The organism is Streptomyces sp. NPDC002490 (assembly GCF_040296045.1).
GTDB lineage: Bacteria > Actinomycetota > Actinomycetes > Streptomycetales > Streptomycetaceae > Streptomyces.
The window spans coordinates 1-57,671 of sequence record NZ_JBEOWM010000039.1; the positions used below are offsets into that span (position 1 = coordinate 1).

General features: G+C 72.5%; 48 protein-coding genes (1 of these 48 running past the window's edge). 19 read left to right on the forward strand and 29 right to left on the reverse strand.

Annotated elements, in window-relative coordinates:
• Positions 1-1,802: 1,802 nt before the first annotated feature.
• Entirely contained in the window at positions 1,803-2,975 is a 1,173-nt protein-coding gene (locus ABT092_RS22905) for an RsbRD N-terminal domain-containing protein (protein WP_351246749.1), read from the forward strand.
• 79 nt (positions 2,976-3,054) lie between these two features.
• Here ABT092_RS22905 and ABT092_RS22910 read toward each other — a convergent pair whose 3' ends face one another.
• Complete coding sequence (locus tag ABT092_RS22910; protein WP_351246751.1) at positions 3,055-4,236, reverse strand: PucR family transcriptional regulator; 1,182 nt, start codon at positions 4,234-4,236, stop codon at positions 3,055-3,057.
• 92 nt (positions 4,237-4,328) lie between these two features.
• Here ABT092_RS22910 and ABT092_RS22915 point away from each other — a divergent pair, with 92 nt between their 5' ends.
• From ABT092_RS22915 to ABT092_RS22930, 4 genes are all read left to right on the forward strand, one after another.
• Positions 4,329-5,846: an amidase gene (locus tag ABT092_RS22915; RefSeq protein WP_351246754.1), complete on the forward strand. Its 1,518-nt coding sequence runs from the start codon at positions 4,329-4,331 to the stop codon at positions 5,844-5,846.
• Positions 5,847-6,329: 483 nt separating this feature from the next.
• Positions 6,330-7,868, forward strand: a complete 1,539-nt coding sequence (locus ABT092_RS22920; protein WP_351246756.1) for a flavin monoamine oxidase family protein — start codon at positions 6,330-6,332, stop codon at positions 7,866-7,868.
• Positions 7,869-8,280: 412 nt separating this feature from the next.
• Positions 8,281-9,627 (forward strand): FAD-dependent oxidoreductase, encoded by a 1,347-nt coding sequence (locus ABT092_RS22925; protein ID WP_351246758.1) that lies wholly within the window; start codon positions 8,281-8,283, stop codon positions 9,625-9,627.
• A gap of 570 nt (positions 9,628-10,197) precedes the next feature.
• A complete protein-coding gene (locus ABT092_RS22930) occupies positions 10,198-10,866 on the forward strand; it encodes a hypothetical protein (RefSeq protein WP_351246760.1) in 669 nt (222 codons plus the stop codon).
• Here the strand turns inward: ABT092_RS22930 and ABT092_RS22935 are convergent.
• Positions 10,836-11,711 carry a prevent-host-death family protein gene (locus ABT092_RS22935; RefSeq protein ID WP_351246762.1) on the reverse strand — a complete coding sequence of 292 codons (876 nt, stop codon included), beginning with the start codon at positions 11,709-11,711 and terminating at the stop codon, positions 10,836-10,838. The two genes, ABT092_RS22930 and ABT092_RS22935, sit on opposite strands and share 31 nt — an antisense overlap.
• Positions 11,712-12,180: 469 nt before the next feature.
• On the opposite strand from ABT092_RS22935, the gene ABT092_RS22940 reads away from it, so the two are divergent.
• The 7 genes from ABT092_RS22940 (at position 12,181) to ABT092_RS22970 (ending at position 18,628) form a co-directional block, all read left to right on the forward strand.
• The gene (locus ABT092_RS22940) at positions 12,181-12,726 is read left to right on the forward strand and encodes an AAA family ATPase (RefSeq protein WP_351246764.1); all 546 of its coding nucleotides are present in this window, start codon (positions 12,181-12,183) and stop codon (positions 12,724-12,726) included.
• 369 nt (positions 12,727-13,095) lie between these two features.
• Positions 13,096-13,917, forward strand: a complete 822-nt coding sequence (locus ABT092_RS22945) for a HipA family kinase (protein ID WP_351246766.1) — start codon at positions 13,096-13,098, stop codon at positions 13,915-13,917.
• On the forward strand, positions 13,914-14,297 hold the full coding sequence (locus ABT092_RS22950) for a DUF3037 domain-containing protein (protein ID WP_351246768.1): 384 nt from the start codon (positions 13,914-13,916) through the stop codon (positions 14,295-14,297). Before ABT092_RS22945 ends, ABT092_RS22950 begins: the two co-directional genes overlap by 4 nt.
• Before the next feature lie 246 nt (positions 14,298-14,543).
• On the forward strand, positions 14,544-16,121 hold the full coding sequence (locus ABT092_RS22955) for an ABC transporter substrate-binding protein (protein ID WP_351246770.1): 1,578 nt from the start codon (positions 14,544-14,546) through the stop codon (positions 16,119-16,121).
• A 106-nt stretch (positions 16,122-16,227) separates the two neighbouring features.
• The gene (locus ABT092_RS22960; protein WP_351246772.1) at positions 16,228-16,908 is read left to right on the forward strand and encodes a uracil-DNA glycosylase; all 681 of its coding nucleotides are present in this window, start codon (positions 16,228-16,230) and stop codon (positions 16,906-16,908) included.
• 186 nt (positions 16,909-17,094) lie between these two features.
• Complete coding sequence (locus tag ABT092_RS22965; protein ID WP_351246774.1) at positions 17,095-17,616, forward strand: hypothetical protein; 522 nt, start codon at positions 17,095-17,097, stop codon at positions 17,614-17,616.
• A gap of 94 nt (positions 17,617-17,710) precedes the next feature.
• Positions 17,711-18,628, forward strand: coding sequence for a Gfo/Idh/MocA family protein (locus tag ABT092_RS22970; protein ID WP_351246776.1), 918 nt, complete (start codon positions 17,711-17,713; stop codon positions 18,626-18,628).
• On the opposite strand, the gene lnt is transcribed toward ABT092_RS22970, so the two are convergent.
• The 5 genes from lnt to ABT092_RS22995 form a co-directional block, all read right to left on the reverse strand.
• Positions 18,540-20,138 carry an apolipoprotein N-acyltransferase gene (gene lnt / locus ABT092_RS22975; protein ID WP_351246778.1) on the reverse strand — a complete coding sequence of 533 codons (1,599 nt, stop codon included), beginning with the start codon at positions 20,136-20,138 and terminating at the stop codon, positions 18,540-18,542. The two genes, ABT092_RS22970 and lnt, sit on opposite strands and share 89 nt — an antisense overlap.
• Before the next feature lie 145 nt (positions 20,139-20,283).
• A complete protein-coding gene (locus tag ABT092_RS22980) occupies positions 20,284-20,769 on the reverse strand; it encodes a nuclear transport factor 2 family protein (RefSeq protein WP_351246780.1) in 486 nt (161 codons plus the stop codon).
• Positions 20,770-20,973: 204 nt separating this feature from the next.
• Positions 20,974-21,150 (reverse strand): hypothetical protein, encoded by a 177-nt coding sequence (locus ABT092_RS22985; protein WP_351246782.1) that lies wholly within the window; start codon positions 21,148-21,150, stop codon positions 20,974-20,976.
• A 385-nt stretch (positions 21,151-21,535) separates the two neighbouring features.
• The gene (locus ABT092_RS22990; protein WP_351246784.1) at positions 21,536-22,408 is read right to left on the reverse strand and encodes an undecaprenyl-diphosphate phosphatase; all 873 of its coding nucleotides are present in this window, start codon (positions 22,406-22,408) and stop codon (positions 21,536-21,538) included.
• 357 nt (positions 22,409-22,765) lie between these two features.
• Positions 22,766-23,878 (reverse strand): glycerate kinase, encoded by a 1,113-nt coding sequence (locus ABT092_RS22995; protein WP_351246853.1) that lies wholly within the window; start codon positions 23,876-23,878, stop codon positions 22,766-22,768.
• A gap of 206 nt (positions 23,879-24,084) precedes the next feature.
• Here ABT092_RS22995 and ABT092_RS23000 point away from each other — a divergent pair, with 206 nt between their 5' ends.
• Positions 24,085-25,788: a BCCT family transporter gene (locus ABT092_RS23000; protein WP_351246786.1), complete on the forward strand. Its 1,704-nt coding sequence runs from the start codon at positions 24,085-24,087 to the stop codon at positions 25,786-25,788.
• A 12-nt stretch (positions 25,789-25,800) separates the two neighbouring features.
• Here the strand turns inward: ABT092_RS23000 and ABT092_RS23005 are convergent, their stop codons facing one another.
• The 14 genes from ABT092_RS23005 to ABT092_RS23070 all read right to left on the reverse strand — a co-directional run bounded on the left by ABT092_RS23005 (position 25,801) and on the right by ABT092_RS23070 (position 41,415).
• Positions 25,801-26,292, reverse strand: coding sequence for a methylated-DNA--[protein]-cysteine S-methyltransferase (locus ABT092_RS23005; protein WP_351246788.1), 492 nt, complete (start codon positions 26,290-26,292; stop codon positions 25,801-25,803).
• A gap of 32 nt (positions 26,293-26,324) precedes the next feature.
• Positions 26,325-27,809 carry an AlkA N-terminal domain-containing protein gene (locus ABT092_RS23010; protein ID WP_502968487.1) on the reverse strand — a complete coding sequence of 495 codons (1,485 nt, stop codon included), beginning with the start codon at positions 27,807-27,809 and terminating at the stop codon, positions 26,325-26,327.
• A gap of 252 nt (positions 27,810-28,061) precedes the next feature.
• A complete protein-coding gene (locus ABT092_RS23015) occupies positions 28,062-29,345 on the reverse strand; it encodes an MFS transporter (RefSeq protein ID WP_351246792.1) in 1,284 nt (427 codons plus the stop codon).
• Positions 29,346-29,401: 56 nt separating this feature from the next.
• Positions 29,402-29,914, reverse strand: coding sequence for a glycine-rich domain-containing protein (locus ABT092_RS23020; protein ID WP_351246794.1), 513 nt, complete (start codon positions 29,912-29,914; stop codon positions 29,402-29,404).
• Positions 29,911-31,170, reverse strand: coding sequence for an acyl-CoA synthetase family protein (locus tag ABT092_RS23025; RefSeq protein WP_351246796.1), 1,260 nt, complete (start codon positions 31,168-31,170; stop codon positions 29,911-29,913). The genes ABT092_RS23020 and ABT092_RS23025 overlap by 4 nt, the downstream gene beginning before the upstream one ends.
• 142 nt (positions 31,171-31,312) lie before the next feature.
• Positions 31,313-31,468: a hypothetical protein gene (locus ABT092_RS23030; protein ID WP_351246798.1), complete on the reverse strand. Its 156-nt coding sequence runs from the start codon at positions 31,466-31,468 to the stop codon at positions 31,313-31,315.
• Between the two features lie 206 nt (positions 31,469-31,674).
• Complete coding sequence (locus ABT092_RS23035; RefSeq protein WP_351246800.1) at positions 31,675-33,096, reverse strand: phytoene desaturase family protein; 1,422 nt, start codon at positions 33,094-33,096, stop codon at positions 31,675-31,677.
• A 58-nt stretch (positions 33,097-33,154) separates the two neighbouring features.
• A complete protein-coding gene (locus ABT092_RS23040) occupies positions 33,155-33,985 on the reverse strand; it encodes an inositol monophosphatase family protein (protein ID WP_351246802.1) in 831 nt (276 codons plus the stop codon).
• A 118-nt stretch (positions 33,986-34,103) separates the two neighbouring features.
• On the reverse strand, positions 34,104-35,135 hold the full coding sequence (locus ABT092_RS23045) for a TIGR03842 family LLM class F420-dependent oxidoreductase (RefSeq protein ID WP_351246804.1): 1,032 nt from the start codon (positions 35,133-35,135) through the stop codon (positions 34,104-34,106).
• Between the two features lie 29 nt (positions 35,136-35,164).
• Entirely contained in the window at positions 35,165-36,568 is a 1,404-nt protein-coding gene (gene hydA, locus ABT092_RS23050; RefSeq protein WP_351246806.1) for a dihydropyrimidinase, read from the reverse strand.
• Between the two features lie 48 nt (positions 36,569-36,616).
• A complete protein-coding gene (locus tag ABT092_RS23055; RefSeq protein ID WP_351246808.1) occupies positions 36,617-37,900 on the reverse strand; it encodes an aspartate aminotransferase family protein in 1,284 nt (427 codons plus the stop codon).
• Positions 37,897-38,739 (reverse strand): nitrilase-related carbon-nitrogen hydrolase, encoded by an 843-nt coding sequence (locus tag ABT092_RS23060; RefSeq protein WP_351246810.1) that lies wholly within the window; start codon positions 38,737-38,739, stop codon positions 37,897-37,899. Before ABT092_RS23060 ends, ABT092_RS23055 begins: the two co-directional genes overlap by 4 nt.
• Before the next feature lie 224 nt (positions 38,740-38,963).
• The gene (locus ABT092_RS23065) at positions 38,964-40,583 is read right to left on the reverse strand and encodes a hypothetical protein (protein ID WP_351246812.1); all 1,620 of its coding nucleotides are present in this window, start codon (positions 40,581-40,583) and stop codon (positions 38,964-38,966) included.
• A gap of 580 nt (positions 40,584-41,163) precedes the next feature.
• Positions 41,164-41,415 (reverse strand): helix-turn-helix domain-containing protein, encoded by a 252-nt coding sequence (locus ABT092_RS23070; protein WP_351246814.1) that lies wholly within the window; start codon positions 41,413-41,415, stop codon positions 41,164-41,166.
• Positions 41,416-41,447: 32 nt separating this feature from the next.
• On the opposite strand from ABT092_RS23070, the gene map reads away from it, so the two are divergent.
• Positions 41,448-42,215, forward strand: a complete 768-nt coding sequence (gene map / locus ABT092_RS23075; RefSeq protein ID WP_351246816.1) for a type I methionyl aminopeptidase — start codon at positions 41,448-41,450, stop codon at positions 42,213-42,215.
• A 3-nt stretch (positions 42,216-42,218) separates the two neighbouring features.
• On the opposite strand, the gene ggt is transcribed toward map, so the two are convergent.
• On the reverse strand, positions 42,219-44,036 hold the full coding sequence (gene ggt / locus ABT092_RS23080) for a gamma-glutamyltransferase (protein WP_351246818.1): 1,818 nt from the start codon (positions 44,034-44,036) through the stop codon (positions 42,219-42,221).
• Between the two features lie 145 nt (positions 44,037-44,181).
• Here ggt and ABT092_RS23085 point away from each other — a divergent pair, with 145 nt between their 5' ends.
• From ABT092_RS23085 to ABT092_RS23100, 4 genes are all read left to right on the forward strand, one after another.
• Positions 44,182-44,937 carry a hypothetical protein gene (locus ABT092_RS23085; protein ID WP_351246820.1) on the forward strand — a complete coding sequence of 252 codons (756 nt, stop codon included), beginning with the start codon at positions 44,182-44,184 and terminating at the stop codon, positions 44,935-44,937.
• 272 nt (positions 44,938-45,209) lie between these two features.
• Entirely contained in the window at positions 45,210-45,905 is a 696-nt protein-coding gene (locus ABT092_RS23090) for a DUF4352 domain-containing protein (RefSeq protein ID WP_351246822.1), read from the forward strand.
• Between the two features lie 241 nt (positions 45,906-46,146).
• Complete coding sequence (locus ABT092_RS23095) at positions 46,147-47,388, forward strand: L,D-transpeptidase (protein WP_351246824.1); 1,242 nt, start codon at positions 46,147-46,149, stop codon at positions 47,386-47,388.
• A 143-nt stretch (positions 47,389-47,531) separates the two neighbouring features.
• Positions 47,532-50,063, forward strand: coding sequence for an ATP-dependent Clp protease ATP-binding subunit (locus tag ABT092_RS23100; RefSeq protein WP_351246826.1), 2,532 nt, complete (start codon positions 47,532-47,534; stop codon positions 50,061-50,063).
• 269 nt (positions 50,064-50,332) lie between these two features.
• Here ABT092_RS23100 and ABT092_RS23105 read toward each other — a convergent pair whose 3' ends face one another.
• From ABT092_RS23105 to ABT092_RS23125, 5 genes are all read right to left on the reverse strand, one after another.
• A complete protein-coding gene (locus tag ABT092_RS23105; protein ID WP_351246828.1) occupies positions 50,333-51,262 on the reverse strand; it encodes an amino acid ABC transporter permease in 930 nt (309 codons plus the stop codon).
• A complete protein-coding gene (locus tag ABT092_RS23110) occupies positions 51,259-51,903 on the reverse strand; it encodes an amino acid ABC transporter permease (RefSeq protein WP_351246830.1) in 645 nt (214 codons plus the stop codon). Before ABT092_RS23110 ends, ABT092_RS23105 begins: the two co-directional genes overlap by 4 nt.
• Before the next feature lie 11 nt (positions 51,904-51,914).
• On the reverse strand, positions 51,915-52,853 hold the full coding sequence (locus tag ABT092_RS23115) for a glutamate ABC transporter substrate-binding protein (protein ID WP_351246832.1): 939 nt from the start codon (positions 52,851-52,853) through the stop codon (positions 51,915-51,917).
• Positions 52,854-52,865: 12 nt separating this feature from the next.
• Positions 52,866-53,609 (reverse strand): amino acid ABC transporter ATP-binding protein, encoded by a 744-nt coding sequence (locus ABT092_RS23120; RefSeq protein ID WP_351246834.1) that lies wholly within the window; start codon positions 53,607-53,609, stop codon positions 52,866-52,868.
• Positions 53,610-53,755: 146 nt separating this feature from the next.
• Entirely contained in the window at positions 53,756-54,196 is a 441-nt protein-coding gene (locus tag ABT092_RS23125; protein ID WP_351246837.1) for a DUF6278 family protein, read from the reverse strand.
• A 176-nt stretch (positions 54,197-54,372) separates the two neighbouring features.
• On the opposite strand from ABT092_RS23125, the gene ABT092_RS23130 reads away from it, so the two are divergent.
• Entirely contained in the window at positions 54,373-56,211 is a 1,839-nt protein-coding gene (locus tag ABT092_RS23130; RefSeq protein ID WP_351246839.1) for a GDSL-type esterase/lipase family protein, read from the forward strand.
• Between the two features lie 16 nt (positions 56,212-56,227).
• On the opposite strand, the gene ABT092_RS23135 is transcribed toward ABT092_RS23130, so the two are convergent.
• Positions 56,228-57,007: an exodeoxyribonuclease III gene (locus ABT092_RS23135; RefSeq protein ID WP_351246841.1), complete on the reverse strand. Its 780-nt coding sequence runs from the start codon at positions 57,005-57,007 to the stop codon at positions 56,228-56,230.
• Positions 57,008-57,064: 57 nt separating this feature from the next.
• Positions 57,065-57,671 carry the 3' portion of an MBL fold metallo-hydrolase gene (locus ABT092_RS23140; protein WP_351246843.1) on the reverse strand. The gene runs 44 nt beyond the window's last position, so 607 of the gene's 651 nt are visible here — the last part of the coding sequence; the start codon falls outside the window, past its right edge; the stop codon is at positions 57,065-57,067.

Sequence of the window (57,671 nt, forward strand, 5' to 3'; positions counted from 1 at the left end):
GGGCCAGCGTCCTGTGGGCTCTCCTGCGCGACAACCGTGTCTTCACCCCCGAGCTGCCGGTCGCGCAAGCGGCTTGACTTCATCATTGAGACTCCCTCTGCTGCGCGTTCACTGGGGGGTGCGTCGCACTGCGGAGCATCGGTCCGCTCCTGCGCCCGGGGGCGACGGCGTCGGACGCCGTCCGGCCCGCCCGCCACGGGCGGCTGCTCGTTCCCCGTCCCTCCGCCGCAGGAGGGCCAGGCGCACGCGGGAAGGGCGCGGCCGGCAGGGACGACGGCGAGGGCTCCGCCGCGCGGCGGAACAGGGGTGTCGGGTAAACGGTTCTGTGCAGTACTCCATCGTCAGATGCGCCGTTCCGTTCCGAGCGGCATTCTCCGGGCAGGTGGCTTCGGTGAATCGCCGTCATCAAGGGTCGGGCCCCTGGTTGAACCGTGTTCACCTGTAGGTGCGGGACGTCTCCGGGCCCGGTCAGCGTGTCACCGTCGGGGGCGCCCGGACAATGACAGCAGAGGGAAAGATGTTCTCCGTGATCTTCCCAGTCCCGGAAATGCGGCGCTTTTCGTCCGGTGTTTCCGGTGTCGGTACGAGGGCGGGAATCGTCGGCGGGACGGCGTCACCGGGAGCGGCCGTCGCCCCGGCGGTGGACGGCACCCCGCAACCGGCGGGCTCCCATCGTACGGTTCCCGGTCGGCCGGGGAGGTCCCGAGGCGTCACCGGAGCTTCCTTTCAGCCGAGTTGTGAACGGAGCTCCATCCCGCGCACACGGTCCCACCAGTGGTGAAGGAACCGGCCCACGGTCCGGATGTGTCTGGATACCTACGACGGAACACGCAGTGCCCTACCGGAAACCCCCACCTGAAACAAAGATGTTCCTGACCTGTGCATCCACCCGGAACCATGCCCTCGACCTGCATCGATCGGGTCGGCAGCCGATCGGGGGAGGCATGAGGACCGGCCAGCAACGACCGTCCGTTTGACTCCCCAGTGGATTGGGAGGGGCGAATCAGGAGGATCGCATCGTGAGCAACTGCCTTCGGGGTCACCGGGACCGTGCGCGCGTGCCTGGTCGGCGAACCTCGGTGGGCCGGTGCATCAACGATCGGTGCGGGGGAGCGCAGGGGCGCCGCCCGAGCGCAACCTCCACCACGGCGGACGGGCGGGGGCTCCGCGCGCCGTCGGTGCCCTTCCTCGACGTCCTCTCCCAGCGATGCCCCCCGGCTCCGTACTTCCGCGTCCTGCCCGCGACGACGAGGGTGTCCGCACCGCCCGACGGCCGGCGCGGCAGCTCCCGGGGAGCCGGGCACCGGCAGGGGTGAGCCCCCCGCCCCGGTCGGCGCACCGGGCGTCCCCCGTCGCACCAGTGCACTTCGGGCGCCGACCGGCGGAGCGGCAGCCCGGTCCGAGCGTTGCGCAACCGCGACGAGGCCCTGACCCCCATCACGATCCTTCGGGCACCTCGTCCTCGTGCACCCCCTTCCGCCGGGTTCCGGCGGAGCACCCGTCCCGTCCCCGGTGACGTGGAGGTCCTCCCTCCGACGAGCGGTCCTGTTGCACGCGGGCCGTACCGGCCACCCCCTTCACGGCCGGTCCCGGCCGGGTGACTCCCCGAACCCGGAGCTGACTCCCGCCGGTCGACCGCTGCCGGACCGACCCGACCACCGATCCGGTGCAGTGGCGGGCGGACCCGTGTCGACCGGTTTCCCCATTCACGATTCTTCACGGCAGACATCCAGCTGTCACGGAGTTGAAACTCACGCGACACGGATCCGGATTGCCTCATAAAGCCGAAGGACACGATCGACATGACAACGCACGACAGCAGCGTTCGAGAGTTCACCGACTGGCTTCTGAAGCGTCAGCAGGATCTGGTGGACAAGATCCTCACGGCGGTCTGGCGCGACGGCATACCCACGAGTCCGCTCGCGACCGACCCGGCACTCGCGACCGTGGTGTGGCTGGAGACCGAAAAGCTCGTCACACAGCTCCTGGAGGAGCTCGGGAACAGTCTGCGGGACCCGATCCAACCACACGGTGCGCGGCACCTCGCCCGGCTCGCGGCGCTCCACGAGACGCCGCTGGACGACGTCATATCCAGCTATCGGATCGCGCAGGGCGTGATACAGGACGCCTTCTTCCAGGCGGCGCAGGAATCGGGGATGAGACCCTCCGCCGCCCTGGACGTCCTGCACCACTGCTGCCGCCGGCTGCTGCACCAGACCGAGGTGCTCATCGGTCTGGTGACCACCGAGTACACGGACGAGGTGGAGCTCATCGGAGGGGACGAGAACGCGCTGCGACTGCAAGCGGTGCGGTCCGTCCTGGACGAGGTGGGGCCGGTCACCGAGCTGCCGGGGTACGACCTGAACGCGGAGCACGTCGCCGTGGTGGCCCAGGGGCCGGCGGCGGCCTGTCTGGCGGCGTTCGCGCGCGAGTGCGAGGAGAGCGCCCTCGCCGTGTTCACCGACCGCAGCGTCGTGTGGGCGTGGTTCAGCTCGGTGGGCCCGGAGACGGTGCGGGAGGCGGTCTGGGAGCGGGCGCAGCGCGGATGGTTGGGCGCCGGCGAGCCGGGCAAGGGCGTGGCTGGCTTCCGGCGGACCCACCGGGAGGCGCAGTCCGCCTCCCGGGTGTGCTCCTGGACGGGGCGCAAGAGCGCGCGCTTCGCCGACATCGAGCCCGAGGCCATCGGGCTGGCGGACATCGACGCCACCCGTGCCCTGGTCCACCGGCGCCTCGGCCAACTGGCGGAAGAGGGCGCTCGACACGATTCGCTCCGCAAGACGCTGGAGGTCTATCTGGCCTCGGGGCAGAACGCCCGGTCCGCAGCCTTCAAACTCGGCCTCACGGAACGCACGGTCGCCAACCGACTGCAAGCGGCGCGCGCCCTGCTGCCCTCGGACACCCGGCTGTCCTCGCTTGAACTCGCGCTGGCCCTCCGGCTCCTGCCCCTGACCACCAAACGACCGGCGATGCGGTAGTGCCGGGTACGGCCCGCCGGGCAGGGAGACCCCCGTACGCTCGAAGTATCGTTTCCGCATCGCCTTGGGTCCGCCGACGTCAGCGCTGCTGGTCCGGCGCGGCGGCGTCGACGGCGCCCAGCGACTCGAACAGGCGCAGTGCGAGGGCGGTCTCCAGCGATCCGGCGTCCGTGCCCGGCGGGAGGAGGTCGCCGGCCTGTCGGAGCCGGTAGGCGACCGCGCGGCTGCTGACGTGCAGCCGTCGCGCGGTCTCGCGCGCGTTCGAACCGCAGCCGAGGTAGGTGCTCAGGGTCTTGCGGGCGGTGGCCGCCTGGCGGGTCGGTCGGGCGAGTCGGCCGAGTTGCCGTCTGATGAGGGTGCGGGACGCCTCGACGTCGGCCAGGGCGATGGCCTCCGGTGCCGAAGCGGAGAACCGCAGCACGGGACGCCTCTGGTGCTCGGCGACGCGCAGGGCCATGCGCGCCTCCGCGTGCGATTGGCGGAAGCCCTCGGCCCCGCGTGCCGGCTCGCCCATGCCGATCCAGCAGCCGCTCTCGGCTGCGGCGTCCGCTGCCGCGGCGACCGCGTCCGCCCGGGAGGTCGCGATCCACACCCAGCCCAGCTCGGCATCCGGCCACACCGCGCAGTGCGGTGCGTTGACGCCGCGCATCAGCATCCGTACGACCCGTTCGGACCCCGGGCCCGACGCGGTCAGTGCCAGGTGATCGCTGCGTAAGTTGTAGAAGTCCAGGCTCGCGGCACCCTCTCCCCTCAACACCTCGCGCACCGCGTGCAGTTGGCGGTGTCCCCGGGCCGGCCTGATCGCCGTGAGCTCCTCGCGGTACTCCGCGATCGCGAGCTCCCCGAGGTGCTCGATCTCGGCGAACAGCCGCCGGGCTCCGAGCCGTACGGCCCCGAGGGCGACCCCCGCGTCCGCGGCGGTGGGCACCGCCTCGATCAGGGCCTCCTCCAGGACGCGGTGCCCCGTGCGGTAGGCGTCCAGCAGGTCGCGCTCGGGGGTGCCGTTGCGCGCCGCCAGTCGAGCGACGTGCCGCGTCTCCGGAAGGCGCAGCGGCTCGCCGTCGTGGGCGAGCGCGGTGATCAGCTCGTGGATCACCGCGCGGGTCTCGGTGACGACCCTGGCCGTGAGCCCGGGTTCGTCGATGAGTTCCTTGCCGATTCCCATCCGTCTTATCCCGTCGACGACCTGTCTCGTCAACGCATCGAGCTGGGCCTGGAGTTGGTCACTGGCAACATGCAACAGTTCAGCCTCGTCAGTCACATCCGAAAGCTTCGCAGGGTGCGCAACTTTCCGTCGAGTTCTGCGCACCTTGTACGTGGCATCGCAAGCATCGCGCCAGGAAAGTTGGGCCCATGAGCACCCCCGAGACCCCGTCGCAGGCCTCGTCGGCCGAGATCAACGAGCTGTGCCTGACGCCCGCCACCGAACTCGCGAGCCGAATCCGCCGGCGTGATCTCTCTCCCCGCGAGCTCACCGCGGCCTTCCTGACGCGCATCGAGCAGCGCAATCCGGCCCTCAACGCCTTCGTGCACGTGGCGGCCGACACGGCGCTCGAAGCCGCCGCCGAGTCGGAGCGGCAGCTCGTCCGGGGACACCTCGCGGGGCCGCTGCACGGCGTGCCGATCGCCATCAAGGACCTGTTCGACTACAAGGCCGGGATGCCCAACACCTTCGGCGTGACGGCCTTCCGGGAGTACGTGCCGGATCGGACCGCCCGGCACGTCGCCGAGCTGGAGGGTCTCGGGGCGATCGTGCTCGGCAAGACCAACACGCCGGAGTTCGGCCACAAGGGCCTCACCGACAACAGGTTGTTCGGGCCGACGAGCACTCCGTTCGCCCTCGGCAAGAACGCGGGGGGATCGTCCGGCGGGTCCGCGGCGGCCCTGGCCGACGGGCTGTGCGCCCTGGCGCAGGGTTCGGACGGTGGGGGATCGGTGCGGATTCCGGCGTCGTTGTGCGGCGTGGTCGGGTTTAAGCCCACGTTCGGTCGCGTCTCCGACGCGGTTCGCCCCGACGCGTTCCTGTGCCACGTCCCGTACATGAGCAACGGTCCGATGGCCCGCACGGTCGAGGACTGCGCGCTGATGCTGTCGTGCATGGTCGGGGACGATCCCCGTGACCCGACCAGCGTTCCCCATGACGGCACCGACTTCCAGGCGGCCACCCGGCGCAATCCGACCGGTCTGCGTGCCGCGTACCTCCCCACCTTGGGTGGGTTCCCGGTGGAGCCCGGGGTGCGCACCGTGGTGGACGGTGCGGTCGCGGCCCTGGAAGAGGTCGGCATCCACGTCGACCGGCCGGACTTCCGGCTGCCGCTGCCGCACCGCGAGGTCACCGACCTGTGGGTGCGCAACGCGGGCGCCATCGCCTCGACCGTGGTCGAGGCGTTCGCCGCCGAGGGCCTCGACCTGCGCGGCGAGCCGTGGGACGACCTCCCTCCCGGGCTGCGCGCGATGATCGAGCGGACCGACGGCCGCACGCTGATGGACGGGCGCCGTGACCAGATGGTGCGCACGGTGCTCTACGACGCCGTTGCGGACCTCTTCGACCGGTACGACCTCGTCATCAGCCCCACCTTGGCCGTGGCGGGTTGTGACAACGCGGACGACGGGTGGACCGTGGGCCCCGACCGGATCGAGGGCGAGGAGGTGGACCCGGTCCTGGGCTGGTGCTTGACCCACCTGTTCAACTTCACCGGTCATCCGGCCATCTCGGTGCCGGCCGGGTTGACGGGGGAGGGCCTGCCGGTCGGGTTGCAGATCGCGGGGCGTCGTTACGCGGACGTCGACGTCCTCTCGGCCGCGGCCGCCTTCGAGCGCGCACGGCCGTGGTCCCGGCACTACCGCACGATCGCCGCGACCCGCCGCTGAGCGTTCGGGGCGCCCGGCGGCTTCCGTCGGATTCGCGTCCCGCCGGCCGAGACCGAGGGCCGTGCAGGCGGCACGGTCCGCCCTGCGCTCCTCGGAATTCTTCGCCCCGCTTTCCGGTGAGCCCGACCGGCGGGCAACGGCGAATGGCAGGATGAATGGTCATTCGGACGTATTCCGTTTCGCTCCCCGGAAGTCCTGTGATGAGTGTGTCGGACACGAAGTCCAGTGCCTTGTGCGACGAGTGCGCCTATGGCATCGTTCAACCATAGGCGATGTTCACGAAATGTTCGGCCGATTCGTGGACGATAATTGCTAGTGAAGAAAATCTGGCGCACCGGCCACCTTCCCCCCACACGGCCAGAACTTCACAAAGAGAAACCCCGGATGACACTCCGGGGCAAGGGGGAATGGAGGAAAATGGTGGCGAAGACTTCACGGCGCGATTTCCTGAGAGCGATGGGGATCACGGGAGGCGCCGGTGTCATGTACTCAGCGATGGGGGCGCTCGGCCTGGCGCCGGTGCCCCGGGCGGTCGCCGGTGACTACCGCCCGCCGAAGCGCGCCGACTTCACCAACAACCGACAGCAGGCGGGGAAGAAGGTCCTGATACTCGGTGCAGGCATCGCCGGTCTCGCAGCGGCGTACGAACTGGGCAAGGCCGGATACGACTGCCGGATCCTCGAGGCCAAGAACCGGGTGGGCGGCCGCAGCTGGACGGTCCGCAACGGCACCACGGAGACGGACCTCGACTACCGTGCCCAGACGGCGACGTTCGCCGAGGGGGACTACTTCAACGCTGGCCCGGCCCGAATTCCGCAGTCCCATGTGACGCTGGACTACTGCCGGGAACTCGGCGTCAAGCTGGAGACCTTCGTCAACCAGAACGCCAATGCGTTGATCTACCATGAGAACAGTCCGGCGCTGGCGAATCAGGCGGTGCGTTGGCGGACCGCCAAGGCCGATGTGTACGGCTATGTGTCGGAACTGCTGGCCAAGGCAACGGACCAGGGCGCCTTGAACCAATCGCTGACCGCAACGGACAAGGAGCGGCTGCTCGAATTCCTGAAGGATTTCGGCGACATAAAAGGCCGGGCGGACAACTGGGCCTACACCGGCAGCAGCAGGCGGGGCTATTCGGTGGAGCCGGGCGCGGGCTTCCAGAGCGGTACGGTCCTCGGGCCGCCGCCCTCCCTCTCGGACGTCATCGCCAGCGGACTGGGCCACCGCTTCTCCTTCGAGCTCGACTACCAGCAGGCCACGGCGATGTTCCAGCCGGTCGGCGGGATGGACGCCCTGCCGAAGGCGTTGGCCACGGCGATCGGCAGCACCCGCATCGTCCACGGCGCGCGTGTCACCCGGGTCATGAACCAGACGGCCGGGGTCTCGGTCACCTGGGTGAACCCCCAGAACCAACCGACCACCGAGACCGCGGACTTCGTGATCGCGGCCATACCGCCGATGCTGATGGCACGTGTAGAGCACAACCTCGGTGCGAACGTCACGACCGCTCTCCGCTACCCCCAGGCGGGCGCGGCCGGGAAGATCGCCCTTGAGTACCGCAATCGTTGGTGGGAGACGGACCAGCGCATCTACGGCGGTGTCACTCCGACCGACAACGACCTGTTCACCGTCTGGTACCCCTCGCACGGCTACCAGGGCAACCGCGGCATCGTCGTCGGCTACTACCACGCGGGGAACGCCGCGGTCACCTACGGCGCGTTGACGCACGCGGACCGCGAGCGGCGGGCGGTGACCCAGGGCGTCAAGATCCACGGTGACAAGTACCGCACGGAACTCGCCTCCTCGTTCAGCGTGGCCTGGCACCGCACCCCGTTCATCGAGGGCGGCTGGGCGGCCTGGCCCTCCCAGACCGGGCCGGAGTACCAGCTGCTGAACCAACCGGCCGGGCAGGTCTACTTCGCCGGGGACTGGCTCAGCCACACCATCGCCTGGCAGCACGGGGCGTTGACCTCGGCCCGCAAGGCGGTGACGGAGATCCACACGAGGGTGCTGGCCGGCTGAACCGCCGGCCGCCTCCGCGGTCACGCGCCGGGGTCCTCCGTTTCCGAACGGGTACGGAAGATCCCGGTGCCGCCGCGCGGGCGGGAGCCGACGGCGCGCGGTCGCCCCCGGTACGGAACGTACGGTCGGACCCGCCCGCGTGCGCCGGAGCGTCGCTCGTGCGGGATGACGATCCGCCCGCCGGACCGTCACCGGGGCGCTGCGTCCCGGTAGCCGATCCGCGCCGCCACGGTCCCCGGGGAAGACGCGTCCTTCGGGGCCTGAACGGGGCGAACACGGCCGATCCGTGCGAGCAAGCCCGATACTGGTGTCTTCTCATGACGGACGATCAGAGGGGACGTCGGTGAACACCGTGGGCAAGGGGCGGCGTTGGAGTGCAGGGGGCACCGGGGACGGGCGACACGCGGTCGTGGTGGGCGGGAGCCTTGCGGGACTCCTCGCCGCGCACGTCCTGGCCGGGTACGCCGATCGGGTGACCGTCGTCGAGCGTGACAGGTTCCCCCGGGGCATGGAGCCGCGGTCCGGGGTACCGCAGGGACGACACCCGCATGTCCTGCTGGAGGGCGGGCAGTCGGCGTTGGAGGAACTGCTGCCCGGCTTCCTCGCGGAACTCGCGGCGGCGGGGGCACCGCGGGTGGGCATGCCCTCGGGCCTGGTGCAGTGGCAGGACGGGCGCTGGTTCCGGCGCCTGCCCGCAACCCTGCACATCCACACCGGATCCCGCGCACAACTGGAAGGGTTGGTCCGGCGTCGGGTTCTCGCCAATCCAGTGATCGAGGTGCTGGAGTCCACCGAGGTGCTCGGGCTCCTCGGTGACGCTTCCCGGGTGCGGGGCGTACTGCTGCGTGACCGTTCCGAGGGCGCCGACGGGGAACGACGTGCCCTGGAGTCCGACCTGGTGGTCGACGCCTCAGGCAGCCGCACCAGGGCCCCGCGATGGCTCACGGCGATCGGGGCCGAGGCCCCCCGCGAGGAGACCATCGACACGGGCCTGGCCTACGCGTCCCGCCTCTACCGCGGCAGGAGCGGCGTCCTCGGCGGCGACACGGCCGGCTACTACGTCTATCCCAGTCCGGCCCAGGTCCACGCCGGCGGTGCACTGCCACTGGAGGACGGCACCCACCTGGTCATCGTCTCCGGGCTCCGCGGGGACGAACCGCCCACCTCCGACGACGCGTTCGTGACCTACGTCAAGAGGCTGCCGCACCCCCTCCTGCACCACTGGCTGGACGAAGCCGAGCCGCTCACACCGGCGTTCGGCTACCGCCAGGCCGCGAACATCCGCCGCCGCTACGACCTGCCCGGCCATCCGGCCGGCTTCCTCGCCACGGGGGACGCCCTGTGCACCTTCAACCCGGTCTACGGACAGGGCATGGCCGTCGCCGCGATGAGCGCGGTCGCCCTGCGCGACGCGCTGGCCGGTCCTCAACGGACCCCCACGACGCGGCGCGTGCAACGGGCGATCCTCGCGGCGTCCCGGCAGGCGTGGGACATCTCCGCCGGCGCGGACCGCAAGATGCCCGGTGCGATCGGCAACGCGGTCGGCAGCGGGCCCGCGGACCGCGCAGCGGACTGGTACGTGAACCGCGTGCAGGAGCGGTACCCCGGCGACCCGGTCGTCGGGCGGGCCTTCCGTTCCGTACTCAACCTCTCCGCCCCCCTCACAGCCCTGTTCACTCCCGCCGTGGCCCGGGTCGTGCTTCTCCGCCCGCTCCCGAGGACACCCGCCGTTCCACCGGTGGCACCGGAGGAGCGGTGACGCCGGCGCACCGGTGAGGGCGTCACCCCGGCCCCCGAAGAGCCGGTGCTCTCCACCGGGTGGGAACGGACCGACTGCACGCCGCCGTTCAGACGCCCAGTCCCGGGGACGGCGGGGAAGGGAGGTGCGGCGCGACCCACCTCGCCGTTGGTCGGGGCGGGGCGCCCGCGATCAGCGAGCTCACCGTGGCGACGCGGTGCGCCAGATCGCCCGCAGGGACGTCGACGAGTCCGTAGCCGGACGCGCGACAGTCCTCTTCGCGGATCTCTGCGAATGCCGGGTGTTCCGGAAAACCGATCCGTCGGGCCGCGAACGGCTCGCAGAATCCCAGATCGCGGACGAGGAACACCTGTCGCTCGTCAGCAGCGCACCGACGGGTGTGAAGGCTGCCGCGAGCCGTAGGCCACCAATCACCCGCAGCCTGGGAACCCCTTTTGGCGTATCAAAAGATTGCGATCATCGATGGGGAAGGTTCCCCTAGTGTGGCAGCAACTCCAAGAAAGTGGGTGCGCTGCTGTCGCGAGTGCACTCGAACGCCCGCGAGTCAGCTTCGAGGGAAGGTGGAAAACGGTGCCGACATATGTGAATGACTCCGTCATCAGTAGGGTTGGCGTGGGAAACGAGTTGTCTGCCGGTGTCCGTGGTGAGTGCACCGTGCTCCACGGAAATGGCGTGGTCGGGGAGGCGAACAACGGCTACGCGGCTTATGGGGTGTGGGGGAAGAGTGACTACGGATATGCAGGGAAATTTAGCGGGAGGGTGGGTGTCAGTGGCACTCTCACGAAGGGAAGTGGTCAGTTCCGAATTGACCATCCACTGGATCCTGAGAATCGATATTTGAATCACGCGGGCATCGAATCACCGGAGCAGTTGAACCTCTATAGTGGAATCGCCGTGACGGACAGTGAAGGGGTGGCGGTTGTTGTGCTTCCCGAATACTTCGCGGCGTTGAACAGCGACTTTCGCTATCAGCTCACCGTCATGGGGGGCTTCGCGCAGGTGACCGTGTCCGAGGAGGTGAGCGGCAACCGTTTCGCGATCGCCACTGACCGTCCGGAAGTGAAGGTGTCCTGGCAGGTGACCGGTGTTCGGCAGGACCCCTTCGCACGTGCCCATCCCATGGTCGTGGAGGAAGAGAAGCCCGAGGAGGAGAGAGGCACGTACCTCCACCCCGAAGCGTGGGGCAAGCCGTCAGAAGCGGGTGCGGACTACGCGTGGATGCCGCCGGGGTCTGCTTGAGGGGCGATCTTGTAGGCCGGGGCCGGTAGATCCGGGGTGCCGCCCGATGGGACGCCCTTCACCCGTTCGAGTGCCGGGCGGGCGCAGCGTACGTTCCCGGAGGTGATCGCGTTCCGGGGCAGGGTGAGGTTGAAGGCTCGTTCCAGGCCTTCGAAGAACAGTGCGATGTCGTCCGTCCAGTTGTCTGCCTTCTCCGCGATGCGTAGGTGCAGGTTGAGGAAGGACAGCGGTGCTTCCGGGGCGAACGGCGGCTGGCCCGGGGTGTACGAGGTGAGCTCGTACACGTCCGGCTGGTCCTCGGCGTCGTCCTCGATGGGAAGGGGGTTCTGGTACACCCCGTCCTTGAAGTAGTCGAAGGTGTACATGGCCTTGCCCATGGTTGCACGGAGCGTGATCTGTTGCTCGGGAGGCGGGTTGAGGGAGCGCGAGAAGGCATGGTCGAAGTCGTGGTAGCCCAACCACGTCCAGCCGTTATCCTCCCCGAAGGCCAGCACACGGGTGAGGTCGTCGGTGCCCTCCCGCGCGTCCTGCTCCTCGACCTGGTGGAGCAGCAGCCCGTTGGCGATGTCCTGTGCGTCGGCCCCGTAGGCGAGGGCGACGTTCTTGGCGGACGGCCCCTTGATGAAGACGAGTTCCGTGAAGGGCTGCTGGCACCGCCAGCTGTCGGCGATCCACGCCACGCCGTCGCCCATCGGGCCTTGGCGGGCGAGGAACTCTTCGAACGCGGCTGCCTGCTTCGGGGGCATGTAGCTCTGGCGGGCCATGCGTGCCCCGTCCTCCAGCCAGTCGAGTTCCGCCACGGACCTTAGCTCGGCCACGACCACCCGGTCCCGTACGAAGGTCATCCGTCCTCCGCCGGCGTGCACGTATCGGATGTACGGGCCCTGCGGGTCCGGACCGAGGGGATGTCCCTGTCCCGATCCGGGGCTGGGCCGGTATCGCGCGCCGCCGTGGGTCCGTTGGGCGAAGTGTTCCAGCTCGGCGAGTTCCGCTGCCGCAAGGAGCACACTCATCGGTTCGCCGCCATCGACGACACACACCCGCTCGCCGGTCTCCTCCACGCGACCGACGAGACCCGCCAAGTCCGCTATGGCGTCGCTCAGTTCAACGTTGTCCATACGAGAAGACCCTACTGGCGGCGCGGAGTCGGGCCGGGGACGGGCCCGCGGAGGCGGGGACGACCTGGAATTCCTGACTCGGAAGACCAAAGCGTGTCTCTTTGACGCGCTGAGCAGTTGATCGCTAGGGCCTGCCTCCCTTGGTCCGCGCACATCCGGTTCGCGCAGTTCGATCCCTCGGTGGCAGGGTGTCGTTATGGATCAAGCAGAGGTACTGCTCATCGGGGGGCGCGCGGGCGTCGGCAAGACGACCGTGGGGTGGGAGGTCTCAGCGCGTCTGCGCGCCGCGAGGGTCGCCCACTGCGTCGTCGAAGGCGACTTCATGGGGCAGGCACATCCCGCTCCGGAGGGGGATCCCCGGCGCAGCAGGATCGCGGAGCGCAATCTGACGGCGCTCTGGTCGAACTACGCCGAGCTCGGGTACCGCCGCTTGATCTACACGCAGACGGTGAGCGTGCTGGCTGAGAACGAGGCCGTGTTCCAGCGCGCCATGGGTGCGCATGTCAGGATCGTGCGGGTCGTGCTCACCGCCTCCGATGCCACCGCTCGTGAGCGGCTGACGGGTCGGGAACTGGGCTCGGAGCTGGAGCGCGAACTGGAGAGCAGCGCCCGTAAGGCGCGGATCCTGGATGAGCAGACGCCTCTGGACACGGTGCGAGTGGCCACCGACGGACGTTCGGTGGTGGACATAGCGCGTGAGGTGTTGGGCGCTACCAGCTGGCTGCCCGGCACCTCCGGTTAGTGTTCTTCGTCGCTCAGTATCGGGTCCGGATCGGGACGGCGGCGAGGTGGCGTGCGGCCCGGTAGGAGATGGCGGGCTCGTCCGTGCGCATGGCCAGGCCACGTCGATTCAGGTGGGAAGCCGGAGAGTCCGTCGTGATCCTGGCCCGGCGGCCCGGACGATCACCCTCGGTTACTATGCTCACTTCATGCCGGAAGCCGGCAGCAAGGGGCGTGGCGCCGTCGACGGTCCGCCGGAGGAACGGGGAGACCGGCTCGCCGGTCCGATTCCCCGGATTCCCGAGCCGCCGTTGACCGGCGATGCCTGACTCCACGCACCGGAGAAGTCGTTCGTGGATCGCAAGGACGAAGAGATGGGTGGCCTGGGAAAGTGTTGGAAGAGGTCGTAGCAACCCGCTATGTCGCGCCCCTGCGCGAAGGCGGTTCGCTCCCCGGCATCGTCGAGGCCGACGATCTCGGTACGTACGCGATGAAGTTCACCGGGGCGGGGCAGGGCCGCAAGACCCTGGTCGCGGAAGTGCTGTGCGGACTGCTCGCCCGGCGGCTCGGACTGCGCGTCCCCGACCTCGTGGTGATCGACCTGGACCCGGTGCTCGGCCTCGGGGAGCCCGACCCCGAGGTGCAGGAACTCCTCCGGGGCAGTGCGGGGCCGAACCTCGGCACGGCCTACCTGTCCGGCGCCCTCGGGTTCGATGCGCTGGCCTACGCGGTCGATGCGCGGGAAGCGGGGCGGATCGTCTGGTTCGACGCGCTCGTCAACAACGTCGACCGGTCCTGGCGCAACCCCAACCTGCTGGTGTGGCAGGACGACCTCTGGTTGATCGACCACGGCGCCAGCATGATCTGGCACCACAACTGGCCCACCGCCACCGCCTCGGCCGCCCGTTCCTACGATGCGACGGACCACGCCCTGGCGCCCTTCGCCCCCGACCTGGCCGCGGCGGCCGCCGAGTTGGCCCCGCTGGTGACGGAGGACCTGTTGCAGGAGGTGGCCGCCGCCGTGCCGGACGCCTGGCTGGCCGGCGAGGAGGGCTTCGACACCCCCGACGCCGTGCGCGGGGCCTATGTGTCGACGCTGTCGCCCCGTGCCCGCGACATCCATCGTCGGATCGAACTGGGGCCGCCGGACCCACGGTTGACGGGGCGCAGGGCCGGTTGGCTGGTGGTTGGCGAGGGACGGGGGGACCGATGAGCGGGCGGGACGTGTTCGAGTACGCGGTGCTGAGGGTGGTGCCGCGGGTGGAGCGCGGCGAACTCATCAACGCCGGAGTGGTGGTCTACTGCCGAGCCCGGTCGTTCGTGGCCGCGCGGATCCACCTCGACGAGACGCGACTGCTCGCCCTCGACCCGAGGGCGGACCTGGTCGGGGTGCGGGCGGCCCTGCACGGGGTGGAGCAGGTGTGCGCGGGGGGCGCGCAGGCGGGTCAGGCCGCGCGTGACGACGCGGGGCGCCGGTTCCGCTGGCTGGTGGCGCCCCGGTCGACCGTGGTGCAGCCCGGCCCGGTGCACACCGGGCTCACCACCGATCCGCGCGCCGAGTTGGAGCGGCTGGTGGACGTCCTGGTGCGCTGAGTCCCGGCGGGACGGCGGTCGCCGGGGCGCCGTCCCGCCGCGCGCTCCGGCGACGAGGCCACCGGTTTGTTTCCGGCCAGTCTTCACCGGTGGCCAAAGGCCCTCTTGACGGAAGCCGACCGTGATGCGTCGGGCGTGACCGGATCGGTATCAGAGAGGTGCCGACGAGGGGGGTTGCACCGCGCGTGAGCTGCGATATGGTCGGCCGGCCCCCCACGGCTTGTGTGATTTTCGAGGAGCGTGCGCGTGTTCGTCCGGTTCCGGCGTCTGCAGTACATAGCAGCCGCGGTGGTGATGTCCGTGGTCTCCGGATGTGGGTTCGTCGCCGAAAGCACATCGCAGGAAGACCAAAAGATCACTGTGGGGACGACGAGCGCGCCCAGCACGCTTGACCCGGCGGCGTCCTGGGACGGCTCCTGGGAACTGTATCGGAACGTCTACCAGACCCTCCTCAGCTACCCCGCGGGTGCCTCCACCCCCGAGCCGGACGCCGCCGAGTGCGACTTCACCGACGACTCGATGCGGACCTACTCCTGCACCCTGCGGGAGGGCCTGACCTTCTCGGACGGGGACGTCCTCAACTCCAAGGCCGTCAAGCACAGCTTCGACCGCATCCTGCGCATCGGCGTGCCGAACGGACCGAAGGGGCTGCTGCGCAGCCTCGACCGCGTGGAGGCGGGCGGCGAGCGGATCGTGGTCTTCCACCTCAAGCGGCCCGACGCGACCTTCCCCTACGTCCTGGCGACCCCCGCGATGTCGCTGGTCGACCCCCGCGAGTACCCGGCGAACGCCCTGCGCACGGGGACCAAGGTCACCGGCTCCGGCCCGTACGTGCTCTCCGCCTACGAGGAGGGCCGCGAGGCGCGGCTGACCCGCAACCCCAAGTACAAGGGGTACGCGGACCGCAAGAACGACGAGGTGACGATCCGGTACTTCCAGGACTCCGCGTCCCTCGCCCGGGCCCTGCGCGACGAGAAGATCGACGTCACCTACCGCGGCCTGGCCGCCGAGGAGGTCGCGAACCTCCAGGAGCGCGCCGCCGAGGACGACCTCCAACTCGTCGAGGGCGCCAGCACCGAGGTCAGCTACCTGATCTTCAACCCCAAGGACCGCTGGGCGGGCGAGGAGGCCGTGCGCCGGGCGGTGGCCCAGCTGATCGACCGCAACGCCATCGTGCACAAGGTGTACAAGGACACCGTCGACCCGCTGTACTCCATGATCCCCAGCGGTCTGCCGGGGCACACGACCGGTTACTTCGACGCCTTCGGGGAACCCGACGCCGAGGCGGCGGCAGCCACCCTGGACCAGGCCGGCATCTTCGAGCCGGTGCCGCTGGAACTGTGGTTCACCTCCGACCGCTACGGGTCGGAGACCGCCGCCGCCTACACCGAGATCAAGCGGCAGTTGGAGGAGTCCGGACGGTTCGAGATCACCCTGCGCAGCAGCCCGTGGAAGACGTTCGAGGCCGGCTACCGCAAGGGCGAGTACCCCGCCTTCGGCCGCGGGTGGTCCCCGGACTACCCCGACCCGGACAACTTCATCGCGCCCTTCGTGGGGAAGCGGAACGTGCTGGGCATCCCCTACGCCTCCCGGCAGATCGACTCCAACCTGCTGCCGAGGACGCAGCGGGAGCCGAACCGCTCCGCGGCGGCGGGGGACTTCAAGCGGGTGCAGGAGATCCTCGCGAAGGATGCGCGGCTGCTGCCGCTGTGGCAGAGCCGGCTCTACATGGCCGCGAACGAGGAGATCTCCGGGGTCGAGCGGGCCCTGGACCCGTCCATGGTCATGCGGATGTGGGAACTCCGTAGGAAAACCAGTTGGTAGGACCGGAAACGGGGTCGCCTGTCAGTGGGGGCCGGTAGTTTCTCGGGTGTGGGGGCGGCCGTGCACGGCACGGCCGCCGAACGACCGTTTTCCGGAGGAACTGCACGTGACCGACACCCTGCTGCCCGAATCCTGGCGCGGCGTCCTCGGCGAGGAGCTGACGAAGCCGTACTTCAAGGAACTGGCCGAGTTCGTGGAGGGGGAGCGGGAGAAGGGGCCCGTCTACCCTCCCCGTGACGAGGTCTTCGCGGCGCTGGAGGCCACCTCCTACGACCGGGTGAAGGTCCTGATCCTGGGACAGGACCCCTACCACGGCGAGGGCCAGGGCCACGGCCTGTGCTTCTCCGTGCGGCCGGGGGTCAAGACCCCGCCGTCGCTGCGCAACATCTACAAGGAGCTCAACGCCGAGCTGGGCCACCCGGTGCCGGACAACGGCTACCTGATGCCGTGGGCGCAACAGGGCGTCCTGCTGTTGAATGCGGTGCTCACGGTCCGTGCCGGGGAGGCCAACTCCCACAAGGGCAAGGGCTGGGAGCGGTTCACGGACGCCGTCATCCACGCGGTCGCCGACCGGCCCGACCCGGCCGTGTTCGTCCTCTGGGGCAACTACGCGCAGAAGAAGCTGCCGCTCATCGACCAGGAGCGGCACGTGGTGGTGAAGGGGGCCCACCCCTCGCCGCTGTCCGCGAAGAAGTTCTTCGGGTCCAAGCCGTTCACCCAGATCGACGAGGCGGTGGCCGGCCAGGGGCACGAGCCGATCGACTGGCGGATTCCGAACCTGGGCTGACCCCACCGCTCCCGCGGAGCGCGCGGGCGGGTGTCAGGGGCCGGGCTGGACCAGTGGTGCGTACCCCGCCCGCGCCTGCCCGGTCGCCGTCACCCCGGCGGTTAGCGTCAGGGAGAGCGGCGCGGTCGGCGTCGGGGCCGGTACCCCGGAGGCCGACCGCGCCCCGGCGGACCGGCGGAGGCAGTGGTGGTGCAGCGCAACGGGCGGGAGACGCAGGACGGGGAGCACGAGGAAACGCTCACCCGCATCGGACAGGCGGTGATGCTGCACCACGGGGGTGACCGGGAAGAGGCCCGGGACCGCTTCCTCGCCCTGTGGGGGGAACTCACCGAGGACGGTGACCCCCTGCACCGTTGCACCCTCGCCCACTACCTGGCCGACACCCAGGAGGATCCCGAGGCCGAACTCGCCTGGGACCTGCGGGCCCTGTCCGCCGCCGACGAACTCGCGGTGGACGCCGTGCCCCCGCGCGGGCCGGCCTCGGCCGCGCGGGCCCTCTACCCGACCCTGCACCTGAACCTCGCCGCGGACTACGCGAAGCTCGGCCGCCGTGACGCTGCCCGCAGTCATCTGCTGCTCTCCCGCGGCGCGCTGGACGCGTTGACCGCCGACGCCCGGGGAGAGGCCGTCCGCGCGGCGATCACCCGACTGTGGCGGCAGTTGGACGAGGACCCGCCGAGCCCCGGGGCCCCCGGGCGCGCGTCCTAGCGCGGGGGGCTTCGACCGGATCGACCGACCGGTGACCGCCTTGGGCCACGTATGCTGCCGGGCGGTAGCCCGCACCGTTTGGCAGGAGACACGTGTGAAGGTCGGTTGCATCGGACTCGGCGACATCGCGCAGAAGGCGTACCTGCCGGTACTCACCACCCAACCGGACGTGGAACTGCACCTCCAGACCCGCACTCCGGCAACCCTCCGGCGGGTCGCCGCCGCGTACCACCTGCCCGAGGAACGGTGCCACCCGGACCTCGACGGCCTGCTCGCCCGGGGCATCGACGCGGCCTTCGTCCACGCCCCCACCGAGACGCACCCCGAGATCGTGGCCCGGCTCCTCGAAGCCGGTGTGCCGACCTACGTGGACAAGCCGCTCGCCTACGACCTCGCCGCCTGCGAACGGCTGGTGCGGCTCGCGGAGGACCGGGGGGTCTCCCTGAGCGTGGGGTTCAACCGCCGTCACGCGCCGGGGTACGCCCAGTGCCTGGAACACCCGCGCGAGTTGATCGTCATGCAGAAGAACCGCGTCGGGCTCCCCGAGGAGCCGCGGTCCTTCGTCTTCGACGACTTCATCCACGTCGTGGACACCCTGCGCTTCCTCGTACCCGGCACCGTCGACCACTTCGGGGTGCGGGCGAAGACCGAGGACGGGCTCCTGCACCACGTGGTGCTCCAACTCGCGGGCGAGGGCTTCACCGCCCTCGGCGTGATGAACCGGCTGAGCGGTTCGGTCGAGGAAGTGCTGGAAGTGGCCGGCCAGGACAGCAAGCGCCAGGTCCTCAACCTCGCGGAGGTCATCGACCACAAGGGCCAGCCCAGTGTCCGGCGGCGCGGGGACTGGGTACCGGTGGCCCGACAGCGCGGGATCGAGCAGGTCGTGCTGGCCTTCCTGGACGAGGTGCGCGCCGGGCGCACGATCAGCGCGCGGGACGCGTTGGCCACCCATGAGCTCTGCGAGCGGGTGGTGCTGGCGATCCAGGAGCAGGCCGGACTGGGCGCCGTCTGATCCGGCGCACCGCCCCGGTCCCCGCGTACGCCCCCAGGACGAGCAGGGCCGCGCCCACCGGCCAGGCGCCGAACCGGACGTACGCGGTGGTCCCGGTGGCCAGCGGCACCCGGTACACCTGCGCGGCGGCTGGGCGGGTGCCGAGCCGGGGCCCCACCGGTTCGCCCGCGGGCCCGTGCACCGCGGAGATTCCGGTGAGCGTCGCGTGGACCACGGACCGTCCGGTCTCGGCCGCCCGCAGTGCCGCCAGCGAGGCGTGCTGCGCCGGTGCCCAGCCGTCCTGGAAGGTCGAGGTCGCCGACTGGGCGACCAGCACCCCGGCGCCCCGCTCGACCAACCGCCGGCTCAGGTCGGGGAAGGCCGACTCGAAGCACACCAACGGGCCCACCCGCACCCCTCCGGTGTCCATCAGCACCTGTCGGGTCCCGCGCCGCCGGTCCTCGTCCGCGGCCCTGCCCACGGAGGTCGCCCAGCCCAGCAGGGAACGTGCCGGGACGTATTCCCCGAACGGGACCAGCCGCATCTTGGCGTACCGGTCGCCGGTGGGGCCGTGCGGGCCGACCAGCACCGAACTCTTGTAGATGCCGGCCGGGGCGTCGGGCCCGGTGCTGCGGGCGTCGACGTTGACCAGGACGTCGGCGCCGACCTCCCGGGAGAGGGCGGCGAGGCGCTCCGCCAGGTCCGGCCGGTCCGCCAGGTCCCGGCCCACGCTGCTCTCGCCCCACACCACCAGGTCGATCGGCCGGCCGACCAGGGAGCGGGTGAGGAGCTCGCCGCGGGCGAAGCGGGCCTCCGGCCCGTCGACCACCCCGGGTTGGACCACGGCGATCCGTGCGGTACCGGCCGACCGGGGGACCGGCGCCCAGGCCCAGGCCGTCGTGGCGCCCACCGCCACGGTCGTGAGGCCCACCGCCCCCGTCAGTCGGGCCCCGGGCGCCGTGAGCAACAGCACCAGCGCCGTGTTGACGGCGACCACGCACAGGCTCACCAGCCACACCCCGCCCAGCGAGGCCAGCCGCAGCGCGGGGTCCACCTGCCACTGGCTGGCCCCCAGCAGGCCCCAGGGTCCGCCCAAGCCCTGCCACGAGCGGACGACCTCGATCGCCAACCAGGCCGAGGGCAGCACCAGCAGCGCGACGCCCGCCCGCCCGGGGCCCGGTCGGCCGCCGAGCAACCGTCGCACCCACCACCCCCAGGGCGCCCAGAGCAGGCCGAGCAGCCCCGCGAGCACCACCGTGAACACGTGCAGGCTGGGCAGCAGCCAGTGGTGCACCGCGAGCATGAACCCGAGCCCGCCGAGCCACCCGTCCCGCGCGGCCCGCCGCCCCGTGGCGGCTCCGCGGAGCAGCAGCAGCCAGGGCACCAGTGCGACCGGGGCGAGCCACCACAAGGCGGGTGCCGGAAAGGCCAGCGCGGGCAGGGCGCCGGCGGGCAGGGCGAGGGCCGACCGGCGCCACTGCGGGGCGGGAACGGCGCGCCCGGGGTGTCGTCCGTCGACCGCCTCGTCCATGGGCCCGCCTTCCGTCACTGCCCCGGGAGCGCGGGGCCGCCGCCGTTCCGGGGCCGGTGCGCTCCGCACGTCCAGCATGCGCCGGCCGCCCGTGGCGCGCGCGGGCCCACGGCGGCCGGAGGAACCGTGCGACCGTCGCGCCGGATCACGTGGCGGAGTCGCCGGTCGTGCGCGCCCTGCGCCACATCCGCTCCCCGAGCGCCTCCCGCAGTCGCCAGCCCTCGCGGGTGCGGACCGCGAGGAACGCGTACCGGCCGCCGTGCTCGACGTCCGGCGCCGCGTCCACGGAGCCGTCCGCCCGGTAGAGCACGGCGAGGTAGTCGGCGTTCACCCGCGCGGTGTCGCCCTCGTCGTGCTCCAGCAGGTCGAAGGAGAGCAGCCGGTTGACCAGGAAGTGTTGTCGGGTGGGATAGGGGGCCAGTGCGGCGGCCAGACGGTCGACGGCGTCCGTGTCCGTCGCGGGGTGCTCCGCGGGGTCCTCGGCGCAGGGGTGGTCCACGTGCCCACCGGGGACGAAGAGGCGGCGGAACGCGGCCCAGTCGCCCGCGTCGAGTGCGCGGGCGTACTCGGTGAGCAGGGAGTCGACGGCGAGACGGTCCATCACGGTGGCCAGGTCCACGCGCTGGGTCATGCGTCCAGTGTTGACCCCCGGTGCCGCCACGCCAAGGGTCGTGCGCCCTCCCGGTGGCCGCGTCCTCGTGGACCACGGAAGAGGGCCGGCCACGGTGGTGGCCGGCCCGGCCTCGTGGGCCCGGGAGCCCGATGGGGGGTCAGAAGCCGCCCGGGGGGCGGGCGGCGCGCGGACGAGGGGGGTGCGTGGCGCCGGTCGTGCTCGTCACCAGGTCGTGACGTCCGCCCGGACGGCGGCGGCCCACTCGGTCACCAGCGCCTCGTAGGTGCGTCGTTCCTCTGCGGACAGGCGACCGCCCGTCCGCAGCCACAGATCACGGATCTCCTCGTTGAGGGAGTCGGCGGAACGCACGCAACCGGCATGCTCTTGGGTGCGGGACATGACACGAAGCTTAGGCGCTCGATCTGACCATCCGCTACGCCTTGCCTATAGTTCATCACTGTACGCAAGGTGGTGCGGAGGGCTTTGCGGAGAGAACGTGCAGGTCATGTGCGGTTTCCGGTAGTCCGCCGAGCGGTTCGCCGGGAGCGGGCCTGTGAGGCAACTCTCTCGCTCGCGGCTGAATTTCGAGGACCTGGCGGGTTTTGATCGGACTGCGGCGAGGTAGGAGCGATCGCCGTCCCCTGCGGGGCGACCGGACGGTGTCAGTGCCGCGTCCTAGGGTGGAGCCGTCAACAGCCCATGCTGGCTGCGTGAGCTGAGCGCCCGTCCCGGCTGGACAGCGCCTCCGGGGCGGGCCGCTCCGCGCCTTCCCTCCGGCGCCCCGTCAGTGCCCGAACTCGCCGGCGTGGGGGCTGAGTACCCCGGCGCTCACGAGGACGAACAGCAGCACCCCGAGGGCGATCCGGTAGTAGACGAAGGGCATGAAGCTCTTGGTGGTGATGAAACGCATGAACCATGCGATCACGGCATATCCCACGCCGAAGGCCACGAGTGTCGCGAAGACCAACGGCCCCCAGGAGACGTGCCCCTCGCCCGCGTCCCGCAGTTCGTACGCGCCCGAGGCGAGCACCGCGGGGATCGCCAACAAGAAGGAGTACCGGGCCGCCGCCTCGCGGGTGTAGCCCATCAGCAGACCGCCGCTGATGGTCGCCCCGGACCGGGAGACCCCGGGGATCAGGGCCAGGGCCTGGCAGCACCCGTAGACGAGTCCGTCCCGCACCCCGAGGTCCTCCAGGGTCTTGCGGGGGCGTGCGGCCCGGTGCCGGCCGCCCGACTCGTCGCGTGCCGCGAGCCGGTCGGCGACCCCCAGCACCACCCCCATCACGATCAGCGTCGTCGCGATCAGCCGCAGGTCCCGGAAGGGCCCCTCGATCTGGTCCTTGAGTGTCACCCCGAGCACGCCGATGGGGATCGAGCCGATGATGACCAACCAGCCCAACTGGGCGTCGTGGTCCCGCCGCGCGGACCGGTCCGTCAGCGAGCGGAACCAGGCGGAGACGATCCGGGCGATGTCCTTGCGGAAGTAGATCAGGACGGCGGTCTCCGTGCCGATCTGGGTGATCGCGGTGAACGCGGCCCCGGGATCCTGCCAGCCCGCGAAAGCCGCGGTCAGTCTCAGGTGGGCGCTGGAGGAGATGGGGAGGAACTCGGTCAGCCCCTGGACGAGTCCGAGGACGAAGGCTTCGAACCAAGACATGGAAGGGCGGCATCCAGTGCTGAGCGGGGCCGGGCCGCGCGGAGCGGTCCGTTGCCCACGGGACGGCGGGGAAGGACGAGCCTGCGGCCCGCGAGGAGGGCGGCCCGGGCGGTCTCGTGCGCAGCCTAGGGGCCCGGGGTGAACGGGAACCGGCCGCCGGACGGCCGGGGGGCGGGCCGCGGGCGCGCGGGGGGGGGGGCCCCGGCGGGGGGGGGGGTGCGCGCCCCGGGGGGGGCCGCAGGGCGCGCCGGGGGCGGCCCCCCCCCCCCACTCCCGCCCCCCCCGCCCCCCCCCCGGCCCGGGGGGGCCCCCCCCCCCGGGGGGGCCGCCCCCCCCCGGCGTCCGTGGTGCCGGCGGTCAGACCAGACGGTCCTCGGCCAGCCGGGCGGCCAGGCGCTCCAGCAGCGGTCCGGCCTGGGCCATCGAACGGGCCGGGTCGGGTTCCAGCTCCGCCAGGGCGTAGGCGCGGCGGATGCCGGCGCGCTCCAGCTCCCCGGCCGACAGGGCGAGGCGCCCGCACACGGCCACCACCTCCACCCCGGCGGCCCGGGCCGCCGCGGCCACCCCGACCGGTGCCTTGCCGTGCAGGGTCTGCCCGTCCAGGGAGCCCTCCCCCGTCACCACCAGGGTGGCGCCCTCCAACGCCGCGGCGAAGCCGAGGACCTCCAGCATCACCTCGATGCCCGGGCGGAACCGGGCGCCGAGGGCCACCAGCGCCCCGTAGCCCACGCCGCCCGCGGCGCCCGCCCCGGCGCGTTCCGCGGCGCGCACGCCGGTGGCCCGTTCCATGAGCGCGGCAAAGCGGCTCAGCGCCGTGTCCAGGGCGGTGACGTCCGCCGCGTCGGCGCCCTTCTGCGGGCCGTACACCGCAGCCGCTCCCCGGGGGCCGGTGAGGGGGTTGTCGACGTCGCCGGCGAGGATCAGGTCCACCTCGGCGAACCGGGGGTCCAGGCCGGCGAGGTCCACCGCGGCGAGGTCCAGCAGACCTCCACCGCCCGGGCCCACCGGTTCCCCGGCCGCGTCCAGGAACCGGGCGCCCAGGGCGCTGAGCATCCCGGCACCGCCGTCGGTGGTGGCGCTGCCGCCGATGCCGAACACGATGGTGCGGGCGCCCGCGTCCAGCGCGGCGCGCAGCAGTTCGCCGGTGCCGTGGCTGGTGGCGGTGCGGGCGGCGAAGACCCCGGCCGGGAGCCGTTGCAGTCCGGACGCCCCGGCCATCTCCACCACGGCGGTGTCGTCCCGCAGGGCGAACCGCGTCGTCACCGCGTCGCCGAGCGGCCCGCGCACCCGGACGTCGCGGGGCGCGAAGCCCGCGGCGAGGGCGGCGGCGACCGTGCCGTCGCCGCCGTCCGCGACCGGGAGGGCGCGCACCTCCAGGTCGGGCACGGTCCGGCGGAGTCCGGCCGTCACCCGGTCGGCCACCTCGACCGCCGTCAACGAGCCCTTGAACTTGTCCGCGGCCACGAGCACGAGCCGCCGCGGGGCCCCGCCCCCGCCGCGTCCGTCGTCCGCCCCGGTCACCGATGCCTTCGTCACGTGCTGTCCCGTCCCCTTCACTCGTCGGCCCGCGCCGCTGCGACCCTAACCGGCGTCCCCCCGGCCGGCTCGGGCTCCCCGTCACGGACACGGCGCGCCACCACGGCGAAGCTGGATGTTTCCCCCCATAGTGGGGCGCGATGAGCACAGAGACGCTGGAGACGGACCCCGGGGAGAGCGGCGCACCGGACGGGGCGAGCCCACCGCCCGACCTCATCGTGGTCGGCGTCGGGGTCGGGGTGGTCCTCGCCGTGGTCGCCTGGGCGGCGGTCGGCAAGGAGTCCTTCGACTCGGTGTCGGGCACCGCACTGGACTGGGTGCTCGCCAACTTCGCCTGGCTCTTCGTCATCGCCGCGGACGCCTTCCTGGTGCTGTGCCTGGTGCTCGCCCTCTCCCGGTTCGGGCGGGTGAAGTTGGGCACGGACGACAGCGAACCGGAGTTCACCAACCTGGCGTGGATCGCGATGATGTTCAGCGCCGGCATGGGCATCGGGCTGATGTTCTACGGCGTCGGGGAGCCCCTGACCCACTACCTGGAGCCGCCGCCGGCCAGCGGGGTGGAGCCGCGGACGCCCGCCGCGGCCCGGGTGGCCTTGGAGTACTCGTTCTTCCACTGGACGCTGACCCCGTGGGCGATCTACGGGATCGCCGGACTCGCCCTGGCCTACGCCAGCTTCCGCAAGGGCCGGGGCAACCAGCTCAGTTCGGTGTTCGTGCCCCTGCTCGGGGAACGGCGGGCGGCCGGCTGGCCGGGGCGGGTGATCGACCTGCTCGCGGTGTTCGCGACGGTCTTCGGGACGGCGACCAGCCTCGGCGTGGGCACCCTCCAGGTCGCGACCGGCCTCGGGCTGACCGCCGGGGTCGACGACTCGACCGCGCTGCAACTGCTCATCGTGGTGGTGCTGTCGGGGGCGTTCGTGCTCTCCGCGTTCTCCGGGCTCCACAAGGGCGTGAAGTGGCTGAGCACCCTCAACGTGGTGCTCGCCGCCTGCCTGATGGTGTTCGTCTTCGCACTCGGGCCGACGGTGTTCATCCTCGACGCCATTCCGGCGAGCGTCGGCGGCTACCTCAACGACCTGGTGTCCATGGCCACCCGCACCGGTGCCTTCACGGACAGTGCCTGGCTCGGGGCGTGGACCATCTTCTACTGGGCCTGGTGGCTCTCCTGGGCGCCGTTCGTGGGCACCTTCATCGCCCGCATCTCGCACGGCCGGACCATCCGGGAGTTCCTCTTCGGGGTGCTGCTGGTGCCCAGCGGCGCCACCGTCGTCTGGTTCTGCGTGATGGGCGGCACGGGCATCCGGCTGGACCAGACCGGCCGGGTGGACATGGCGGAGAAGGTGGAGCAGGGCGCCGAGGCGTCGTTGTTCGCGATGCTCGACGCGCTGCCGCTCGGCTCGGTCACCTCCTGGGTGGCGATGCTGCTGGTGATGACGTACTTCGTCACCAGTGCGGACTCCGCCTCCCTGGTGATGGGGTCGCTCAGCAGCCGGGGCGCCCTGCACCCGCGGACCTGGCTGGTCGTGACCTGGGGCGTGCTGATGGCGGCGGTGGCCGCGGTGCTGCTGGTGGCCGGGGGGCTGGAGTCGCTCCAGACGGCGACGATCCTGGTGGCCCTGCCGTTCGTGGTGGTGATGCTGGTGCTGTGCTGGGCGCTGTTGGCGGAGCTGCGGGTGGACCCCGGGGCTGGGGCCGCCCGCACGCAGCGGCTGCACGGGCTGCGGGACGCGGTGCGGGCGATGGTCGGCGAGGCCATCTCCGAAGTCGCGCCGGAGCGGCACCGGCGGCTGCGTCGACTCGCCCGCAAGGGCCCCGGGCCGGGCGAGTCGGACCCGCCCGAGTGAGCCCGGAGGGGGTCAGAACAGGGCGGTGCCGCGTTCGAAGTCCAGCAACCGCTGCTTGCGGGCCAGGCCGCCGCCGTAGCCGGTGAGGTCCCCGCCTGCGCCGATCACGCGGTGGCAGGGCACGATCACGCTGATCGGGTTCTTGCCGTTGGCGAGCCCGACCGCCCGGGAGGCCGCCGGATTGCCGAGGACCTCGGCGAGTTCCCCGTAGGTGCGGGTGCGCCCGTAAGGGATGCGCAGCAACTGGTCCCAGACGGAGCGCTGGAACGGGGTGCCGTCGAGGCGCAGCGGAAGGTCGAACGCGGTCAGTTCGCCCGCGAAGTAGGCGTCGAGCTGACGGACGGCCTCGGTGAAGGGCCCGGGGTCGCGGTCGCCGAAGGACTCCTCCGGCGGACGGTGCCGTTGGTTGGTCATGTACACCCCGCTGAGGACGCCTTCGGTGGCGACCAGGGTGAGGGTGCCGTAGGGGCTGTCGTGGTGGAGGTGCTGCCGGACGGGGTTCATGGTGGCTCCTGGTGCGTGCTGCCGACCGGGGGCTAACCCGGAAGGACGTTGATCGGGTGGTCGTCGGTCGCCCAGAGGTGCTGCACCGCGTACGCCCGCCAGGGGCGCCAGGCCGCGGCGCGGGCGGTGAGGGCCGCGGGCGTCGAGGGCAGGCCGAGCCCCTCGGCCGCACGGCGCACGCCGAGGTCGGTGGGGAGGAAGGCGTCCGGGTCGCCGAGGGCGCGCATCGCGATCACCTCGACGGTCCACGGGCCGAAGCCGGGGAGCGCGGCGAGACGGGCGCGCGCCTCGGCCCAGTCGGACTCGGCGCCCAGGCGCAGCGTGCCCGCGGCGAGCCCCTCGACGAGGGTGGTGAGGGTGGTGCGGCGGCTCCGGGGCAGGGCGAGCGCCTCGGGGTCCAGGGCTGCCAGGTCCCGTGCGGTCGGGAAGAGATGGGTGAGTCCGCCCTCGGGGTCGTCGACCGGGGTGCCGTGCGCGGTGACCAGCCGGGCCGCGTGGGTGCGCGCCGCGGCGGTGGACACCTGCTGGCCGAGCACCGCCCGGACGGCGAACTCGTCCTCGTCGACGGTCCGCGGCACCCGGCGGCCGGGGGCCTTGTCGACCAGCGGTGCGAGCAGCGGATCGGCACGGAGTTGGGCGTCCACGGCCACCGGGTCGGCGTCCAGGTCGAGCATCCGGCGGCAGCGGCTGATGGCGACGGGCAGGTCCCGCAGGTCCGTGAGGGTCAGCCGGCAGCCGATGTGCTCCGGTCCTGGGGTGAGGGCGACGATGCCGTGGCCGTAGGGCAGCCGCAGGGTCCGGCGGTACGCCCCGCCGTGCCACTCCTCCACCCCGGGGACGGCCGTGGCCACCAGGTGCCCGAACAGGTTGTCGGGGGTCAGGGGGGCGCGGAACGGCAGCCGCAGGGAGAGCGTCCCGGGGGTGCCGGCCGGTGCCGCCGGGGCGCCCGAGCGGCCGGCGGCCCTGGTCCGCAGTTCGCTGGGGGATAGCGCGAACACCTCGCGGACGGTGTCGTTGAAGGCGCGGATGGAGGCGAATCCCGCGGCGAAGGCGATCTCCGCCATGGGCAGTGCGGTGGTCTCGACCAGCAGTCGGGCGGTCTGCGCCCGTTGGGCCCGGGCGAGGGCGAGCGGGCCCGCGCCCAACTCCGCCAGGAGTTGGCGTTCCACCTGTCGGGTGCTGTAGCCGAGGTGGGCGGCGAGCCCCGGAACGCCCTCCCGGTCCACCAGCCCGTCGGCGATGAGCCGCATGGCCCGGGCGACGAGGTCGGCGCGCTGGTTCCACTCCGGGGAACCGGGGCTGGTGTCGGGCCGGCAGCGCTTGCAGGCCCGGAACCCCGCCTGCTGGCAGGCCGCGGCGCTCGGGTGGAACACCATGTTCTCGGGCTTGGGCGGCACCGCGGGGCAGCTCGGGCGGCAGTAGATTCCGGTGGTGAGCACGGCCGTGAAGAACCAGCCGTCGAACCGGCTGTCCTTGGACTGCACCGCTCTCACGCACCGCTCGGTGTCGGCGTGCATCGCGCTTCGCATGTCTCCAGCATCGGGGACGCGAGACGGTGTCGCTGGCAGGAATCCGACATGAGTGTTCCGCTGACGTGGCCCCGGGTGGTGCCCGGGGCACTTCCGAGCGGGGCCAGTGGGCGGGGCCTCCGTGGAGCGGCCGTGGAGGAAGGTCCCTCGACGATGGTCCGGGTGCCGCCCCTGGGCTCGATCCGGAAGCTCCGGACGACCGACCTCCGGTGCCCTCCGCGGTTGCCGGAGCGCCGGGCGCTATCCCCGTGGGGCCTTCGGCAGGCCGCCCCGGGCGAGCAGCAGCACCGTGGCGGCGAGGGCGAGGACCGCGCCCGTGCCGGTGAGCAGCCCGAAGCCGCCGGAGGCGACCAGCATCCCCGAGGCCAGCCCGCCGGAGGCGCCGGCGACCAGCACGCCCACGTCCATGAGGCCCTGGTAGGCGGCCCTCCGGTCGGCGGGCGCCGCATCGGTGACCATCGTCGTTCCGCTGACGAAACCCAGGTTCCAGCCGATGCCGAGCAGGATCAGCGCCGCGGCGAGGGTGGGTGCCGAACCGGGCGGGGCGACGTACGCGAGCAGTGCGGCGGCGCCCAGCACCACGGCGCCCAGGGCCGCGGTGGGCAGCCGCCCGGTGCGGTCGACCAGGTACCCGGAGAGCGGGGAGGACAGGTACATCGCCCCCATGTGCAGCCCGATGACGAGTCCGGCGACACCGGTGCCGTGACCGTGGTCCGCCATGTGCACGGGGGTCATCGTCATGATCGCGATCATGACGACCTGGCTCAGCACCATCACCGCTCCCCCCGCCGCCATCCGGCGGAGGTCCTCGCGCGGCAGCCGGCCGGCCACCGGGGCCGGCTCGGCCGGCGAAGGGGCCGGTGTTGCGGGGGGCGTCGCCGCCCGGCGGGCCAGCACCAGCGGGTCGGGGCGGAGGAAGGACCAGGTCACCAGCGCTGCGGACACGAAGGCCGCGGTCGCCAGCAGGAACGGGCCCGAGAGGCGGGGCAGGTCCCAGGCTTCGGCGAGGTCGCCGGTGGCGCCCACGAGCCCGGGGCCGGCGATCGCACCGGCGGCGGTGGCGAACAGGACGGTGGACACCGCACGACCGCGGCGCTCGGGCGAGGCGAGGTCGGCGCCCGCGTACCGGGCGATCATGACGGATGCGGTGCCCGCGCCGTACACCAGCAGGCCCAGGAAGAGCAGCGGCACGCTGTCCCAGGCGGTGGCGGCGACCACGAGGAGGCTTCCCACGGCGCCCCCGCCGTAGCCGAGGGTGAGGCCGGGCCGTCTGCCCCAGCGCTGACAGGCCCGGCCGATACCCGCGGCCCCCACTGCCGCGCCTATGGTGAACAGCGCGCTCGGCACACCGGCCAGGCCGGTGGAACCGAGCATCTCCTCGGCGAGCAGTGCGCCGACGGTGATTCCGGCCGCGAGGGCCGCGCCGCTCAGGATCTGGGTGGCCACGAGGACCGTGAGGACCCGCCGCTGGGCCGGGTGCTCCCCGCGGTCCGCCGTGACGGACGGTGCGGTGGGGGACGTCATGCGCTCGCTCCTCGTGGTGCCGGTGAGGGCGGCGGACGCGCCCCGGTCCGGAGAGGCTACGCCGCGCGCGCCGAACGCAGTGCGGCGATGTCGGCCAGGGACAGGTTCATGCGGTCCCGGAGGAACCGGACGATGGTCCAGTGCGGGACGGCCTCCTCCTCGAAGGGGCCGAACTCCTGGCAGTACAACGGGATCCAGCGCAGGGCTTCCTCGATGGTCCGCTCGCGGCCGGGCTCATCGGCGTACTCCTCGTACCCGATGCTGCGGTGGTTGATGAAGAACTTCCCGGGAAGGCGTTCCTCGCAGAGTTCCCGGTATTCCCGGGTCTGGAGGATCAGGTAGTGCCATATCTCGTCGATGTGCTGTTCCACGGGCAGGAAGAGTCCGGCCAGTTCGGAACGGTGCCGGGAAACGAGATAGAGATAGCGCAGGCATTCGGCGACCTGCCGCTCGACTTCGTGTCGATCGGCGCCGGTTTCCTTCAGGAAGTGGGTGACGACTTCTTCGTGCAGCGGCTCACCGAGCAGGCCAATGAGGTCCGCTTCCGTCATGCGCTCCTGCGTCTTCATCGTTCTCCAGACCGGGTGGGGTTCTCCGTCACGAGCCAGGCGTGCTTCCCGGAAGGGCCCACCGGTATGTGCGTACGGTGCCGGGCCGTGCACGGCATTCCGGTGAGGTCCGCCACGAGCTTCTCCAGCGCCGAGGATTCGGACGGTTCGAGGGGTTCGTCATCGAAAGTGGTGAAGTGGAGACGTGCTTCCGCCCGGTCCGACAGGCACAGCTGGTAGAGGAAGACGCGCGGCGAGGCGGCGGCCACGCACTCGTCCAGGTCGCCCTGGGAGACGGGGCCCCCGGGAGCGTCCAGGAGTTCCTTCTCCCGACCGCAGAAGCGCATGGCCTTCGCCGGGTCGGGGCTGCCGTCGAGGGTGCGGACGCAGTCGCCGGAGCGGTAGCGGACCAGCGGCATGTACGGATTGCGCACGCTCGTCACGATGAGGCTGTAGAGCGTGCTGCCCGGGGCGACGGGCAGCAGTTCCAGACTCATCCGGTCGAGGTGGGGGTGGTACCGCCCGGAGCGGTCGCTGTAGTAGAGGTAGCCCAGCTCGGTGCTGCCGAAGAGGTCGATCACCGGGCGGCCCAGCCGGCGTTCCAGGAAGCGGCGGACGTTGAGCGGGGTGTACTCGTACGCGGTGATCACGGTCTCGGGCAGCGGGAACCCGTCCCACAGGTCCCAGCGGAGCGCCTTGCGCACCAGATGGGCGAGGTGGTAGCCGGAGCAGTCCAGGTGGTACCAGCCCTCGGGGTGGGCGGCGCGCTCGGCCCGGATCTCCGCCAGCATGCGCTGCACGTCGGCCCGTTCCCACAGGTCCGGGTCGAGCCGGAGGTTGAGGTAGACGGTGCGCTCGTCGAGCCGGCGCTCGTCGAGGGCGGGCTCGGGGTCCGGGGCGGCGCCACGTTTGCGGGCGTTGACCCGGGCCACGTGTTCGGTGGCGAGGACCGTGGTCAGGGACACCCGCCGGCAGCCCGCCTGCCAGGTACGGGCGATGTCGGGGTGCTCGCTCCACAGCTGGTAGTAGCTCTTGAGCAGGAAGTACGGCGGGCGGATGAGCTGCATCCGGGCGTGGTTGGTGCCCGTGGAGAGCACGAACTCCGCTTCGCCGCGGTCCAGTGCGGCGGCCAGTCGGGGCGTCATCCAGTTCTCCGGGAACCCGCGGGCTATCTCCGGCTTCTCCAGGATCGGGAAGTGACCGCGCTCGATGTGTTCCCGGTAGATCGGGATGTCCCTGATCTGGTCGATGACGTCGGGGCCCGGCTGGCTGTCCATGCTCGCCTTCGTGGGGTGTGGAACAGGGAGGGAGAACAGAAGGGGAATCGAAATCGGAATTCCGGAAAGCACCTGGGGGGCGACTGGCTGCCGCCACCCGGGCGCACGATCCACCGGGTGGATGTCCGAACGGGACGAGCGCCTAGGAAATACAACCCGTCTTGGGGGCGGCGCTGATGCAGCCGCTCTTCGGGGCGGCACTGATGCAGCCGCTCTTGTCGCCGGCGGTCGCGGAGTTGAGCGCGTTCCACGCCTGCCAGTTGTCGTCCTGGGCCATCTTCTTGATGAGCTGTTCCATTTCGACCTCCCGTTGGGGGCAGCGCGGCCCATTGACCGCGCTTTCGATGAAAGGAAGCTAGGAGTCCGCAGCTATGCGTGTCAATGGAAGCAAGAATGAGAAAACGCTCATGGTCATCGAGCCGGAAGGCGGGTAGGAAAACGGGGGCGTCCGGGCGCGCTGGACCCCGCGCGGGACGGGTGGGCACCGACCGGGCCGCCCGGTGGTCAGGCCGTGGTGCGCAGCCAGCGCCAGACGGCCTTGGCCGCGTTGTGCCCGGACATCCCGTGCACCCCCGGGCCCGGGGGCGTGGCGGAGGAGCAGAGGAAGACGGCGGGATGCGCGGTGCGGTACGGCCGCAGGCTCGGCCGGGGCCGCAGCAGGAGTTGCAGTCCGTCGGCGGCACCGCAGGCGATGTCCCCGCCGACGTAGTTGGCGTTGCGCGCGGCCAGTTGCGGGGGCCCGGCGGTGGCCCGGGCGAGCACCAGGTCCCGGAAGCCCGGGGCGAACCGCTCCAGTTGGCGTTCCACGGCATCGGTGAGGTCGCCGTCCCACCCGTTGGGCACGTGGCCGTAGGCCCAGAACACGTGCTTGCCCTCGGGGGCCCGGCCGGGGTCGACCAGGGAGGGCTGGACGGTGATCAGGAACGGCTTGTCGGGGGCCCGACCCTCCCGGGAGGCGGCGCGCAGGGCGGTGGCGATGTCCTTGCTGCCGGGTCCGACCTGCACGGTGCCGGCGCGGCGGGCGGCCTCGGCGGTCCACGGCACCGGGCCGTCCAGGGCGTAGTCGATCTTGAACACGGAGGCGCCGTACCGGTACCCCTCGTAGGCGCGGCCGAGGCCGGCGATCCGGGCGAGGGCACGCGGCGAGGTGTCGAAGACGTAGGCGCGGGCGGGCGGGAGGTCGTCCAGCCGCTTCACCTCGAAGTCGGTGTGCACCCGGCCGCCGAGGTCGCGCAGATGGCCGGCGAGGGCATCGGCGATGGCCTGGGAGCCGCCCCGGGCCACCGGCCAGCCGCCGGTGTGCGCGGCGAGCGCGAAGACGAGGCCGACGGCACCGGTGGCGATGCCGCCGAGCGGGGCGATGACATGGGCGACCAGTCCGGCGAAGAGGGCCTTGGCCCGGTCGTCCCGGAAGCGGCGCATCAGCCAGGTGGAGGGCGGCAACCCGACCAGGCCGAACCGGGCGAGGGTCACCGGGTCCCGCGGCAGCGCGGTCAGCGGCAACGCCATGAAGTCCCGAACCAACCGGTCCCAGCGGGGGACGAACGGGGCCACCAGCCTGCGGTAGGCGCCCGCGTCCCGGGGACCGAAGGAGGCGGCGGTCTCGGCGACCGACCGCGACAGCACGGCGGCCGTGCCGTCCGGGAAGGGGTGGGCCATGGGCAGCGGGGCGTGCAGCCACTCCAGTCCGTACCGGGCCAGGGGCAGCGCGGAGAAGGCGGGGGAGGCGATTCCCAGCGGGTGGGCGGCCGAGCACGGGTCGTGGCGGAAGCCGGGGAGGGTCAGCTCCTCGGTGCGGGCGCCCCCGCCCACCGTGTCGCGGGCTTCGAACACCGCGACGGACCGGCCGCGCCGGGCCAGTTCCACGGCGGCGGTCAGCCCGTTCGGCCCCGCGCCCACGACGACCACGTCGAGCATCGACGACACTGTCGGACTCCTCACGTCATGGTGGCCGGACCCCCAGGATAGGCCCGGTGGAAGGGGCTCAACCGACCGGGCGCAGCAGGGCCAGCACCCGGTCGACGGTGGCCGTGTCACGGGCCGCGGAGAAGGGCAGGGCGTTGCCGCCGGCGAGCCGGAACGGGACCCCGGCCAGGGTGGCGTGGCCGCCGCCCGCCTCGGCGAGGAGCAGCAGGCCGGCCGCGTGGTCCCAGGCGTTCTGCCAGGTGAAGGCGAGGGCGTCGGAGGCTCCCCGGGCGAGGGCCAGGTACTCCAGGCCGGCGGAGCCGCACGGCCTGGCGCTGATCCCGGGCACCCCGTGCAGACCGCTCAGGGCGCGCTCCTCGACGGGGGTGGTGAAGTCGGGGTGCGAGGTGACCACCCGGAGGTCCGCCCCGGCCTCGGGGGTGCCCGCGTTCAGCGGCAGGCCGTTCAGCCGGGCCCCGCCGCCGCGGACCGCGACGGCCAGTTGCCCGAGGACGGGCGCATAGGTCCAGGAGGCGAGCAGTTCGCCGCGGTGGGCCAGGGCGACCAGGGTGCAGAAGGCGGGTTCGCCGCGGACGAACTGCCGGGTGCCGTCCACGGGGTCGACGATCCACACGGGCGCGTCGCCGTCCAGTGCCGCGTACGTCGAGGGGTCCTCGGAGACCGCCTCCTCGCCGACCACCACCGAGCCCGGGAGCAGTTCGGTGAGCGCGGCCGTCAGGTGCTTCTCGGCGAGCCGGTCGGCGGTGGTGACCAGGTCGTGCGGGCCGGTCTTCTGGCGGATCTCGGCGGCGTCGAGCTGTCGGAAACGGGGGGTGATCTCGGCCGCCGCGGCCTCGCGCACCGCAGCTTCCACCCGGGGGAGGTCATGGGCGAGGAAGTCGTTGATCATGCCTCCATCGAAGCACGTGTAGCTGACATCCCTCGACGGGCTCCCCAACCCGGGCCGAACGCCCGGTGTCCTGCGGGTGTCGGTCGGGCGGGGCGGCGGGAGCCGACCGGAACGCCGGTCAGTGCCGTCCGTCGAGGGCCGTGAGGGCCGGGATGACCTCGGCGCCGTAGGCGTCGATCGTCGTCTCGCGCGCGTCGTGCATCGCGTAGACGGCGAACTGGTCGACGCCGAGGTCGCGCAGCGCCCGCAGCCGCTCGACGTGGGCGGCGGCGGGGCCCAGCAGACAGAAGCGGTCGACGATGCCGTCCGGGACGAAGTCCGTGGAGGGGTTCCCGGCCCGGCCGTGGTGGGAGTAGTCGTAGCCGTGCCGGTCCTTGATGTACGCGGTCAGCTCGGCCGGGACCAGGGCGGAGTGTTCGCCGTACCGGGCGACCAGGTCGGCGACGTGGTTGCCGACCATGCCGCCGAACCAGCGGCACTGTTCGCGGGCGTGGGCGAGCGCCCCGGGCGAGTCGTCCGCGGTGACGTAGGCGGGGGCGGCGACGCAGATGGTGAGCGCATCGGGGTCGCGGCCGGCCTCCCGGGCCGCGGTCCGCACGGCCCGCACCATCCACTCGGTGAGGAAGGGGTCGGCGAGTTGGAGGATGAAGCCGTCCGCCTTCCGGCCGGCCAGGGCGAGCGCCCGGGGGCCGTACGCGGCCACCCACACCGGCAGCCTGCCGTCCTTGACCCAGGGGATGCGGACCGGGTTGCCGTCGACGACGGCCTCGCGGCCCTCGGCGAGGTCGCGGATGGCGTCGACGGCCTCGGCGAGCCGGGCGAGGGTGTTCGGTCGGCGGCCGACGACGCGCAGGGCGGAGTCGCCGCGGCCGATGCCGCACACGGTCCGGTTGCCGAACATGTCGTTGAGGGTGGCGAACGTGGAGGCCGTCACCTCCCAGGCCCGGGTTCCGGGGTTGGTCACCATCGGGCCGACGTGCAGTTCGGTGGTGTGTTCGAGGATCTGGCTGTGGATGACGAAGGGCTCCTGCCAGAGCACCGCGGAGTCGAAGGTCCAGCCGTAGCGGAAGCCGTTCCGTTCCGCCCGGCGCATCAGCTCGACGACCCGCGAGGCGGGCGGATCGGTCTGGAGGACGAGTCCGAAGTCCACGCGGGACCTCCTGGTTCGGGGTGTGGGGGTCAGTCGAGGTACTGGCAGGTGGTGCGGGGGACGAAGGTTCCGTGGCCGGCGCGGCCCGTGTACGTTCCGCGGTCGACGACGACCGTGCCGCGGGAGAGGACGGTCTCGACCCGGCCGGTGACCGTCCGGCCCTCGTACGCGGAGTAGTCGACGTTCATGTGGTGGGTGGTGACGGACAGGGTGTGGACCGCGTGCGGGTCGTAGACCACGAGGTCGGCGTCGGCGCCCGGGGCGATGGTCCCCTTCTGCGGGTAGAGGCCGAACATACGGGCCGGGGCGGCGCAGGCGATCTCGATCCAGCGCCGGCGCGAGAGGTGTCCGTCGACGACGGCCTGGTGGAGCAGGTCCATGCGGTTCTCGACGCCCGGGAGACCGTTGGGGATCTTGGAGAAGTCACCGCGTCCGAGTTCCTTCTGCCCCGCGAAGCAGAACGGGCAGTGGTCGGTGGAGACCACCTGGAGGTCGTCGGTCCGCAGCCCCCGCCAGAGCGCCGCCTGGTGCTCCTTCGGCCGCAGGGGCGTGGAGCAGACGTACTTGGCGCCCTCGAAGCCGGGCGCGGCCAGGTCGTCGGTGGACAGGAACAGGTACTGGGGGCAGGTCTCGCCGAAGACCGGCAGCCCCTGGTCGCGCGCGGCGGTGAGCTCGGCGAGGGCCTCGGCCGCCGACACGTGCACCACGTACAACGGGGCCCCGGCGACCTGCGCCAACCGGATCGCCCGGTGGGTGGCCTCCGCTTCCAGCAGCGCCTTGCGGACCTCCCCGTGGTGACGGGGCGCGGTCTCGCCGCGGGCCAGGGCCTGGGCCACCAGCACGTCGATGGCGACGCCGTTCTCGGCGTGCACCATGATCAGCCCGCCGGTTTCGCCGGCCCGCTGCATCGCCCGCAGGATCTGTCCGTCGTCCGAGTAGAAGACCCCCGGGTAGGCCATGAACAGTTTGAACGAGGTGACGCCGAGTTCGATCAGTCTCGGCATCTCCCTGAGCGTCGCCCCGTTGACGTCCGAGACGATCAGGTGGAAGGCGTAGTCCACCGCGCAGTTGCCGTCCGCCTTGGCGTGCCAGGCGTCCAGGCCGGCCCGGAGCGCCTCGCCCTTGGACTGCACGGCGAAGTCGACGATCGTCGTGGTCCCGCCCCAGGCCGCGGCGCGGGTGCCGGTCTCGAAGGTGTCCGAGGCGGCGGTGCCGCCGAAGGGCAGTTCCATGTGGGTGTGCGCGTCGACGCCGCCCGGGATCACGTACTTCCGCGTGGCGTCGATCACCCGGTCCGCGGTCCAGGAGCGGGCGGTGGCGGTGGTGTGGCCGGCGAGCGCGGCGATGCGGCCGTCCTCGATCAGGACGTCGGCGTGGACCTCCTCCGCGGCGGTGACGACCAGTCCGCCGCGGATCAGGGTGCGGGTGCTCATGGGGTGTGCTCCGTCGTGTCCTGGGACGAGCCCGCGGGGCGTGCGGGGTCAGAGGGCGTGCAGGGCGTCGTCGAGGATCGCGGCGCCCTCTTCCGCCTCGGCGACCGTGAGGGACAGCGGCGGGGCGATCCGCAGCACGCTGGTGTCGTGGCCGCCGCCCTTGCCAATCAGCAGGCCGCCCCCGCGGGCCGCTTCGAGCGCGGCGGACGTGGCGTCCGGGTCGGCCTCGTCGGTGCCGGGTCGGACGAGTTCCACCCCGATCATCAGGCCCCTCCCCCGCACCTCCCGCACGGCCGGGACCCGGGCGGCGACGGCGCGCAGCCGTTGGCCCAGCAGCCCGCCGACGCGTCGGGCGTTGCCCTGGAGGTCGTGGTCGAGGAGGTGGCCGAGGTTGGCGAGGCCCGCGGCCATGGTGATCGGCGAGCCGCCGAAGGTGGAGATGGAGCGGGCGTCCAGGCAGTTCATGACCTCGGCCCGGGCGACGACCCCGCCGATGGCCATCCCGTTGCCGATGCCCTTGGCGAAGGTGAGCAGGTCCGGCGGGCCGCTGGCGCCGTGCGCCTGCCAGCCCCAGAAGTGTTCGCCGGTGCGGCCCCAACCGGTCTGCACCTCGTCGCTGATCCACAGGATGCCGTGGCGGTTCAGCACCTCGCGGAAGGCCGCGTACAGTCCGTCCGGCGGGGCCGTGAACCCGCCGACGCCCTGGACGGGTTCGGCGATCAGCGCGGCCACCCGGCCGTGGCACTGGCCGAGCAGGTCCTCCAGGTCGGCGACGCAGGCGGCGGTGAAGTCGGCGTCGGACAGGGCGGCGTACGGGCCGCGGGTGCGGACCGCCCCGTGCACGTACAGGGTGTGCAGGGGCGAGAGGGGCGTCGGGGACCAGTCGCGATTCCCGGTGATCCCCACGGTGCTGAAGGAGCGGCCGTGGTAGCCGTTGCGCATCGCCAGGACCTGGGCGGAGCCGCGGTACGCGGTGGCCAGCAGCAGGGCGGTGTCGTTGGCCTCGGTGCCGGAGGTGGTGAAGAAGACGCGGGCGTTCGGGATGCCCGACAACACCGCGATGCGTTCGGCGAGTTCGACCATGGAGCGGTCGAGGTACAGCGTGGAGGAGTGGATCAGCCGCCCGGCCTGTTCGGACACCGCCCGGGTGACCTCGGGCAGGGCGTGGGCGGTCATCGTGGTGAGGATGCCGCCGAAGAAGTCGAGGTAGCGGGTGCCGTCGGCGTCCCAGACGTGGCGCCCCTCGCCGCGGACCAGTTCGATCGGCTCGCGGTAGTACGGGGTCACCCAGTCGGGAAGGACCGCGCGGTGGCGGGCGTGGAGTCCGGTCACGGCCGCACCAGCCCCTGGTAGGCGTCGGGCCGGCGGTCGCGGTAGAAGGCCCACTGGGTGCGGACCTCCTCGATCAGCGCGAAGTCGAGGTCCCGCACCAGGAGTTCCTCCTCCCGGTCGTCGGCGGGATCGCCGACGAACCGGCCCCGCGGGTCCACGAAGTAGCTCGTCCCGTAGAAGTCGTCGTCGCCGTACTCCTCCCGGCCGACCCGGTTGATCGCGGCGACGAAGTACGCGTTGGCGACGGCCGCCGCGGGCTGTTCCAGCTGCCACAGGTGGGCCGAGAGGCCGCGCGAGGTCGCCGAGGGGTTGTAGACGAGCTGGGCCCCGTTCAGGCCGAGTTGGCGCCACCCTTCGGGGAAGTGCCGGTCGTAGCAGATGTACACGCCGATGCGTCCGACCGCGGTGTCGAAGACGGGCCAGCCCAGGTTGCCGGGGCGGAAGTAGTACTTCTCCCAGAACCCTTCGACCTGGGGGATGTGGTGCTTGCGGTACTTGCCGAGGTAGCGGCCGTCCGCGTCGATCACGGCCGCGGTGTTGTAGTGGAACCCGGGGCCCTCGGTCTCGAAGACGGGGGCGACGACCACCAGGCCCAGTTCGGCGGCGAGCGCCCGCATCCGGGTGACGGTCGGCCCGTCCGGCACCGGTTCCGCCCAGCGGTGGTGCTCGGGCTCCTGGACCTGACAGAAGTACGGGGCGTTGAAGACCTCCTGGAAGCCGATGACCCGCGCCCCCTGCCGGGCCGCCTCGCGGGCGTGCGCCTCGTGTTTGGCGATCATGGACTCGGTGTCGCCGGTCCAGGTGGCCTGGACCAGGGCGGCACGGACGACGGCGGCCATGGACTGCTCCTTCGACTCCCTCGACGGACGCCCCCGGCGGCACCGTGGAGGACCTTCGCCGGGCTGCGCCGCCCGGCAACCACCGGAACCCGCACGGACATACCGGGCGTAGATGGACGAACCTAGGCCCGCGGGTCGGACGGAGCAAGACCATCCCGGGGAACGGGCCGAGCCGACCGCGTTTCGCACCCGGGTGGGTGAGGAACGGGCCGGCCCGGTGGGCGTCAGGTGTGGAGCCCCGCCACCCGCAGGGCGTGGACCAGGTCCCGCCGCCGCTGCTCGGAGACCCGGTCGGCGGCTTCCAGGAACAGCGGCACCAGACGCCCCGGGTCGGTGCCGGCGCACCGGGCGACCTCCTCCGGGGTGCGCACCCGCAGGTACACCTCGGCCAGCGCGCGCACCTCACGGCGCCGCCCCTCCACCACCAGGTCGGTGATCACCTCCCCGATCTCGGCCGGCGGACGGCCCACCCCCTGGCGCAGCACCAGTGCGGCGTCATCGGTGCGGCCGGCGACGGCCAGCGCGTCGGCGACCGCGACGAGCCGCTCCACGGGCAGGCAGGCCGCTTCCCAGAGCAGGGTGGCCCAGTCGGCGGCCAGCCCGGCCCGGTGCAGTTCCACGGCGAGCAGCGGGAAGCGGTCGGCGGGGCCGGCGGCAGCCTCCACCAGCACTCCGTGCGCCTCGCCGCCGCGCCCCTCGGCGCGCAGGCGGACCAGGGCGGCGACGGCGGCGGCGGTGGCCCGGACGGCCCCGTCCCCGTCGACGGCCTCCGGCACGGGTTCCGAGCCGGCGAACCGGGCGCCCCGCGGTGCGGTGCCGCCGCTGGGCGGCACCGCCGTGCCGCCGGTGGACTCGGAGTCGCCCGCCACCCCGTAGCGGGCGCCGCGCAGTCGGCGGCCGGCGCGCAGCAGGCCGCGGCGGCCGGTGGGGGGATCGGGCGCCTCGGGCGCCGCGGGGTGCCGCGCCTCGGCGGGCGGGGGGACCGGAGCGAGCGGCGCCGTCGGCCGGGGTGCGGCGCCCGCGGGCGGTGCGGGTGGCGGGGCGACGGGGGGCGGGGGCGCGCCGCGCCGGGGGGAATCCGCCCCGTAGGGGCCGCCCGGAGCCGGTGCGGCATGGCCCCGGGGGTCGTAGTGCGGGGTTCCCCCCGGCGTGCCGGGGGCGTACGGGTTCGGGGCGGATGGCCGACGGGAGACGGGTTGGCGCCCGGAGTCCGGGTCGGTGGTGCGTTCGCCGTCGGGCCCGGAGCGGTACGAACGGGCGGGACGGGACACCTGGGGGTGCGGGGGCGGGGGGGCGGGGCCGGTGGTCCCGCCGCCCTGTTCCGCGGACTCCTCCCGGTCCCCGCGGTGGGCGACCGAGGGGTCCGCTCGCCCCGGTGGGGCGACGGGCGCGGGTCGGACCGCGGGGCGGGGCCGGCCCTCGCTCCGGCCGGTCGGCGCGAGCCGCCCGTTCGGCGTCGCCAGTCGGTCGAACGCGAGCAGACGGGCCCGCAGTTCCCCGCACCGGGCGGTCGCCCGCTCGTGGTCGTCCTGCGCCCACGCCAGGTCGCGGCGGTACCCCTCGGCCTCCTCGGGATGGGTCGCGGCGTCCAGTAGACGACTCAGTTCCAGCCGCCGTTCGGCGGCGTACCGCTGCTCCCCGAGCATGACGTCCAGTCGTCGGCCCAGGATGTCGCGCCCGCCGGGGCGCGCGTCGAACGCGGCCAGGGCGGCGGCGTGCAGGGTGCGGGCGCGGGCGGTCTCCAGTCGGGCCACCCGCGCCCCCAGGTTCGCTCCCACGTCCTGGAGCAACGCCTCCACCACGTCCCAGGGCGGCATCTCCCGCCCCTCCATACAGGCCCGCATCCCCTCAGGATCGCGCTGCCAGAACACCCCACACCAGCCGGCGCGCTGGTCAACACGCGCCAACAGGTCCCTCAAGTATGCCGCGAACTCCCTTACGTGTTCCGGGAGTTGATGCAAGGTCATCGAAACCCACCCCCGTGTCGGACGGGAATCCCCCAGTCCGCTAGCAGTGCGGTCACTGTCCGGCGTCAGCCCGGTAGCCAACACCCACGGTGTTACAGCATGACTACACGCGGTTTTCGCCTCGGAGAAGAAACTCCCGACGAAGCAACACAGAGCGGACGACCCACCCCGCCCCGTCCGGGGGAGGGAGCGCTCCCGCACCACGGATCACGCACCCAAAACACGCCCGGCACGAATCCGCACCCACACCATTGAACGCAGTCGGACTACGACCGCCGAGGGATCACCGGCTACCCGGAGCGCCGGACCCAACGGGAAGGACGCCCAGGCCGAGGCTCCCGTCGACCGCACGGACGCCCGCGCACCGGCCGAACCGTACGGCGCATCCGGTCGGGAGAGCACCCTCAGCCCGACCGACCCCACACGCCCCCTCGACAACGCCGGTCACACCGGCACCTCACACGGGCACCAGGGCGCAGCGCGACACCAGTTCGTCCAGTGAGAGCCCGAGCACCCGCGCCAGCGCGGCCACCGTGAAGAGGGCGGGGGTGGGGGCCCGTCCGGTCTCGATCTTGCGCAGGGTCTCGGCGGAGATGCCGGCCTGCGCGGCCACCTCCGCCATGCTGCGCGCACCGCGCGCCTCGCGCAGCAGGCGACCGAGCCGCTCGCCGCGCTCGCGCTCTTCGGGGGTCAAGGGGGTTCGCACCATGACGCCATTCTAATACCGGTATAGTAATTGGCATGATTGAGCTCAAGACCGATGCGTCCATGGACGCGATGCGGGCCCCCGGACGCGTGGTGGGACGGGCCCTGGCCGCAGTACGGAAGGCGGCCCGGCCCGGCGTGACGCCCCGGGACCTCGACGCGGTGGCCCGGGCGCTGCTGGACGAGGCGGGGGCCACCTCCCCGTTCCTCGGCTACCGCCCCTCGTTCGCGCCGGTGCCCTTCCCCGCGGTGCTGTGCGTCTCGGTGAACAACGCGATCGTGCACGGCATCCCCACCGACCTGCCGTTGCGGGACGGGGACCTGGTCTCCGCCGACTTCGGCGCCCTCCTCCACGGCTGGGCCGGCGACGCGGCCGTCAGCTTCACCGTGGGCACCCCCCGCCCCGCTGACCTCGCCCTCGTCGAGACCGCCGAACGCGCCCTCGCGGCCGGCATCGACGCGGCCGTGGTCGGCAACCGCATCGGGGACGTCGCCCACGCCATCGGCACCGTCTGCCGCCGCGCCGGCTACGGCATCCCGCACGGCTTCGGGGGCCACGGCATCGGCCGCCGGATGCACGAGGACCCCTCGGTGCCCAACGAGGGCCGCCCCGGGCGCGGGGTGCGCCTGCGACACGGCATGGTGCTCGCGATCGAGCCCATGGTGATCGCCGGCGGCGGTGACGACTACCTCACCGCCGCCGACGGCTGGACCCTGTGCACCACCGACGGCAGCCGGGCCGCCCACGCCGAGCACACGGTGGCGATCACCGACGACGGCCCCCGGGTGCTCACGCTGCCGTGACGGCTACCCGGCCGGCCGGACCACCATGGCCGACCCCCCGCCCCGGCGCTCGCGCTCGGCGGCGGCGAGCCACCGGCCGTCCGGGAGGCGCTGCACCCCGGTCGCCGCGCCGATCTCCGGATTCCGCCGGAAGCCGTGTCCGACGGCCTCCAACTCGGCGCGCACCGCGCCGTCCCACAGTCCCGGTTCCAGCTCGGTGGTGGCCTGGTTGCGCTGGCTGGCGCGGGGCGCCGCGATCGCGTCGGCCAACGGCAGCTTCCGGTCCACCACCCCGGTCAGGGTCTGGAGGACGGTGGTGATGATCGTCGCCCCGCCCGGCGAACCGAGCGCCAACACCGGACGGTCCGCCCCGTCCAGGACGATCGTCGGGGACATCGAGGAGCGCGGGCGCTTGCCCGGGCCGGGCAGGTTGGGGTCGTGCACGGCCGGGTCGGCGGGCGTGAACGAGAAGTCGGTCAGCTCGTTGTTCAGCAGGAAGCCGCGCCCGGGAACGGTGATCGCGCTCCCGCCGGTCTGTTCGATGGTCAAGGTGTAGGAGACGACGTTGCCCCACTTGTCCGCGGTCGTGAGGTGGGTGGTGCTCTCCCCCTCGTAGGTGGTCGGAGCCGCCCGGTCACCCGCGGCGCACGGCACCGGCCGTCGGGGGTTCCCCGGGGCCAGCGGGCTGCGCAGCACCGCGTCGTCCTTGATCAGGCAGGCCCGGGAGTCGGCGTACCGCTGCGAGAGCAGTTCGCGCCGGGGCACGTCCTCGAAGGCCGGGTCGCCGACCCAACGGCCGCGGTCCGCGAACGCGATCCGGCTGGCCTCGATGAACCGGTGCAGGTACGCCGCTTCGGACTTCTTCGACAGGTCCGTACCCTCCAGGATGTTGAGGGCCTCCCCCACCGTCGTCCCCCCGGAGGAGGAGGGGGCCATCGAGTAGACGTCCAGCCCCCGGTAGGCGGTGCGGGTCGGCTGCTGGAATTTCGTCCGGTACGTCCGCAGGTCCCGGGCCGTCAGGTCACCGGGCCGCACCACCCGGGCCGCCGCCGGGTCCACCGGCGGCGCCTGCACCGTGCGGACGATGTCCTCGGCGATCGGGCCCCGGTACAGCGCGTCGACGCCCCGGCGCGCCAACTGCGCGTAGGTGCGGGCCAGATCGGGGTTGGTGAGGGTGGAGCCGACCACCGGCAGTTCGCCGTTCGGCAGGAAGAGTTCGGCGGTGGCGGGGAAGTCGCGGAACCGCGCCTCGTTGTCCGCGGTCTGGGCGCGGAACGTGGTGTCGACGGTGAACCCCTCGCGGGCCAGCCGCTCGGCGGGTCGCAACAGGGTGGCGAGGCTGCGGCTGCCCCAGGCGTCCAGGGCGGCGCGCCAGGTGGCCGGCGTCCCGGGCACCCCGACCGCCAGCCCGCTGGTGACCGCCTCGGCGAACGGGACCGGCTTGCCGCCCTCCAGGAACAGCCCGGCGTCCGCCGAACGGGGCGCGGTCTCCCGGCCGTCGATCGTGCGCACGGTGCGGGAGGCGGCGTCGTAGTACACGAAGTAGCCGCCGCCCCCGATGCCCGCCGAGTACGGTTCGGTGACCCCGAGGGCCGCGGCGGTGGCGACGGCCGCGTCCACCGCGTTGCCGCCCTTGCGCAGCACCTCGATCCCGGCCGCGGAGGCGTCCGCGTCGACACTGGCGACGGCCCCGCCGTGCCCGACGGCCACCGGCGCCTTCACCGGCGCTCCCGGCGGAGCGCCCCCGGTCGCGGGGGCGGGCGGGGCCGCCGCGCCGACACCGACGACGCCGGTGACGGCGACGGCCAGCGACAACAGGTTCCGGGTGACGTAACGGCGCATGCATGCCTCCGGTCAACAGACGTCCGCGCAGCGTAACTTCGCCACCATCGCGCGGGCAGGACGGGTTCGCGCCACGGTCCCGCACGAACCAGCCGAACGGCCCCCTCTCGAACCCCCGTACGGGGGGCCGCTAGCATGCCCGCCCATGACCGACGTCCTCCCCCTCCTCGTCCTCGGGACGGTCGCCGCCGCCGGCGGCACCGCGCTCGGCTGGACCGTCCGCACCCAGTTGTCACGGCGCAGGCTCCGCCGCAAGCAGGCGTTCTTCGGGTTGCCCGAGCACGCGGAGTCGCTGCTGGTGGTCAGCCGGGACCCGGGCGGGGCGGACCTGTCCGTCAACCGCTTCGACATGTCGGCACTGCTCGAACTCGCCGCCCTGGTCCAGGAGTGCGGGGCGCACGCCCAGGTGGTCGCGCACGACACGGCGCTCCAGGGGTTCGGCGAGCGCACCGAGCTCTGCATAGGAAATCCCACCGTGAACCGTCGGATGGCCGCCCACATGGCGAGCCTGCTGCCCGGGGTGCGGGTCAACGCCGACCCGGACGGCGGCCCGGACCGCGGCGCCTTCCAGGTGGGCAGCGAGCGGTACCGCCTGGAGACCGGCCGGACCGAGTACGTCCTGTTGGCGCGGCTGACCGCCGGACAGGACCGCAAGGCCCGCCCGGTGTTCCTGTTCTGCGGCCAACGCGCCATCACCAATCAGGCGGCCACCCGCTACCTGGCCCGCCACCACGAACGGTTGGCCCGCAAGCACGGCACCGACTCCCTGGTGCTGCTGCTGAAGGTGGTGAACTCCCAGGCGTACGGGCCCGATGTGGTCGAACTCGTCGCGGACGTCACCCGCGTCGCCCAGGAACCCGTCCCCACCCCGGCCCCGCGGACCTCGCACCGGGCCTCCTGAGGGAGCGGGGCGGCTCCACCCTGGCCACCGGAGCGCCGGTGCGGCTCGCTGCTCGTCGGGAGGTTCGATGCGAGCCGCTCCTTCCGGCCGGACCCGCCCGCCCGACGATCGGCGCCCTGCCGTCCCTTCTGCTTCCCCTGCACCAAGCAGGCCCACCCCACCCCCACCAGCAACTTGGGCACCATCCGAAACAATTGCGCCCTCATACAACCGTTCGGGGACTTCACGGGTCATACACCTGCATCACCGAACCGAACCGTCGAGGGCCTCACATGAACCAGCAGTACCCGCCGCAGCAGCCGCACCAACCGCAGCCCGGCCACCCCGCGCAGCAACCCGGTTGGGGCGCGCCCCAACAGCCGGGCTACGGCTACCCTCCGCCCCCGCCCGGTTTCCAGGCCCCCGTGCCCATGCCGCCGAAGAAGAGCAACACGGGGAAGATCATCGGACTCGGGTGCCTCGGCATCGTCGTCCTGCTCGTCCTCATCGGGGCCATCGGCGCGGCCCTCGGCGGCGACACCTCGGACGGAGCCGGTGACAAGGCCACGGTCGCCGAGGAGAAGCGCGACGACAAGCCGGCTCCGGCAGCCGGCGGCGACAAGGCCCCGGAGAAGGCGGAGAAGCCGAAGCCCGTCGAGGAGCCGGCCGTGAAGCTCACGGCGAAGAAGACCTCCTTCGCCAAGGGCTTCCTCGCGGACGGCACCGCGTACACCAGTGTCCTCGTCACCATCAGCAACAACAGCAAGGACACGATCAGCGTCAACCCCCTCTACTTCGCCATCACCGACAGCAACGGCACCAAGCACACCGCGGAACTCGGCGTGGACGAGAACCAGATCGACACCGTGGACCTGGCGCCCGGGGAGAACGTCTCCGGCGCCGTCACCGGCAAGGGGACCTTCACGGCGGACTACGTCACCTACACCGACGGGCTCCTCGGTGACCCCGTGCGCGTCGACGTGTCCTGACGCCGGCGCGGCGGGCAGCAGCCGCCGCCGGTCCCGCGGGTCCGTACGCACTCCGTCGACCTCCCCGACGGGTGCGTGACGGACGGGCCGGGCGGGATCCACGGGGTCGTGGTTCTCGTCCCGGTGGGGCCCGTATGTCCCGGTTCTGTGACAACGGCGCTCCGGGGCGAACGGAGGGGAACCTTCCGGCCGCGCACGCGCTCTCTCCGATCGATTCCGAATCGCACGGAGGTACGAGACCATGTCCAGCTCACCGCTCACGCCCGCACCGCGCTCACACGTGCCGACCGGCGCGTTGTCCGCCCGGGGCCGTCGTGGGCGGCTCCTGACCCTCGGCGCGGGCGCCGCCTGCTGCGCCGTCCTGCTCAGCGCCTGCTCCTCCGGCGGCTCCGGCGACGGCAAGGGCGGCGGGTCCACCGCGGCCGGCCCCGCCCGGGCCGAGATATCCGTGAACCTCAAGGGCGAGCGGGCCGCCGCGGGCAAGCCCGTGACGGTACGGCTCGCCGAGGGCGAACTCGACGGGGTGAAGGTGACGGCGGCCAAGGGCGCCGCGCTGACCGGCAAGGTCTCCGCGGACGGCCGGAGCTGGACCTCCGAACGACCGGCCGCGCCCGGCACCGCCTACCGGGTGCGGGCCACCGCCAAGGACGGCGGCACCGCCTCGGCGGCCTTCGCCACCGTCGCCGCGGAGAAGGTCAACAAGCTGACGCTGGCCCCCGGCAAGGGCACCACCGTGGGCATCGGCCAGCCGCTCTCCATCACCTTCGACCACCCGGTGAAGGACAAGGCGGCCGTGGAGCGGGCGTTGAAGGTCACCACCTCCAACGACACGGTCGGGTCCTGGGGCTGGATCGAGCACTACGACGGCAAGGACCGCATCGACTGGCGCCCGAAGGAGTACTGGCGTCCCGGGACCACGGTGCGCCTGCGCGCGGACCTCAACGGCGTCGACTCGGGTCCCGCGGGCGGTTTCTTCGTCCGCGACTACGACACCTCCTTCACCATCGGCGCGGCGCAGGTCGTCAAGGCCGACCTCAACACCAAGCAGCTGCGCTTGGAGGTGGACGGCACGGTGGTGCGGAGCCTGCCGATGTCGGCGGGGACGCCGGGCGGCAAGAAGCGCTCCTGGGGCGGCACCACGGTGCTGATGGCCAAGGAGGGCACCATCCGGATGAACTCCGAGACCGTGGGGCTCGGCAACGCGTACGACAAGATGGTCGACTACTCGATGCGGCTGACCTGGTCCGGGATGTACGCGCACGCGGCCCCGTGGAACGCGGCCCACTTCGGCAACGCCAACCGCAGCTCCGGCTGCCTCGGCCTGAGCACGGAGAACGCGGCCTGGCTGTACGGCAAGGTCCGCCCCGGCGACCCCTTCGAGGTCTCCGGCGAGGGCCACAAGGGCGCCCCGGCCCCGGGCAACGGGTACGGCGAGTGGAACCTGTCCTGGGCCGAGTGGCAGCAGCGGAGCGCCCTGCGCTGACGCCCGTCCACCGGTGGCCCGTGCCCCGCCCCGCGACCTCCGGTCGCGGGGCGGGGCACGGCGCGTCACGGAGCCCGATTGCGGGGCGTGTCGGGGGGTGTTTGTGTGGGTGTGTTCCCCTACGGACGTCCTCGGAGCGTGCCATGTCGCTGTCCTCCTTCGGGTCGCTCGGCGGCCCGGACCCCTTCTCCGACCTCCTGAACCGCTTCTTCGGGATGTCCCCGGGCACCGCGCCCCCGGCCGTCCAGCGGGTGCCGATCGGGCGGCTGCTCAGCGACTCGGCGCGGGAGCTGCTGGCCACCGCTTCGGCACGGGCCGAGAAGGACGGCAGCCCGGACCTGGACACCGAGCACCTGCTGTGGGCCGCCACCCGGACGGAGCCCACCCGGTCCCTGATCGAGGCGGCGGGCGCCGATCCGGAGGCCCTGGGGCGGGAGGTCTCCGAGGCGCTGCCCGGCGAGTCGGCCGCGGCCTCGGCGGAACCGGGCCTCACCCCGGCCGCCAAACGGGTGCTGATCGGCGCGCACACCCGCTCGCAGGCCGCGGGCTCCTCGTACATCGGTCCCGAGCACGTCCTGGGGGCGCTGCTGGAGGACCGGGACTCCGGCGCCGCGCAGGCCCTCGCGCGCCACGTGCCGGACGCCGGCAGGCTGCGCCGGGCCGCGGACGCCCCGGCCCGGCGCGGTCCCGCGCCGGAACCGGAGAGCGCCACCCCGACGCTGGACCAGTACGGGCGGGACCTGACCGCGCAGGCGCGGGCGGGTCGGCTGGACCCGGTGGTGGGTCGTGCCGAGGAGATCGAGCAGACCGTGGAGGTGCTCTCCCGGCGCACCAAGAACAACCCGGTGCTGATCGGTGACCCGGGCGTCGGCAAGACGGCGATCGTGGAGGGGTTGGCGCAGCGGATCGTGGCCGGAGAGGTCCCGGGCACCCTCAAGGACCGCCGGGTGGTGGCGCTGGACCTGTCGGGTCTGGTCGCCGGCTCCAAGTACCGGGGCGAGTTCGAGGAGCGGCTCAAGAACGTGATCGACGAGGTGCGGGCGGCCTCGGAGTCGACGGTGCTGTTCATCGACGAACTGCACACGGTGGTGGGGGCCGGCTCGGGCGGCGAGGGGGCGATGGACGCGGGCAACATCCTCAAGCCCGCCCTCGCCCGCGGGGAACTGCACGTGGTGGGGGCGACGACGATCGACGAGTACCGCAAGCACGTCGAGAAGGACGCGGCGTTGGAGCGCCGCTTCCAGCCGGTCACCGTGCCCGAGCCGACCGTGGCGGAGACCGTCGAGATCCTCCAGGGGCTGCGGGACACCTACGAGGCGCACCATCAGGTCCGGTTCACCGACGAGGCACTGGTGGCCGCCGCCGAGCTCTCCGACCGCTACCTCACCGACCGGTTCCTGCCCGACAAGGCGATCGACCTGATGGACACGGCGGGCGCCCGGGTCCGGCTGCGGTCGCTGGGGCGTTCCACGGAGGTGGTGGAGCGGGAGGACCGGGTGGCCCGACTGCAACGCGAGAAGGACCAGGCGATCGCGGCGGAGGACTTCGAACGGGCCTCGGAGCTCAAGCGGCAGATCGCGACGGTCGAGGACGAGATCGCGGGGGTGGCGGAGCGCCGCGAGGGCGTCATGAGGGTCACCACCGACGACGTCGCGGACGTGCTGTCCCGGCAGACCGGCATCCCCGTCTCCCAGCTCACCGAGAGCGAGAAGGAGAAGCTGCTGAAGCTGGAGGACGCCCTGCACGCCCGGGTGGTGGGGCAGGACGAGGCGGTGGTGGCGGTCGCCGAGGCGGTGCGCCGCAACCGCGCGGGGATGGGCGACCCGGACCGGCCGGTGGGATCGTTCCTGTTCCTCGGTCCGACCGGGGTGGGCAAGACGGAGCTGGCGAAGGCGTTGGCGGAGCTGTTGTTCGGGGACGAGAACCGGATGACCCGCTTCGACATGAGCGAGTTCCAGGAACGGCACACGGTCTCCCGCCTGGTGGGTGCGCCGCCCGGATACGTGGGCCACGAGGACGCCGGCCAGTTGACCGAGAAGGTGCGCCGGCAGCCGTACGCCGTGCTGCTCTTCGACGAGATCGAGAAGGCGCACCGGGACGTGTTCAACACCCTGCTCCAGGTGCTGGACGACGGACGGCTGACGGACGCGCGGGGCCGGACGGTCGACTTCCGGCACACGGTCGTCATCATGACCAGCAACGTCGGCGCCCAGCGCATCCTGGCCCGGCGCGGGGAGGTGGACGACGGCAGCGGGGCGTTGAGCCAGCAGCTCAAGGACGAGTTGATGGACGACCTGCGGGACCGGTTCCTCCCGGAGTTCCTGAACCGGATCGACGAGATCATCGTGTTCCACGGCCTGGGCGAGGGCGACCTGACGCGCATCCTGGACCTGTTGCTGGACCGCAGCGAGCGCCGGGTGCGGGCCCAGGGGCTGCGCCTGGAGGTGACGGACGCGGCGAAGCGGCTGCTGGTGGCGCACGGGACGAAGCCGGAGTTCGGCGCCCGCCCGCTGCGCCGGACGATCCAGACCGAGTTGGACAACCGGCTGGCCGCGCTGCTGCTGAGCGGGGAGGCCGACCCCGGGGACACGGTGGTGGCCGACGTGCGGGACGACTCCTTGGTCTGCACGGTGCGCAAGCCGCCCGGGGAGGCGGAGGGGACGGCCAAGGACTGAGGGACGCGTGCGCCGGGCACCCGAACGGCCCCCCGGCGCGGGTCGCGCGCCGGGGGGCCGTTCGGCCTCGGCAGCCGGTCGACGGGGCCGTGGCGGCCGGGCGTCGCAACGCCCCGGCCCCCGACCCGGCCGACCCGCTCGGAGCGGCCCGACGGCGCACGGCTGACCTTCTTCCGACCGGGGACGGCACGCGGCGCGTGTCGTACCCCCGGACGGACAGTGATCTCCGGCCGTCACCGGTCGGGCGTGGCCCGGTTGTGCCGCTGCCCCTACAGCCTCGGGGCTGCGGGCGGACCTCCGCCCGGCAGCAGCGTCACTGGTTCGGCCGGTGCGACGTCGACGGCCTCCGTCCTGGGATTGCGGCGCTGGCGGCGGGCCACCCAGTGGGCGAACCACGACAGCAACATGCACATCCCGATGTAGATCGGTGAGATCACCATCACGACGGGGATGAAAGGTAGATCGTAGTCGAGGTTCGACGCGATCAGCTTCCCGGCGTGGAGGAACTCCTCATAGGTGATCAGATAGCCCAACGAGGTGTCCTTGAGGGCCACCACCAACTGGCTGATGATCGCGGGCAGCATGGCCCGCGCGGCCTGGGGCACCAGGACGTACGACATCACCTGGGTCTTGCGCATGCCGAGCGCGAACGCGGCCTCGCCCTGGCCTCGTTCCACCGCGTTGATCCCGGAGCGGAAGACCTCGGCGAGGACGCTGCCGTTGTACAGGGTGAGTCCGGCGACCAGGGCGGGGAACGGTTGCACCTTCAGCGCCACGAAGATGAAGAAGATCATCACCAGCACCGGCATCGCCCGGAAGAACTCCACCACCAGGGTGGCGGCCCAGCGCACCGGGGCGTGGTCGGAGAGCCGGCCGGTGGCGAGGAGCGCGCCGAGCGCCAGGGAGAGCACCGCCGCCAGGGCGAACGCCCTGAGGGTGTTGCCGAGCCCCCTCAGCAGGAGTTCCTGGATGCCCTTGTACTCGAAGGGCGCCCACTTGGTGGCGGTGAACTGCCCGGTGTCGAAGAGCAGGTAGAGCAGCCAGCCCAGCAGGGCGAGCAGCACCGCGGTGGCGATCAGGCCGTAGGTGCGGTGGCGGCGCCGGGCCCTGGGCCCGGGGACGTCGTAGAGCGCGGTCGACTCGGGGGCGGGTCCCGCGGTCGGGGAGGTCGTGGCGGTCGTGGTCTGCGCGGCGTTCAACGGGCCACCCCCCAGCGCTGTTCCATCAGGTGGAACAGGGCGCTGATCGTGAGCGTGATGATGAGGTAGCCGACGGCGATCCAGACGAAGGTCCAGATGATGTTGTAGCCGAGTTCGCTGAGCGTCTTGTAGGTGCCGAGCAGTTCGGTGACGCTGAAGGCGCCGGCGATGGCGGAGTTCTTGGCGAGGGCGATCAGGGTGGAGCCGACCGGGGGGATGACCGAGCGGAACGCCTGGGGCAGCACCACCAGGGTGAGGGTCTGCCCGAAGGTCATGCCGAGGCTGCGGGCGGCTTCGCCCTGGCCCTTGGGAACGGTGTTGATGCCGGAGCGCAGCGCCTCGCAGATGAACGCGGAGGTGTAGCAGCCGAGGGCGAGGACGGCGAACACCTCGAAGGGCAGCACCAGTCCGAACCGGGGCAGTCCCAGGAGCACTGCGAAGAACAGCAGGGTCAGCGGGGTGTTGCGGAGCACCGTCACCCAGGCGGTGCCGAAGGCCCGCAGGGAGCCGATGGGCGCCACCCGGAAGGACGCCATGACGAAGCCGAGCACCAGGGCGAGCAGGGACGCGTAGACGGTGAGTTCGACGGTGCCGAGGAAGCCCTCGGCATAGGTGTCGAAGTTGTCGATCAGTACGTTCACGGGGGCCTCGTTCAGCTCGCCGGGTAGCGGTCGATGGCGGGCGGCTCCGGGGCGGGGACGCCGGACAGGCCGAGGGTCGCCTGGTACGCCGCCTTCCAGTCGCCGTCCTCCTCGCGGGCGGCGAGCGCGTCGTCGAGGGCGAAGCGCAGCGCGTTGTCGCCGCGGGGGACGCCGATGCCGTACGGCTCCCGGGAGAAGGTCTTGCCGACCACCTTCAGCTCCTCGGGGACCTTGGCCGCGTATCCGATGAGGATGGCGTCGTCGGTGGTGACGGCGTCGACCTGGTACGTCAGGAGGTTGTCCACGCACACCGAGTAGGTGTCGTAGGCGACGAGCGTGGCCTTCGGGTAGTCCTTCTGGATGCGCTGGTAGGGGGTGGAGCCGGCGGCGGAGCAGACCCGTTTGCCGGCGAGGTCCTGGGGGCCGTGGATGTCGTTCTCGTCGGTGCGGACGAGGAGCCCTTGGCCGGCGAGGTAGTAGGGGCCGGCGAAGCCGACGAGCTTCTTCCGGTTGTCGTTGATGGTGTAGGTGCCGACGTAGTAGTCGATCTGACCGTTCTGGAGGGCGGTCTCGCGGTTGGCGGAGGCGATGGTGCGGAAGCGGATCGTCGCGGGGTCCAGGCCCAGGGAGGCGGACATCATGCGGGCGATCTCGATGTCGAAGCCGGCGTAGGCGCCGGTCGCCGGGTCCTTCTCGCCGAGGTAGGGCTGGTCCTCCTTGACCCCCACCGTGAAGTGGCCGCGGCGCTTGGCGCGTTCCCAGGTGGGCGAGTCGGGGAGGCGGAAGTCCGTGGCGACCGCGTAGTGCGGGAGCGCGCCGGGGGCGGGCCCCTTCGCCGGCGGGCTGCCCTCCTTTCCGCAGGCGGAACCGAGGAGGGCGAGCGCGGCCAGCAGGAGGGCGGCGGCCTTGCGGAGGGCGGGACGGGGAGGCCCGGGCGGGGTGCGGCGCATCGGGTCCCCCCTTCAGTGCTTGAGGATCTTGGAGAGGAAGTCCTTGGCCCGTTCGCTCTCCGGGTGGGTGAAGAACTCCTCGGGGGTACGGTCCTCGACGATGCGGCCGTCGGCCATGAAGACGACCCGGTTGGCCGCGGAGCGGGCGAAGCCCATCTCGTGGGTGACGACGACCATCGTCATGCCGTCGTGCGCGAGTTGGCGCATGACCTCCAGCACCTCGTTGATCATCTCCGGATCGAGGGCCGAGGTCGGCTCGTCGAACAGCAGGGCCTTGGGATCCATGGCGAGGGCGCGGGCGATGGCGACGCGCTGTTGTTGTCCGCCGGAGAGTTGGGCGGGGAACTTGTCGGCCTGGTCGGCGAGGCCGACCCGGTCGAGGAGTTCGCGGGAGCGGGCCGCGGCCCGGCCCTTCTCCCGGCGACGGACCTTGATCTGGGCGAGGGAGACGTTCTGGAGGACGGTCTTGTGGGCGAACAGGTTGAACGACTGGAAGACCATGCCGACTTCGGCCCGCAGCCGGGCCAGGGCCTTGCCCTCCTCGGGCAGCGGTCGGCCGTCCAGGAAGATCGTCCCGGACTGGATGGTCTCCAGGCGGTTGACGGTCCTGCACAGGGTGGACTTGCCGGAGCCCGACGGGCCGATGACGACGACCACCTCCCCCTTGCCGACGGTGAGGTTGACGTCCTGGAGGACGTGCAAGGTCCCGTAGTACTTGTTCACATCACGCAGTTCGATCAAGGGATCGACGGCCATGCCCTGCCCTGCCCACTGTCGGCGTCTCGGTTCGCGCAAACTATCCACGACAATATGGGACTTAACAGACGACACGCACGGTGAGGGATTAACCGTATTTGCGGCCGGGCCCGGCAACGCACCACGGGCGGGCCCGCACCGCCGCCTCACCCTTCCGCGGCCTCCGCGTACACCTGGGAGAGTCCGGGCGCCCCGCTCGCGGCCCACTCGGTCCCCACGGCCACCACGCCGATCTCCCGGCCGGAGGCGAGCCGCACCCGTGGCGCCCCGTCCGGGCCGACCCGCCAGGACGCCCCGGGCACGGTCCGCACGATGACCGTACCGAGGTAGAGGCCGGCGTCGCTGCCGAGCCCGGGCAGCGTTTCGGGGTCGTCGCGCCAGCGGGGCGGGAGTTGGTCGAGCCCGCCCAGGGAGGCGGCCGAACCGTCCAGTTCCAGGCCGGTATCGGCCGCCCGGGCCCGCAACAGGTCGCACTCCCCGAACAGTTCGATCACCCCGTCGGGGTCGTCCTCGAACGCGGTCGCGACATCGGACTCCGATCGGTCGGGGGAACGTCCGCGCCAGGCGCGCAGGAAGGGAATCCTCATGCCCGCAGCCTGGCACCGGTGCGAGCCGCCGCACCCCAGGCGCGCGGGCCCGCCCGGGCCGTGCGCACCGGGTGATGGCGCGTCGCACGTTGACGGGCCGGGGCGGGCTGCCTAGCGTCTGCGGAACCACGTGCAACATCCATCTCGCCAGCCCCACCGTCCTCCAGGGAGTGACCATGCCGCGGACGACGGGCGGCCTCCGGCACCTCGCCGCCCGGGCCGGGGCGGGGCTGCTCGCCCTCGCCGCGGCGATGACCCCCGCGACGGCCGGTACGGTGCCTCCCCGAGCCGGCGCCGCACCCCTGCCCGGGGCGCCGGGCACGCCCGCGGACGGCACCCCGCTCCCCCTCGCCCGACACTTCGACAACCGGGGCGTCAGCGAGGACGCGCACCCCCAGTACGCCGACTTCGACGGCTCCGGCGCCTCGCTCTCCGCCGGCGCCCTCGCCGCGGCCGGCTGGACGCCGGGCCGGACCGTCGCCCTCGACGGGGCCGAGCTCACCTGGCCGCGCCCCACCCCGAGCGGTGACGACAACGTCCGGGCGAACGGACAGTCCGTGCGGGTCGAGGGTCGCGGCGAAGCCCTCGTGCTGCTCGTCGCGGGCACCCGCGGTGACGCCACCGGGACCGGCACCGTGCACTACCGCGACGGCGGGCACGCCTCGTTCGAGTTGACGGCACCCGACTGGCGACGGGGCCCGCTCGGCGCCAAGGCGGTGGCCCTGCCCCACCTCAACAAGCCCTCGGGCCGGGTCGCCGAACGGGCCCTGCTGTACGCGGTCAGCGTGCCGCTGCGCACCGGACGACCGATCTCCTCGGTGACCCTCCCCCGCGATCCGGCCGGCGCCGACCTGCACGTCTTCGCGCTGTCGGTACGGCCCGACGCCACCGGCTGGACCGGCACCTGGTCCGCCGCGCCCGGCACCTACGCCCGGGTGGGTCCGTGGACCGACCGCACCCTACGGCTGGTGACCCGGACCACCGCCGGCGGCCCCCGGGTGCGGCTGCGGTTCGAGAACGCCTTCGCCCGCGAACCGGTGCGGATCGGGGCCGTCTCGGTGGCGCGGCGGCGGGCCGGCGCACAAGCCCTGGGCCGCCCGGTGCCGGTCGCCTTCGGCGGGCGCACCGGGACCGAGGTGCCGGCCGGGGCCCGGGCCGTCAGCGACCCGGTCGACCTCGCCGTGCCGGCCGGGGACGACCTCCTGGTCAGCTTCCACCTGCCCGGCACCGTGCGTGCGCTCCCGCTGCACCGGGAGGCGGCCCACACCTCCTACCTCGGCGGGCCCGGGGACCGGACCCGGGAGACCGGCGGCGGCGCCTACCCGACGACCCTGCGGTCCTGGCCGCTGTTGACCGGCGTCGACGTGGCCGGGGGCGAGGGCTCGTTGGTCGTGGTCGGCGACTCGATCACCGACGCCTCCTCCCGGACCCGGGACACCGACCGCCGCTGGACCGACCTGTTGGCCGCCCGGCTGCACCGACAGCACCGCACGCCCCGGTACGGGGTGCTCAACCAGGCGATCTCCGCCAACCGGATCCTCACCGACCGGTACCCCGGGGACGGGGAGTCGGCGGAGTCCTCCGGCGTCAGCGTGCTCAACCGGCTGGACCGGGACGTGCTCGCCCAGACCTCGCCCCGTGCCCTCCTCGTCTTCCAGGGCGTCAACGACCTGCGGTGGGGGGCCACGGCCGAGGAGGTCCTCGACGGCCTGCGGCGGGTGACCGAACGGGCCCGGGCGCACGGGCTGCGCACGGTGGTCGCCACACTGGCGCCGTGCGGCGGGGAGAAGCGGTGCACGCCCGAGGTCGACGCCCGGCGGCAGAGCGTCAACGCGGCGCTGCGCGCCCGGCCCGGGCACGTCGACGCGGTGCTCGACGCCGACCGGGTGCTCCGGGACCCGGAGCGGCCCGAGCGGCTGCTGCCCCGCTACGACAGCGGCGACCACCTGCACCCGGGCGACGCGGGGCTGGTGGCCCTCACCGACGCCGTGGACCTGCGGGCCCTCGGACCCTGAGCCCGTGCCCGCGGGCTCAGACGTCCAGGTCCACGACGACCGGGGCGTGGTCGGAGGCGCCCTTGCCCTTGCGCTCCTCCCGGTCCACATAGGCGTCGGAGACGGCCTTGGCGAAGGGCTCGTTCCCGTAGACCAGGTCGATGCGCATGCCCCGGTTCTTCGGGAAGGCGAGTTGCCGGTAGTCCCAGTAGGTGTAGGGGTGGTCGTACTTGAGGGGGCGCGGCACCACGTCGGAGAGTCCCGTGCCGCGCAGGGCGGCCAGCGCGGCGCGCTCCGCGGGGGTGACGTGGGTGGCTCCGTCGAAGGCCGCGACGTCCCACACGTCCTCGTCGGTCGGGGCGACGTTGTAGTCGCCGAGCACGGCGAACGGACGGCTGCCCTCGGCGTCCCCCGCGACGGCCGCCTTCAGCGCCTCGAACCACCGGATCTTGTACGCGTAGTGCGCGTGGTCGACCTCCCGGCCGTTGGGCACGTACACCGACCAGACCCGGACCGGTCCGCAGGTCGCGGCGATCGCCCGGGGCTCCTGGACCCCCTCGTACCCCGGGTCGCCCGGCAGGCCCTTGACCACGTCCGCCAGCCCGACGCGGGAGATCACCGCGACCCCGTTCCACCGGCCGGTGGCGTGGACCGCGGCCTCGTACCCCAGCTCCCGCAACTGCTCGGCGGGGAACTGGGCCTCGGTGGTCTTGGCCTCCTGGAGGCACAGCACGTCCGTGCCGGTGCTCTCCAGCCAGGCCAGCAGCCGGGGGGTCCGTGCGGTGATCGAGTTCACGTTCCAGGTGGCGATGCGCATGCCGTCCAACCTACCGGGCGGCTCTGACAGCGCCCGCCCGGTCGGCCCCGGGCACGGCTACCGCGCGATCGTCTCGCCCGGGGCGAGGCGCAGGTGCTCGGTGCCACCGAGGGCGCCGATCTGGCGGTCGTAGATGGGGCGCGCCCGTTCGGTGAGCAAGGCGTCGTGGATGTCGTACGCGCGCCGCGGGGCCACCTCCCGCACGTAGTCGATGACCTCGGAGATCTTGTTCCAGGGGGCCTGCACCGGCAGCAGCAGCGTGTCCACCGGCCGGTTCGGGACGGTCAGGGCGTCCCCGGGGTGGAACAGCGCTCCCCCGCCGCTCCCGGCGCCCTCGACGAGGAACCCGACGTTGGTGACCCGGGGGATGTCCGGGTGGATGACCGCGTGCCACTCGCCGTGCACCTCGACGTCGAAGCCGGCCGCCGTGAAGGCGTCGCCGTGGCCCACCGTACGGATGCGGCCCGGGTGGGCGGCGGCCAACCGCTCGGCCACCGAGCGGAGCGTCCACACGGTGGCCGCCGGGTTCGCGTCCAGGGCCGCGCGGAGGTGCTCCTCGCTGAAGTGGTCGGGGTGCTCGTGGGTGACCAGGATCGTGGTGGCCCCGGCCACGGCGTCCGCCTCGGTGAACCCGCCCGGGTCGATGACCAGGACCTGGCCGTCC

Coding starts and splice junctions, on each gene's coding strand:
- ABT092_RS22905 (WP_351246749.1), top strand. CDS start 1,803: ATGACAACGCACGACAGCAGCGTTCGAGAGTTCACCGACTGGCTTCTG.
- ABT092_RS22915 (WP_351246754.1), top strand. CDS start 4,329: ATGAGCACCCCCGAGACCCCGTCGCAGGCCTCGTCGGCCGAGATCAAC.
- ABT092_RS22920 (WP_351246756.1), top strand. CDS start 6,330: ATGTACTCAGCGATGGGGGCGCTCGGCCTGGCGCCGGTGCCCCGGGCG.
- ABT092_RS22935 (WP_351246762.1), bottom strand. CDS start 11,711: ATGACCTTCGTACGGGACCGGGTGGTCGTGGCCGAGCTAAGGTCCGTG.
- ABT092_RS22940 (WP_351246764.1), top strand. CDS start 12,181: ATGGATCAAGCAGAGGTACTGCTCATCGGGGGGCGCGCGGGCGTCGGC.
- ABT092_RS22950 (WP_351246768.1), top strand. CDS start 13,914: ATGAGCGGGCGGGACGTGTTCGAGTACGCGGTGCTGAGGGTGGTGCCG.
- lnt (WP_351246778.1), bottom strand. CDS start 20,138: ATGGACGAGGCGGTCGACGGACGACACCCCGGGCGCGCCGTTCCCGCC.
- ABT092_RS22980 (WP_351246780.1), bottom strand. CDS start 20,769: ATGACCCAGCGCGTGGACCTGGCCACCGTGATGGACCGTCTCGCCGTC.
- ABT092_RS22985 (WP_351246782.1), bottom strand. CDS start 21,150: ATGTCCCGCACCCAAGAGCATGCCGGTTGCGTGCGTTCCGCCGACTCC.
- ABT092_RS22990 (WP_351246784.1), bottom strand. CDS start 22,408: ATGTCTTGGTTCGAAGCCTTCGTCCTCGGACTCGTCCAGGGGCTGACC.
- ABT092_RS23000 (WP_351246786.1), top strand. CDS start 24,085: ATGAGCACAGAGACGCTGGAGACGGACCCCGGGGAGAGCGGCGCACCG.
- ABT092_RS23005 (WP_351246788.1), bottom strand. CDS start 26,292: ATGAACCCCGTCCGGCAGCACCTCCACCACGACAGCCCCTACGGCACC.
- ABT092_RS23010 (WP_502968487.1), bottom strand. CDS start 27,809: ATGCACGCCGACACCGAGCGGTGCGTGAGAGCGGTGCAGTCCAAGGAC.
- ABT092_RS23015 (WP_351246792.1), bottom strand. CDS start 29,345: ATGACGTCCCCCACCGCACCGTCCGTCACGGCGGACCGCGGGGAGCAC.
- ABT092_RS23020 (WP_351246794.1), bottom strand. CDS start 29,914: ATGAAGACGCAGGAGCGCATGACGGAAGCGGACCTCATTGGCCTGCTC.
- ABT092_RS23025 (WP_351246796.1), bottom strand. CDS start 31,170: ATGGACAGCCAGCCGGGCCCCGACGTCATCGACCAGATCAGGGACATC.
- ABT092_RS23030 (WP_351246798.1), bottom strand. CDS start 31,468: ATGGAACAGCTCATCAAGAAGATGGCCCAGGACGACAACTGGCAGGCG.
- ABT092_RS23040 (WP_351246802.1), bottom strand. CDS start 33,985: ATGATCAACGACTTCCTCGCCCATGACCTCCCCCGGGTGGAAGCTGCG.
- hydA (WP_351246806.1), bottom strand. CDS start 36,568: ATGAGCACCCGCACCCTGATCCGCGGCGGACTGGTCGTCACCGCCGCG.
- ABT092_RS23060 (WP_351246810.1), bottom strand. CDS start 38,739: ATGGCCGCCGTCGTCCGTGCCGCCCTGGTCCAGGCCACCTGGACCGGC.
- ABT092_RS23065 (WP_351246812.1), bottom strand. CDS start 40,583: ATGCGGGCCTGTATGGAGGGGCGGGAGATGCCGCCCTGGGACGTGGTG.
- ABT092_RS23070 (WP_351246814.1), bottom strand. CDS start 41,415: ATGGTGCGAACCCCCTTGACCCCCGAAGAGCGCGAGCGCGGCGAGCGG.
- map (WP_351246816.1), top strand. CDS start 41,448: ATGATTGAGCTCAAGACCGATGCGTCCATGGACGCGATGCGGGCCCCC.
- ggt (WP_351246818.1), bottom strand. CDS start 44,036: ATGCGCCGTTACGTCACCCGGAACCTGTTGTCGCTGGCCGTCGCCGTC.
- ABT092_RS23085 (WP_351246820.1), top strand. CDS start 44,182: ATGACCGACGTCCTCCCCCTCCTCGTCCTCGGGACGGTCGCCGCCGCC.
- ABT092_RS23090 (WP_351246822.1), top strand. CDS start 45,210: ATGAACCAGCAGTACCCGCCGCAGCAGCCGCACCAACCGCAGCCCGGC.
- ABT092_RS23095 (WP_351246824.1), top strand. CDS start 46,147: ATGTCCAGCTCACCGCTCACGCCCGCACCGCGCTCACACGTGCCGACC.
- ABT092_RS23100 (WP_351246826.1), top strand. CDS start 47,532: ATGTCGCTGTCCTCCTTCGGGTCGCTCGGCGGCCCGGACCCCTTCTCC.
- ABT092_RS23115 (WP_351246832.1), bottom strand. CDS start 52,853: ATGCGCCGCACCCCGCCCGGGCCTCCCCGTCCCGCCCTCCGCAAGGCC.
- ABT092_RS23120 (WP_351246834.1), bottom strand. CDS start 53,609: ATGGCCGTCGATCCCTTGATCGAACTGCGTGATGTGAACAAGTACTAC.
- ABT092_RS23125 (WP_351246837.1), bottom strand. CDS start 54,196: ATGAGGATTCCCTTCCTGCGCGCCTGGCGCGGACGTTCCCCCGACCGA.
- ABT092_RS23130 (WP_351246839.1), top strand. CDS start 54,373: ATGCCGCGGACGACGGGCGGCCTCCGGCACCTCGCCGCCCGGGCCGGG.
- ABT092_RS23135 (WP_351246841.1), bottom strand. CDS start 57,007: ATGCGCATCGCCACCTGGAACGTGAACTCGATCACCGCACGGACCCCC.